General features: G+C 74.5%; 51 protein-coding genes (1 of these 51 running past the window's edge). 29 read left to right on the top strand and 22 right to left on the bottom strand.

Going from position 1 to position 56,354, the window contains the following annotated elements; genetic code table 11:
- Positions 1–143 precede the first annotated feature (143 nt).
- The 10 genes from CHF16_RS20650 (at position 144) to CHF16_RS20695 (ending at position 11,916) form a co-directional block, all read left to right on the top strand.
- Positions 144–905 (top strand): 2-keto-4-pentenoate hydratase, encoded by a 762-nt coding sequence (locus CHF16_RS20650; RefSeq protein ID WP_089327727.1) that lies wholly within the window; start codon positions 144–146, stop codon positions 903–905.
- A 105-nt stretch (positions 906–1,010) separates the two neighbouring features.
- Positions 1,011–1,973: an ABC transporter substrate-binding protein gene (locus CHF16_RS20655; RefSeq protein ID WP_179271620.1), complete on the top strand. Its 963-nt coding sequence runs from the start codon at positions 1,011–1,013 to the stop codon at positions 1,971–1,973.
- A complete protein-coding gene (locus CHF16_RS20660) occupies positions 1,963–2,856 on the top strand; it encodes an MBL fold metallo-hydrolase (RefSeq protein ID WP_179271621.1) in 894 nt (297 codons plus the stop codon). Before CHF16_RS20655 ends, CHF16_RS20660 begins: the two co-directional genes overlap by 11 nt.
- A 45-nt stretch (positions 2,857–2,901) precedes the next feature.
- Positions 2,902–3,903 (top strand): substrate-binding domain-containing protein, encoded by a 1,002-nt coding sequence (locus tag CHF16_RS20665; RefSeq protein WP_089327730.1) that lies wholly within the window; start codon positions 2,902–2,904, stop codon positions 3,901–3,903.
- 239 nt (positions 3,904–4,142) lie between these two features.
- Positions 4,143–4,499: a hypothetical protein gene (locus tag CHF16_RS20670; RefSeq protein WP_089327731.1), complete on the top strand. Its 357-nt coding sequence runs from the start codon at positions 4,143–4,145 to the stop codon at positions 4,497–4,499.
- Between the two features lie 311 nt (positions 4,500–4,810).
- Complete coding sequence (locus CHF16_RS20675; RefSeq protein ID WP_245868920.1) at positions 4,811–6,454, top strand: SpoIIE family protein phosphatase; 1,644 nt, start codon at positions 4,811–4,813, stop codon at positions 6,452–6,454.
- A complete protein-coding gene (locus CHF16_RS20680; RefSeq protein WP_089327732.1) occupies positions 6,451–7,593 on the top strand; it encodes a cobalamin B12-binding domain-containing protein in 1,143 nt (380 codons plus the stop codon). The genes CHF16_RS20675 and CHF16_RS20680 overlap by 4 nt, the downstream gene beginning before the upstream one ends.
- 125 nt (positions 7,594–7,718) lie before the next feature.
- Positions 7,719–8,978 (top strand): metal-dependent hydrolase family protein, encoded by a 1,260-nt coding sequence (locus tag CHF16_RS20685; protein ID WP_089327733.1) that lies wholly within the window; start codon positions 7,719–7,721, stop codon positions 8,976–8,978.
- Positions 8,979–9,128: 150 nt separating this feature from the next.
- On the top strand, positions 9,129–10,136 hold the full coding sequence (locus tag CHF16_RS20690) for an Acg family FMN-binding oxidoreductase (protein WP_089327846.1): 1,008 nt from the start codon (positions 9,129–9,131) through the stop codon (positions 10,134–10,136).
- A 61-nt stretch (positions 10,137–10,197) separates the two neighbouring features.
- Positions 10,198–11,916 carry a GAF domain-containing sensor histidine kinase gene (locus tag CHF16_RS20695; protein WP_089327734.1) on the top strand — a complete coding sequence of 573 codons (1,719 nt, stop codon included), beginning with the start codon at positions 10,198–10,200 and terminating at the stop codon, positions 11,914–11,916.
- A 15-nt stretch (positions 11,917–11,931) separates the two neighbouring features.
- Here CHF16_RS20695 and CHF16_RS40375 read toward each other — a convergent pair whose 3' ends face one another.
- Entirely contained in the window at positions 11,932–12,498 is a 567-nt protein-coding gene (locus CHF16_RS40375; RefSeq protein ID WP_089327735.1) for an Rv1733c family protein, read from the bottom strand.
- Between the two features lie 226 nt (positions 12,499–12,724).
- On the opposite strand from CHF16_RS40375, the gene CHF16_RS20705 reads away from it, so the two are divergent.
- Positions 12,725–13,288 carry a DoxX family membrane protein gene (locus tag CHF16_RS20705; protein ID WP_089327736.1) on the top strand — a complete coding sequence of 188 codons (564 nt, stop codon included), beginning with the start codon at positions 12,725–12,727 and terminating at the stop codon, positions 13,286–13,288.
- Positions 13,289–13,389: 101 nt separating this feature from the next.
- Here the strand turns inward: CHF16_RS20705 and CHF16_RS20710 are convergent, their stop codons facing one another.
- Positions 13,390–14,832, bottom strand: coding sequence for a bifunctional aminoglycoside phosphotransferase/ATP-binding protein (locus CHF16_RS20710; protein ID WP_089327737.1), 1,443 nt, complete (start codon positions 14,830–14,832; stop codon positions 13,390–13,392).
- Between the two features lie 91 nt (positions 14,833–14,923).
- Entirely contained in the window at positions 14,924–15,367 is a 444-nt protein-coding gene (locus CHF16_RS20715; RefSeq protein ID WP_089327738.1) for a universal stress protein, read from the bottom strand.
- 155 nt (positions 15,368–15,522) lie between these two features.
- Between CHF16_RS20715 and CHF16_RS20720 the strand changes: the two genes are divergently transcribed.
- Positions 15,523–16,545: a TIGR03617 family F420-dependent LLM class oxidoreductase gene (locus CHF16_RS20720; RefSeq protein WP_089327739.1), complete on the top strand. Its 1,023-nt coding sequence runs from the start codon at positions 15,523–15,525 to the stop codon at positions 16,543–16,545.
- 46 nt (positions 16,546–16,591) lie between these two features.
- Here CHF16_RS20720 and CHF16_RS20725 read toward each other — a convergent pair whose 3' ends face one another.
- A complete protein-coding gene (locus CHF16_RS20725; protein ID WP_218826753.1) occupies positions 16,592–17,560 on the bottom strand; it encodes a helix-turn-helix domain-containing protein in 969 nt (322 codons plus the stop codon).
- 185 nt (positions 17,561–17,745) lie between these two features.
- Here CHF16_RS20725 and CHF16_RS20730 point away from each other — a divergent pair, with 185 nt between their 5' ends.
- Both CHF16_RS20730 and CHF16_RS20735 read left to right on the top strand, forming a co-directional pair.
- On the top strand, positions 17,746–18,675 hold the full coding sequence (locus CHF16_RS20730; protein WP_143228072.1) for an immunity 49 family protein: 930 nt from the start codon (positions 17,746–17,748) through the stop codon (positions 18,673–18,675).
- Between the two features lie 65 nt (positions 18,676–18,740).
- Positions 18,741–19,565, top strand: coding sequence for an MOSC domain-containing protein (locus CHF16_RS20735; RefSeq protein WP_089327742.1), 825 nt, complete (start codon positions 18,741–18,743; stop codon positions 19,563–19,565).
- Between the two features lie 129 nt (positions 19,566–19,694).
- Here CHF16_RS20735 and CHF16_RS20740 read toward each other — a convergent pair whose 3' ends face one another.
- Positions 19,695–20,360, bottom strand: a complete 666-nt coding sequence (locus CHF16_RS20740; protein WP_143228073.1) for a PaaI family thioesterase — start codon at positions 20,358–20,360, stop codon at positions 19,695–19,697.
- Between the two features lie 103 nt (positions 20,361–20,463).
- On the opposite strand from CHF16_RS20740, the gene CHF16_RS20745 reads away from it, so the two are divergent.
- Positions 20,464–21,153 (top strand): TetR/AcrR family transcriptional regulator, encoded by a 690-nt coding sequence (locus CHF16_RS20745; protein ID WP_218826754.1) that lies wholly within the window; start codon positions 20,464–20,466, stop codon positions 21,151–21,153.
- A gap of 121 nt (positions 21,154–21,274) precedes the next feature.
- Here the strand turns inward: CHF16_RS20745 and CHF16_RS20750 are convergent, their stop codons facing one another.
- Together CHF16_RS20750 and CHF16_RS20755 are read right to left on the bottom strand one after the other, a co-directional pair.
- A complete protein-coding gene (locus tag CHF16_RS20750; protein ID WP_179271622.1) occupies positions 21,275–22,474 on the bottom strand; it encodes a glycoside hydrolase family 6 protein in 1,200 nt (399 codons plus the stop codon).
- A gap of 193 nt (positions 22,475–22,667) precedes the next feature.
- A complete protein-coding gene (locus CHF16_RS20755; RefSeq protein WP_089327744.1) occupies positions 22,668–23,252 on the bottom strand; it encodes a TIGR03086 family metal-binding protein in 585 nt (194 codons plus the stop codon).
- A 76-nt stretch (positions 23,253–23,328) separates the two neighbouring features.
- Between CHF16_RS20755 and CHF16_RS20760 the strand changes: the two genes are divergently transcribed.
- Entirely contained in the window at positions 23,329–24,099 is a 771-nt protein-coding gene (locus CHF16_RS20760; RefSeq protein ID WP_089327745.1) for a helix-turn-helix domain-containing protein, read from the top strand.
- On the opposite strand, the gene CHF16_RS20765 is transcribed toward CHF16_RS20760, so the two are convergent.
- Positions 24,096–24,785 carry a DUF4386 domain-containing protein gene (locus tag CHF16_RS20765; protein ID WP_218826755.1) on the bottom strand — a complete coding sequence of 230 codons (690 nt, stop codon included), beginning with the start codon at positions 24,783–24,785 and terminating at the stop codon, positions 24,096–24,098. The genes CHF16_RS20760 and CHF16_RS20765 overlap by 4 nt on opposite strands.
- Positions 24,786–25,000: 215 nt before the next feature.
- Between CHF16_RS20765 and CHF16_RS20770 the strand changes: the two genes are divergently transcribed.
- Together CHF16_RS20770 and CHF16_RS20775 are read left to right on the top strand one after the other, a co-directional pair.
- Entirely contained in the window at positions 25,001–26,623 is a 1,623-nt protein-coding gene (locus CHF16_RS20770; protein ID WP_089327848.1) for a GMC family oxidoreductase, read from the top strand.
- Complete coding sequence (locus tag CHF16_RS20775) at positions 26,620–27,420, top strand: enoyl-CoA hydratase/isomerase family protein (protein ID WP_218826756.1); 801 nt, start codon at positions 26,620–26,622, stop codon at positions 27,418–27,420. Before CHF16_RS20770 ends, CHF16_RS20775 begins: the two co-directional genes overlap by 4 nt.
- 81 nt (positions 27,421–27,501) lie before the next feature.
- On the opposite strand, the gene lexA is transcribed toward CHF16_RS20775, so the two are convergent.
- On the bottom strand, positions 27,502–28,164 hold the full coding sequence (gene lexA / locus CHF16_RS20780) for a transcriptional repressor LexA (protein WP_179271623.1): 663 nt from the start codon (positions 28,162–28,164) through the stop codon (positions 27,502–27,504).
- A gap of 74 nt (positions 28,165–28,238) precedes the next feature.
- On the opposite strand from lexA, the gene ligA reads away from it, so the two are divergent.
- Positions 28,239–30,230, top strand: a complete 1,992-nt coding sequence (ligA, locus tag CHF16_RS20785) for an NAD-dependent DNA ligase LigA (RefSeq protein ID WP_089327748.1) — start codon at positions 28,239–28,241, stop codon at positions 30,228–30,230.
- A gap of 160 nt (positions 30,231–30,390) precedes the next feature.
- On the opposite strand, the gene CHF16_RS20790 is transcribed toward ligA, so the two are convergent.
- Complete coding sequence (locus CHF16_RS20790) at positions 30,391–30,939, bottom strand: dihydrofolate reductase family protein (protein WP_089327749.1); 549 nt, start codon at positions 30,937–30,939, stop codon at positions 30,391–30,393.
- Between the two features lie 107 nt (positions 30,940–31,046).
- Here CHF16_RS20790 and CHF16_RS20795 point away from each other — a divergent pair, with 107 nt between their 5' ends.
- Positions 31,047–31,652 (top strand): response regulator transcription factor, encoded by a 606-nt coding sequence (locus CHF16_RS20795; protein WP_089327750.1) that lies wholly within the window; start codon positions 31,047–31,049, stop codon positions 31,650–31,652.
- Here the strand turns inward: CHF16_RS20795 and CHF16_RS20800 are convergent.
- The 4 genes from CHF16_RS20800 to CHF16_RS20815 form a co-directional block, all read right to left on the bottom strand.
- Positions 31,542–33,455, bottom strand: a complete 1,914-nt coding sequence (locus tag CHF16_RS20800) for a sensor histidine kinase (RefSeq protein WP_089327751.1) — start codon at positions 33,453–33,455, stop codon at positions 31,542–31,544. The two genes, CHF16_RS20795 and CHF16_RS20800, sit on opposite strands and share 111 nt — an antisense overlap.
- 58 nt (positions 33,456–33,513) lie before the next feature.
- Positions 33,514–35,082, bottom strand: coding sequence for a TROVE domain-containing protein (locus CHF16_RS20805; protein ID WP_089327752.1), 1,569 nt, complete (start codon positions 35,080–35,082; stop codon positions 33,514–33,516).
- 412 nt (positions 35,083–35,494) lie between these two features.
- Positions 35,495–36,118: a VOC family protein gene (locus CHF16_RS20810; protein WP_089327753.1), complete on the bottom strand. Its 624-nt coding sequence runs from the start codon at positions 36,116–36,118 to the stop codon at positions 35,495–35,497.
- 53 nt (positions 36,119–36,171) lie between these two features.
- Positions 36,172–36,528, bottom strand: coding sequence for a VOC family protein (locus CHF16_RS20815; RefSeq protein ID WP_089327754.1), 357 nt, complete (start codon positions 36,526–36,528; stop codon positions 36,172–36,174).
- A gap of 112 nt (positions 36,529–36,640) precedes the next feature.
- On the opposite strand from CHF16_RS20815, the gene CHF16_RS20820 reads away from it, so the two are divergent.
- Positions 36,641–39,430 carry an ATP-binding protein gene (locus CHF16_RS20820; RefSeq protein WP_245868924.1) on the top strand — a complete coding sequence of 930 codons (2,790 nt, stop codon included), beginning with the start codon at positions 36,641–36,643 and terminating at the stop codon, positions 39,428–39,430.
- A 16-nt stretch (positions 39,431–39,446) separates the two neighbouring features.
- On the opposite strand, the gene CHF16_RS20825 is transcribed toward CHF16_RS20820, so the two are convergent.
- Positions 39,447–40,091 (bottom strand): TetR/AcrR family transcriptional regulator, encoded by a 645-nt coding sequence (locus CHF16_RS20825; RefSeq protein WP_089327756.1) that lies wholly within the window; start codon positions 40,089–40,091, stop codon positions 39,447–39,449.
- A 73-nt stretch (positions 40,092–40,164) separates the two neighbouring features.
- Here CHF16_RS20825 and CHF16_RS20830 point away from each other — a divergent pair, with 73 nt between their 5' ends.
- On the top strand, positions 40,165–41,640 hold the full coding sequence (locus CHF16_RS20830) for a serine hydrolase domain-containing protein (RefSeq protein WP_089327757.1): 1,476 nt from the start codon (positions 40,165–40,167) through the stop codon (positions 41,638–41,640).
- A gap of 86 nt (positions 41,641–41,726) precedes the next feature.
- Here CHF16_RS20830 and CHF16_RS20835 read toward each other — a convergent pair whose 3' ends face one another.
- The 3 genes from CHF16_RS20835 to CHF16_RS20845 form a co-directional block, all read right to left on the bottom strand.
- Positions 41,727–42,899 carry a PP2C family protein-serine/threonine phosphatase gene (locus CHF16_RS20835; protein ID WP_089327758.1) on the bottom strand — a complete coding sequence of 391 codons (1,173 nt, stop codon included), beginning with the start codon at positions 42,897–42,899 and terminating at the stop codon, positions 41,727–41,729.
- A 73-nt stretch (positions 42,900–42,972) separates the two neighbouring features.
- Positions 42,973–44,436 (bottom strand): aldehyde dehydrogenase family protein, encoded by a 1,464-nt coding sequence (locus tag CHF16_RS20840; RefSeq protein WP_089327759.1) that lies wholly within the window; start codon positions 44,434–44,436, stop codon positions 42,973–42,975.
- 210 nt (positions 44,437–44,646) lie between these two features.
- Positions 44,647–45,492: an IclR family transcriptional regulator gene (locus tag CHF16_RS20845; RefSeq protein ID WP_245868926.1), complete on the bottom strand. Its 846-nt coding sequence runs from the start codon at positions 45,490–45,492 to the stop codon at positions 44,647–44,649.
- A gap of 115 nt (positions 45,493–45,607) precedes the next feature.
- Between CHF16_RS20845 and CHF16_RS20850 the strand changes: the two genes are divergently transcribed.
- Positions 45,608–47,098, top strand: coding sequence for an aldehyde dehydrogenase family protein (locus CHF16_RS20850; RefSeq protein WP_089327760.1), 1,491 nt, complete (start codon positions 45,608–45,610; stop codon positions 47,096–47,098).
- A 36-nt stretch (positions 47,099–47,134) separates the two neighbouring features.
- Here CHF16_RS20850 and CHF16_RS20855 read toward each other — a convergent pair whose 3' ends face one another.
- On the bottom strand, positions 47,135–48,388 hold the full coding sequence (locus tag CHF16_RS20855) for a hypothetical protein (protein ID WP_089327761.1): 1,254 nt from the start codon (positions 48,386–48,388) through the stop codon (positions 47,135–47,137).
- A 26-nt stretch (positions 48,389–48,414) separates the two neighbouring features.
- On the bottom strand, positions 48,415–49,260 hold the full coding sequence (locus CHF16_RS20860) for an LLM class F420-dependent oxidoreductase (RefSeq protein WP_089327762.1): 846 nt from the start codon (positions 49,258–49,260) through the stop codon (positions 48,415–48,417).
- A gap of 168 nt (positions 49,261–49,428) precedes the next feature.
- Here CHF16_RS20860 and CHF16_RS20865 point away from each other — a divergent pair, with 168 nt between their 5' ends.
- The 5 genes from CHF16_RS20865 (at position 49,429) to CHF16_RS20885 (ending at position 52,759) form a co-directional block, all read left to right on the top strand.
- On the top strand, positions 49,429–50,514 hold the full coding sequence (locus CHF16_RS20865) for an NAD(P)H-dependent amine dehydrogenase family protein (protein ID WP_089327763.1): 1,086 nt from the start codon (positions 49,429–49,431) through the stop codon (positions 50,512–50,514).
- 26 nt (positions 50,515–50,540) lie between these two features.
- Positions 50,541–51,278, top strand: a complete 738-nt coding sequence (locus CHF16_RS20870) for a glucose 1-dehydrogenase (protein ID WP_089327764.1) — start codon at positions 50,541–50,543, stop codon at positions 51,276–51,278.
- A gap of 108 nt (positions 51,279–51,386) precedes the next feature.
- Entirely contained in the window at positions 51,387–51,776 is a 390-nt protein-coding gene (locus CHF16_RS20875) for an ArsR/SmtB family transcription factor (protein WP_089327765.1), read from the top strand.
- Positions 51,715–52,191, top strand: coding sequence for an SRPBCC domain-containing protein (locus CHF16_RS20880; protein ID WP_089327766.1), 477 nt, complete (start codon positions 51,715–51,717; stop codon positions 52,189–52,191). The genes CHF16_RS20875 and CHF16_RS20880 overlap by 62 nt, the downstream gene beginning before the upstream one ends.
- The gene (locus CHF16_RS20885; protein ID WP_089327767.1) at positions 52,178–52,759 is read left to right on the top strand and encodes a TIGR03086 family metal-binding protein; all 582 of its coding nucleotides are present in this window, start codon (positions 52,178–52,180) and stop codon (positions 52,757–52,759) included. The genes CHF16_RS20880 and CHF16_RS20885 overlap by 14 nt, the downstream gene beginning before the upstream one ends.
- 63 nt (positions 52,760–52,822) lie before the next feature.
- On the opposite strand, the gene CHF16_RS20890 is transcribed toward CHF16_RS20885, so the two are convergent.
- Positions 52,823–54,226: an FAD-dependent oxidoreductase gene (locus CHF16_RS20890; protein WP_218826758.1), complete on the bottom strand. Its 1,404-nt coding sequence runs from the start codon at positions 54,224–54,226 to the stop codon at positions 52,823–52,825.
- 124 nt (positions 54,227–54,350) lie between these two features.
- Here CHF16_RS20890 and CHF16_RS20895 point away from each other — a divergent pair, with 124 nt between their 5' ends.
- On the top strand, positions 54,351–55,163 hold the full coding sequence (locus tag CHF16_RS20895) for a VOC family protein (protein ID WP_089327768.1): 813 nt from the start codon (positions 54,351–54,353) through the stop codon (positions 55,161–55,163).
- Between the two features lie 56 nt (positions 55,164–55,219).
- Here CHF16_RS20895 and CHF16_RS20900 read toward each other — a convergent pair whose 3' ends face one another.
- Positions 55,220–56,354 carry the 3' portion of an aldehyde dehydrogenase family protein gene (locus CHF16_RS20900; RefSeq protein ID WP_089327769.1) on the bottom strand. Its footprint extends 287 nt past the window's final position, so only the last 1,135 of its 1,422 coding nucleotides appear in the window; the start codon falls outside the window, past its right edge; its stop codon occupies positions 55,220–55,222.

Below are 56,354 nucleotides of genomic sequence, written 5' to 3' on the forward strand. Positions count from 1 at the left end.
CCACCGACCCGGTCGGCGAGGCCTACCAGCGCTTCTTCGACGACGTGGAGGCCCGCACCTGCAAGAGCTGCGGCGAAGTGCTCCAGCCCTACTGAGCCGGCGGAGCGGACGCCCCCGGTACAGACGACAGCGAAGGCCAGTTCATGACGATCGACACCAGCACGCTCGACCGCGCGGCAGTCCGCCTGGACACCGCGCAGCACACCGCCTCGGCGGTCGAGCAACTCCCCGAGGGGCTCACCCCCGCCGACGCCTACGCGGTCCAGGACGCGGTCATCGCCCGCCGCCTGGGCCGGGGCGAGCGGCCCGCCGGGCTCAAGCTCGGCTTCACCAGCGAGGCCAAGATGGCGCAGATGGGCGTCTCCGAGGTGATCGTCGGGCGGCTCACCGACGCCATGCGGGTGCCCCACGGCGGCGAGGTCGCGCTCGGCCGCTTCATCCACCCGCGCGTCGAGCCCGAGATCGCCTACCGGATCGCCCGCGACGTCACCCCCGACGACGACGAGATCCCGGTGGACGCCGTCGCGCCCGCGCTGGAGATCATCGACTCGCGCTACCGCGACTTCCGGTTCAGCCTGCCGGACGTGATCGCCGACAACGCCTCGTCCGCGGCGTTCGTTGTCGGGGACTGGCGGCCGACGGGGGTCGGCCTCGGCGACCTCGCCGTCCGGCTCGCCGTCGGCGGCACCGTGGTGGAGAGCGGATCCACCTCGGCCATCCTCGGGCACCCCGACCGCGCCCTCCCGGCGCTGCTGAAGATCGCCCGCCGCCAGGGCATGCCGCTGCGCGCCGGGTACGTCGTCCTCGCCGGCGGAGCGACCGCCGCGGCCCCCTTCCCGCCCGGACGCGTCGAGGTGCACGTCGACGGGCTCGGCGCGGCCGCCGCCGTGGGCGTCACCGGCTGACGCGACCCGGCCCGGGGCGGCCCCGCCCGCGACTCTTCATCCTCCAGATTCTTTCAAGCACGAACATTTTCTTGGATGGTGCCAATGTTCAGGAGACGTAAGTCCGTGGCCGCCGCGGTCATGGCCGGCGCGCTCGCGGCGTCCGTCCTCAGTGCCTGCGGTTCGGGCTCGGCGAGCGCGACCAAGGACGCGTCCGGGAAGACCGTCGTCAAGCTGGGGCTCATGCCGATCTCGGCCCTCGCGCCGCTCCACCTCGGCATGCGCAAGGGCATCTTCGACAAGCACGGGATCAAGCTCCAGACGCAGGTCGCGCAGTCCGGTGCGGCGATCGTGCCCGCGGTCGTCAGCGGGGAGCAGCAGTTCGGCTTCGCCAACTCCCTCACGCTGATGATCGCCAGGTCGAAGGGCGTGCCCGTGAAGATCGTCGCGCCGGCGGCGCAGGCGGGCCCCGGACCCTCGCAGAAGTACGAGGGCGTCATCGTCAAGAAGGACAGCCCGATCCGCGCGCCCGCGGATCTCGCCGGGAAGACCGTCGCGGTGAACGCGCTGAACGACATCGGCGGCCTGCTGATCTCCGCCGCGCTGCGCAAGGAGGGCGTCGACCCGAAGTCGATCAAGTGGACCGAGATCGGCTTCCCGGACGTGAACGCGGCGGTCGAGGCCGGGCGGGTCGACGCCGCCTACCAGACCGAGCCGTTCCTCTACCAGGCAACGCGGGCCGGCAGCCGGGTCGTCCTCTACCAGTACCCGGACCTGGGCGACCGGATCACCATCGCGAGCTACTTCACCAGCGAGCGCTTCGCGAAGCAGAACCCCAAGGTCGTGTCCGACTTCCGGGCCGCGGTCGACGAGTCCTACAAGTACGCGGACGCGCACGAGGCCGAGGTCCGCTCGATCGTCACGACGTTCACCAAGATCCCGGAGCCGGTCGCGCGGAAGATGGTGCTGCCGAGCTGGAGCTCCGACCTCGACCCGCAGGGCAACGGCCTCGACCTGGTCGGGAGGGTGGCCGCGGAGGACGGCCTGATCAAGCAGCGGCCGGACTTCGGTGATCTCATTGCGAAGTGATCCGGAGGCCGCCGCGGAGCGGCTCGACGGGCACGAGCTGGCGCTCGCGCGGATCCGCCGCAAGAGCGCCCGGGTCCTGGCGGTCGAGAGCGAGGCGGCGGGCTCGTCCAACGCGGGGATCGTGCTCGGCGACGAACGCGTGCTGCTGTTCGACACGCGCGTGACCCCGGCGTACGGGGACGAGTTCGCGCGCACGGTCGTGGCGGCGACCGGCGCGCGGGTCGAGGAGCTCATCGTCGTCAACTCGCACTTCCACGGCGACCACGTCTTCGGCAACGGCGCCTTCCGCGGCGCGACGATCGTCGCGACCGCCTCGGCGCAGGCCGCCGAGCGGCGCGAATGGGAGCGGCAGGTCGAGATCTTCGAGGAGCTGCGCCCGCACCAGGCCGAGGACATCCGCGGCGGCGCGAAGGTGACGCCCACGATCGGGGTCACCGGGCCGACGCGGCTGGACCTGGGCGGCGTGGAAGCGGAGCTGGAGCCCATGGGCCCCGCCCACACCGAGGGCGACCTGGTGCTGACGGTCCCGGGCGAGGGGGTCTCCTTCGTCGCGGACCTGGCGTTCAACGGGCACTGGCCGTCGATGTGGAACGCCGACCTGCGGGGATGGCTGCGCGCCCTGCGCACCCTGCGCCGCACGGCCGCGCCGGTCGTGGTGCCCGGCCACGGGCCGCCCGGAGGCCCGGAGATGTTCGACGACGTGGCCGCGTCGCTGCGGTTCCTGATCGAACTGGAGGCCGAGGACGGGGACGAGGACGCGATGATCGCCGCGTCGCCCTTCGCGGCCCACCTGCACCCCGCGCGGGTGGCCGAGGGCCGGCAGCGCGTCCGGGAGCAGATGACGCCGGAAGAGCAGCGCCGGTTGGCGGCCGGGACGGTCTGACCCGTTCCGGTCGGCCGATCGGCTCGCACCAGAGGACGGGCAGGCATGGCACCACTGAACCTCACCTTCTCCTGCGGCGACTACGACCGCACACGGGCGCTGAGCGAGGGGACGATACGTCCCGACGGCATCGAGCTGACCTACCTGCGGCTGCCGGTCGAGGAGACCTTCTTCCGCATGATGCGCCACCGGGAGTTCGAGGTGGCGGAGCTGTCGCTGTCGTCCTACGTCCTGTCCCTGGACGGGAGCGGGCCCGGTGAGGCGCCGTTCGTGGCCTTGCCGGCGTTCCCGTCGCGGATGTTCCGGCACGAGGCCCTCTACTGCAACGCGGACGCGGGCATCGAGTCACCGGCGGACCTGAGGGGCAAGGTGGTCGGCACCCCCGAGTACCAGCTCACCGCGTGCGTGTGGATCCGCGGCATCCTCGGCGACCGGTACGGGGTGCCGTTCGACTCCGTCCAGTACCGCACGGGCGGCCAGGAGACGCCCGGCCGCGTCGAGAAGGCGAGCGTCGACCTCCCGGAGTCGCTGCGGATCAGCTCCATCGGCGGGGACCGGACGCTCGCGTCGATGCTGGCCGAGGGGGAGATCGACGCGCTGTACTCGCCGCGCGCCCCGAGCCCGTTCGTCGCGGGCGACCCCCGGGTGCGGCGGGTGTTCCCCGACGTCGCCGCGGCCGAGAAGGAGTACTTCGCGGCGACGGGCATCTTCCCGATCATGCACGTGGTCGTGGTCCGCCGGGACGTCTACGACCGCCACCCGTGGGTCGCCCAGTCGCTCTACAAGGCGCTGCTCGCCGCCAAGGACGAGGCGTACGGGCGCCTCTACGACACCGGCGCGCTGCGCTTCATGGTCCCCTGGCTGATCCCGCAGATCGAGGAGACGCGGAACCTGCTGGGCGAGGACTACTGGCCCTACGGGCTGGAGCCCAACCACGAGGCGCTGTCCACGTTCCTCCGCTACCACCACGAGCAGGGCCTGTCCAAGCGGCTGTGGACGCCCGAGGAGCTGTTCGCCCCCGAGTCGCTGGAGTCGGCGGTCATCTGACCTCCGGCCCCGCGCTCGCCGGGACCGGCGGTGCGGGCCCCGTTCCGCTTGCGCGGCGCGCCCGCCGAGAGAATTTCAAGCCAGCCGCTTTCCTGATGGAGTCAGAAACTCGGCCGACGGTCGAACGAAAACAGCCTGCCGGCCGGCCGGGCAGGGAACAGGTCGATAAATGAGGCCTTGACAGACGATCATGGTGGGGTGATGATCAACTTACCCGCGATCCCCGAAGGGAGCTCGAAATGAAAAAGGTGGGCAAACGGATCCTGTCCATGTCGGCCGCGGTCCTTTTGGCGGCCGCCGCGCCCGTCGCGGTCGCCGTTCCGAGCGCCTCGGCGGACGCGGACGGCGCCCAGCTCGCGGCCTCCTGCCGGGACTGGACGCCGCACATCCGGCGGGTCATCGTCGGATCGGCCGCCGTGCACACCAGCTATTCCGGCTCCTCCACGGTGATCGCCCACTGGAAGTCCAAGACGCTTTTCCGGGTCGACAAGCGGTGCGTGAACAGTGCCGGGAATCTGTGGTGGCATTCGGACTGCTGTACCGGTGTCAAGGGCTGGATCTGGAACGACTATACGGAGTTTGCGCATTACAACTGACGGCGGGTCGTCCCACGATATGCGCGGCTGAGCCGCGCGGACGGCCGAAGCGCTCCCGCCCATCCGCTCCTACCGGCCAGAGGCCCGGAACCGTACCCGGTTCCGGGCCTTTCGGCGCCGGCGCACCGGGCTTCCGGGTGGATGTGATCACACGTGCGACCGGGCGGGGCCGGGGGCGGGTACGTGCCGGTAACGTTGACGGACCTGCGGAGCGGGCCGCCGCGGCGGGGGCCGCTCCGGTCCGGCCGGGCGGTGCGCGAGGCCGGTAGGGGGCATCGGGGGAAGGAAGGATCGTTTTCGGAGGCCATGGCGTGACGGAACCGACTCAACGCGAGGGCGGCGCGCGGGACGTGCTCGATCCCGTCCTGCGCTCGGCCCCGTGCGCGGTTCTGTACGCCGACGCCACCGGGAACGTCGTCCAGGTCAATGACGCGGCGCGCCTGCTGTTGGGCGTCCCGCCCGGCGAGCCCGCGCACGCCGCCGTCCCGGACTGGCTGGGCCGCGCCCAGCGCTCGACCGGCGAGCGGGCGGGTCCGGGCGGGGCGGGCGCCGGGACGCGGAGCACCGGCCCGGTCGCCAAGGGCCGGATCGGCGACCGCGTGGTCGAGGCCTACCCGGTGCCGGACGGCACGGCGCCGGAGGGCCCGGGGCTGACGGCCTGGTGGCTGGTCGACGTCACGGAGCGGGAGCGCGCGGCGTTCCTGATCGAGATGTCCGAAGAGCTGCCCGAGGTGCTCAACCTGGAGCGGTGCATGGAGGTGACGGTGCGGCTGGCCGCCCGGCACCTGGCCGACGCGGCGGTGGTGATCGTCCCGCGGTCCGAGGGGAACCGTCCCGTCGCCTCCTGCGGGCCCGCCGGGCGGGTCGAGCACGGGACGCTGCCGATCGACCCGGCGGAGGTCGAGGGCCTGGCCGACGCGCTGCGGGGCTTCCCGCCGGTGCCGCCGCGCTGGATCGATCCGCGGACGGCTCCCGCTTGGCTCGTCGGCCTCGCACCGGCGCGGCCGGCGGCGATCGCGGTCATCTCGCTCCCGGGGCACGGCGTCCCGGCGGGCGCACTGGTGCTGATGCGCCTGTCGGGTCCGGAGGCGTTCTCGGTGGGGGAGGAGCCGGCCGTGCGCCTCTTCGCCGCGCGCGCCGGCGCGATGCTGTCGGCCGCGCGCCTCTACGGCGAGCAGGCGTCCATCACCGCGACCCTGATGCGCGAGCTGCTGCCGCCCCGCGCCCTCGAGGTGGACGGGGTGGAGGTGGCGGCGCGGTACCGGCCGTCCGGCGACGAAGAACTGGTCGGGGGCGACTTCTACGACGTGTTCCCCGCGAGCGAGGCCGGCTCGCGGGCCGGTGCGCTGATGGTCCTCGGGGACGTGTGCGGCAAGGGCCTGGAGGCCGCGGTGCTGACCGGGAAGATCCGCACCACGCTGCGCGCCCTGCTGCCGATGGCGGACGACCACCGGCGCGTGCTGGAACTGCTCAACGGGGCCCTGCTGATGGACGGCGCGACGCGGTTCGTCACGCTGGTGCTCGCCTCGGCCCGCCGGGAGGGCGCGGACGTGCGGCTGCTGCTGACCAGCGCCGGCCACCCCGCACCGCTGATCGTCCGGGCCGGCGGCGGGATCGAGGCGGTGCGGACGGGCGGCTCGCTGATCGGCGTGCTCGACGAGATCGACTCGCGGACCGCGGAGGTGACGCTCGCTCCCGGGGACACCTGCCTGCTGTACACCGACGGCATCACCGAGGCCGTCGGCGGGCCGCTGGGCGACGAGATGTTCGGCGACGAGCGGCTGCGCGCGGCGCTGGACGGGTGCGGCGGCATGCTCCCGGAGGCGCTGGTGGAGCGGGTCCACATGCTCGCCGCCGAATGGGTCGGGGCGGGCCGGCACGACGACATGGCGGTGATAGCGATCACCGCGCCACGGGGCGGCGCCGCCCGCGAACTCGAAGGGGGACCGGCATGACGCGCTCGACGCGGCCTTCCGGCGGCAAGGCGGAGGCGGACGTCCGGACGGACGAGCTCTGGGCGGCCGTCATGGCCGGAGACGAGTACGCCGCCACCGACATCGTGATGGCGGCGCTGGACGGCGGGATGGATCCCGAGGCCCTGCTGATGGACGTCATCGCCCCCTTGCAGGCGCGGGTCGGGCAGGAGTGGGCGGCCAACCGGATCACCGTCGCGCAGGAGCACACCGCGACCGCCGTCACCGAGCGGGTGATCGGCGCGGTCGCGCACCACCCGGCCGTCCGGCGGCGGGGCTCGGCGACCGAGGGCGAGCCCGGCCGGGTCGCGGTGGCGTGCATCGACGGCGAGTGGCACGCCCTGCCCGCGCGGCTCCTGGCCGAGGTGCTGCGGCTGCGCGGCTGGCGGGTCGACTACCTCGGCGCGCAGGTGCCGACCCCGCATCTGATCGCCCACCTGCACCGGACGCGCCCGGCCGCGGTGGCGCTGTCGTCCTCGATCCCCACCCGGCTCCCGGACGCGCACGCGGCCATCACCGCGTGCCAGGCGACCGGTACCCCGGTCATGGTGGGCGGCGCCGCCTACGGCCCCGGCGGCCGCTACGCCGCGCGGCTCGGCGCGGACGCGTGGGAGCCCGACGCCCGCGCCGCCGCCGACCGGCTGGCCCGCGGCCTGCCCGAGCCGCGGCCGCACCGGCCCGCCGACGACCTGCCGCACCTGGCCGACCAGACGTACACGCATGTCACCCGGACGGCTCCCCGGCTGGTCCGGCACGTCCTGGAGGGGCTGCGGGCCCGGGTCCCGGCGATGGCCGACTACACCGTGGAGCAGCGGGACCGGACGGCCGAGGACGTCTCCCACATCGTGGACTTCTTCGCCACCGCCCTGTACCTGGACGAACCCGACCTGTTCACCGGCTTCATGGCGTGGACCATCGACATCCTCGCCGCCCGGGACGTCCCGCCGCAGGTCCTCCTGCCGGTGTTCGACCTGCTCGCCGAGCAGCTCGCCGACTACCCGCGCGCCACGGAGCTGCTGTCGCGCGGCCGTACCGCCGTCCAGGAGCACAAGCCGGCCACTCCCGCCGCCAACCCCGAGGCCACGCACAACGGCCACCCGACGGACCCGGCCGGCGAGTGAAGGCCGTCTCGGGCTGAAGGCCCTAGGCTCGGCCGCCCGGGGCCGACGCTACACGGCCTGCGATTTTGGGCGTTGTTTGCCGGTGGCCGAGCGTCGCGGCGGCGCTCCCGGGCAGGCACCACGCCATGCCATCGACCTTGCTCAGCGGCGCGCGGGTGTGGGACGGCCTCGCCGACGAGCCGGCGGGCCCCCGGGACGTGCTGGTGCAGGACGACCGCATCCGGCAGATCGCGGCGCGCGTCGAGCCGCCGCTGGGCGCCGAGGTGATCGACCTCGGCGGGCACACCCTGACGCCGGGCTTCATGGACTGCCACACCCATGTCACCATCGCGCCCGGCATCGCCGCGATGGTCACCGGGTCGCCCGCGGCGACGGCGCTGCGGTCGCTCCCGGTCCTGCGGACCCTGCTGATGAACGGGTTCACCACCGTGCGGGACCTGATGTGCGCCGACGTCGGGTACGGCGTCCTCGACCTGCGCGACGCGGTCGGGAGGGGCTGGATCGCCGGCCCCCGGATGCTGGTGGCCCCGCACATGATCTCGGCGCGGGGCGGGCACGGCGACTTCAGCACGCTGCTGGCCGCCCAGTACCAGGGCTCCCCGCCGCTGCTGGAGCTGGCGTCGGCGGACGGGTGCGACGAGATCCGCGTCCGGGTGCGCCAGGAGGTCCGCGCGGGCGCCGACTGGGTCAAGTTCGCCGCGACGGGCGGCTTCTCCAGCCCCGGCGACGACCCGGGGCGGACCACCTACTCCGAGGCGGAGATGACCGCCCTGGTCGCGGCGGCGGCCGACCTCGGCGTCCCCGCCACGCCGCACTGCTACGGCGACGAGGGGGCCCGGCGGGCCGTGCGGGCGGGCGTCCGCAGCATCGAGCACGCCAACCTCGCCTCGGCGGAGACGCTCAGGATGATCGAGGACGCGGGGGTCTTCGTGGTCCCCACCCAGTACACGATCATCAACGACGCCCGGAACGCCTTCAACGAGGGGCACTGGAGGGACGCGCCCGCCTTCAAGCCGCGCAAGTTCCAGCGGTACCAGCAGGCGCTGCTGGACGGCGCCGAGAACCTCGCCGCGAGCGAGGTCAAGATCGCCTTCGGCACCGACGCGGGCATGTTCCCGCACGGTGACAACTGGCGGGAGTTCCCGATGATGGTGTCCAACGGCATCGCGCCCGCCCGCGCGCTGAAGGCCGCCACCAGCGTCGCCGCCGACCTGCTCGGCCTCGACGACCTCGGCGTCCTCGCCGAGGGCAGGACCGCCGACATCATCGCGATGCCCGGCGACCCGTTCACCGACATCCAGGCCACCGGACGGGTCGACTTCGTCATGAAGGAGGGCGAGGTCTACAAGCGTCCAGGCCCCGGAACGCCGGGCACCGGGGACTGACATGGGGCGCGACGGCACATCGCCGAGCGCACCGGCCGCGGGGGAGCGGTCGGTGCGAAGGTCCCGGCCGCCGCGGACGTTGGTCCCCGCTGCTCCTCCGGATTCCGGGGGATGAACGGGAGGGCAGCGACTTCCGGGAGGGGAGTGATCATGCAGCACGGCAACCCGGTGGGGCCGTCCCAGCTGCGGGCCGATGCCCGCAGGGCGGTCGAGGACGCGGTGTGGGCCCCATCGGTGCACAACACCCAGCCGTGGCGGTTCACCCTGGAGGGGAACCGGATCAGCCTCAGCGCGGACACCGACCGCCGCCTCGACGTGGCGGACCCGGACGGCCGGGAGATGCTGATCGGGTGCGGCGCCGCCCTCTACAGCCTGCGCTGCGCGCTGCGCGCGCTCGGGTACGAGCCCGCCGTACGGCCGCTGCCCGACCCCGACCGCCCGTTCCTGCTCGCCGACGTCGTCATGGAGCCGGGGGAGCCCCCCGGGCAGGAGGACCTGCGCGAGCACGCGCAGATCCGCCGCCGCCGCACCCACCGGGGCGGGTTCCGCGCGGAGCCGGTGCCCGAGGGGGTGCTGGAGGCCATGCGGCAGGACGCCGAGCGCGAGGGCGCCAGGCTGGTGGAGGCCGTGGACGAGCACGTCAAGGGGGCGCTGGCGGCGCTGACCGAGGCGGCCCAGCACGTCCAGCGGCGCTCGCCGGCGTACGCGACGGAGATCGCCCGGTGGGCGCCCTCACCGCGGACGGCCCGGGCGGACGGCGTCCAGGAGCACGCCTACCCGCGCCGGACCCCGAAGACCACGCCGCACTTCCCGGCCCGCGACTTCGCGCGCGGCCACGGATGGGGGGCGCCGGAGGCGCACGACGGCGAGGCGGCGTCGGCCGGTGTGACGCTGCTGCTGGTCACCGCCGGCGATACGGCGGCCGACTGGCTGCGGGCGGGGCAGGCCCTGCAGCGTGTGCTGCTGAGGGCGGCGGAGCGCGATCTGGCGGCGGCCTTCCACACCCAGGCGCTGGAGGTGCCCGAGCTGCGGCATTTCATCACGGACCGGTTCTGCGGCGGCGGCCACCCGCAGATGCTGATGCGCCTGGGCCACCCGGAAGGGGAGGAGCTGGAGAGCGTCCGCCGCCCGGTCGGGGAGGTGTTCGGGGAATCGTGACGCCCGCCGGGCGCCGCCGCCTCCGGCTGACAGCACCGAAGGCGCAGGAGATACTGGGGTAATGGCCCATGAATCCCAGGCCGGCGACGATCGGGCCAGGCTCGTTCTCCCGCAGCTGCAGCTGGACGACCTGCTGGCCGAGCTCCAGGCGCGGCTGGAGGCGGCGCGGGCCACCCGCGACCGGGTGCACGCGCTGCTGGAGGCCGTGGTCTCGATCGGCAGCGAGCTGGACCTGGCGTCGGTGCTGCGCCGGATCACCGAGGCGGCGACCACCCTGGTCGACGCCCGGTACGGCGCCCTCGGCGTCATCGGCGAGGAGGGCGAGCGGCTCGTCCAGTTCATCACGACGGGCGTGGGCGAGGACGAGATCGCGGCGATCGGGGACTGGCCGCACGGGCACGGCATCCTGGGGCTGCTGATCCGCGAGCCGCACCCGATCCGGCTCCCTGATCTCAGCGAGCATCCCGATTCCGTGGGGTTCCCTGCGAACCATCCGCCGATGAACACGTTTCTGGGCGTGCCGATCCGCGTCCGGGACGAGGTGTTCGGCAACCTGTACCTGACCGAGCGGGCCGGCGGCGGCGAGTTCGACCCCGAGGACGAGGTCGTGGTGACCGCGCTGGCCACGGCGGCGGGCGTGGCGATCGAGAACGCCCGGCTGTACGAGGAGACGCGGCGCCGGGAGCGCTGGCTGGAGGCGTCCACGGAGATCTCCACGGCGCTGCTGTCGGGCACCGACCCGCACGAGGTGACCGCGCTGGTGGCGCAGCGCGCCCGCGAGATCACCGACGCCGGGCTGGCGGCGGTGGCACTGCTGGAGGAGGACGGCGCGCGGTTCGTGGTGGAGGCCGCGGACGGCGAGGGCGCCGAGCGGCTCGCCGGGCTGCGGGTTCCGCCGGACCACTCGGTCGTCGGCCCGGTGTTCGGCCGGGGCGTCTCGCTGCGGCTGGCCGACGGCGGAGAGGCCGCGCGCGAGGCGGACGTGCCGACGCAGGTTCCGGTCGGGCCGCTGCTGGCGGTCCCGCTGGGCGTGGGGGACGCGGCGCGCGGGGTGATCTCGGTGGCCAATCCGCCGGGCGGCGCGGTGTTCTCGGAGGGGACGCAGCGGCTGCTGGAGGCGTTCGCGGGGCAGGCGGCGGTGGCGCTGGAGCTGGCCGGCCGCCGCCGCGACACCGAGCGGCTGGCGCTGCTGGAGGACCGCGACCGCATCGCCAGGGACCTGCACGACACCGTCATCCAGCGGCTGTTCGCGACGGCGATGACGCTGATGTCCGCGATCAAGATCACGCAGAAGCGGGAGGTCGCGGTCCGGGTCCAGCGGGCGGTGGACGACCTGGACGACACCATGCGGCAGATCCGCTCGACGATCTTCGCGCTGCAGGCGCCGGCGGACGAGGAGTCGCTGCGCAGCCGGGTGCACGCGCTGGTGGACGCGGCCGCCGAGCAGCTCGGGTTCGCTCCGTCGGTGCGGCTGGACGGGCTGCTCGACACCTCGGTCGGCGACGCCGTCGGCGAGCACCTGCAGGCCGTGGTCCGCGAGGCCCTGTCCAACGTCGCCCGGCATGCCGATGCCTCCCGGGTCAGCGTGGCCATCGACGTCGGCGACGAGCTGCGCCTGCGGGTGGAGGACGACGGCGTCGGGATTCCCGAAGGGGGCCGCCGCAGCGGGCTGCGCAACATGGGCGAGCGGGCCGAGAAGCTGGGCGGCACGTGCACCGCCGAGCGCCGCCCGGAGGGCGGGACGGCCCTGGTCTGGCGGGTGCCGCTCAACGGCGGCTGAGCGGGACGGGCCCGGTCACGGGCCGATGCGGTGGTTGTCGAGGCGCGCCCAGGCGGCGTCCCACGACCGGTCGCGCCGCCGGTCGCAGCGGTGCCGCACCAGCCGGTAGAGGCCGAGCGGCGGCAGGCCCGCGGCCAGCACGGCGCCCGCCGCGGCCACGGCGGTCCGCGTGATGGCGGCCGAGTGCCGTCGCGGCGGGATGTCGGAGACGGTCCGGGAGTCGGCCCACAGCGACACGCGGCTTCCGGCGCCGGGCCCGCGCCAGGTCGTGTAGTCGCCCGTCCGGCGCGTCCCGCCGGGCTCGGTCCATGCCACGGTGATCTTGTGTCGGCCGCGCGATTCCGCGGTCTTCACCACGGTCGCGTCCACCCGGTGCCATGCGGCGGCCTCGCGGACGGCCGAGGCGTGCACCGTCCGGGCGACATGGACGCCCAGCGGCGTGGCGACGCCGAGGAACAGGATGAGCAGGACGAGGCCGAGCCCCCACTGGGCGCGGTCCACGTCTCGTCGCAGGTCGTTGCGGTCGAAGCCGCAGGCGCGACGCCAGCGGTCCACCCGCGCCCACATCGTCGCCCGTTCCATGACGCCGTCCTCCGTCCCGGCTCGCCTGAGGCGAAGCTAGGCGCCCGCGGGCGGGCGCCGGCAGAGGCGGGAGGCCCGCGGGCGCGGGACCTTCAGCCCTTTCGCCGCGCCGGAAGCAGGGACCTTCGGCCCGGTGGCCGTGCGCCTAAGGGACCTACTGCGCCGGCCGCGGGCGGCGTTCACTCATAAGTGATGGAACCGGCGATGTGATGGAAGGTGAGAGGCGATGGCACTCTCCGAGCACAAGACCCACGTGGGGCGTAGCACCCTCATCCGGGTGGTGACCCCCAAGCCGCTGACGGAGTCGCCCGCCGCCCGTTACGTCTGGGCCGTGGCCCGGCTGGCGCTGGGCTGGGTGTTCCTCTGGGCGTTCCTGGACAAGCTGTTCGGGCTCGGCCACGCCACCCCGGCCGGGAAGGGCTGGCTGGACGGCGGGAGCCCCACCGAGGGGTTCCTGGCGCACGCGCCCAAGGGCCCGTTCGCCGGGTTCTACAACGACCTCGCCGGCGCGGCGTGGGCGGACTGGCTGTTCATGCTCGGGCTCGCCGGGATCGGCGCGGCGCTGATCCTGGGGATCGGGATGCGGATCGCCGCCGCGGCCGGCGCGGCCCTGCTGGTCATGATGTGGACGGCCGTCCTGCCCCCCGAGAACAACGTCTTCATGGACGACCACCTGATCTACGCGGTCCTGATCATCGGGCTGGCCCTGGTCAGCGCCGGCGACACCCTCGGCCTCGGCCGCTGGTGGGCCGGTACCGCACTGGTCAAGCGCCTCCCCTTCCTCAAGTAGCCGACCGAGAACCCCGAGGACGCCCGCCGCACCCGGCGGGCGTCCCGCTGTGTTGCGGGCTCGATTTCGCGGGGGTTGGTCGGGGCGTCCGCGCCGTGCGGCTACTGGAGGACGCTCAACGCCTGCTCGACGGCGTGATCGAGTGTGCCGCCGGTGTCGATCGGGGTGGATTCGGGCCATGGCGCGGCGTGCGCGTCCATCGCGGCGGCGATGGCGGCGTCGGCGTCGGAGGCGCCGCGTTCCCGGGTGCGGATCCGTTCGATGGTGAGGGCCTGGGGTGCCTCGCAGCGCAGGGCCGTCATGGGGGCGTGCTCCTGCTCGGCCACGCGGGCGAGAAGGTCGCGCTGCTCTTCGGACGTCCAGGAGGCGTCGAGGATGACGGTCTCGCCGAGCCGGAGCAGGTCGGTGGCGCGGGCGGCGAGCTCCCGGTAGGTGCGCCGGTGCCATTCGGGGCTGTAGATGCCGGTGCCGTAGGGGGCGGCGGCCGAGTCGAGCGGCGCCAGCCCGGCGAGTTCCTTGCGGGTGCGGTCGCTGCCGAGCACCGTGCAGCCGAGCCGGTCGGCCAGCGCGCCGGCCAGGGAGGACTTGCCGGTGCCGGGCAGGCCGCCGACCAGGATCAGGCGCACCCGTCCGGCGCGCAGATGGCGCAGCGCGACATCGGCATAGGAGCGCGCCTTGGCCGCTGCGTCAGGGTCGCCCTGGGCATGGCGCAGGCAGGCGACCTTGGCGCGGACGAAGGCCCGGTAGGCGATGTAGTGGTGCCGCAGGCAGGACGGGGCGGGGTCGCCGGCGAACTCGGCGTACGTGCCGAGGAAGTACTCGCCCAGCTCGGCGGCGCCGAGGCGTTCGAGGTCCATGGCCAGGAACGCGGCGTCGTCGAGGCCGTCCAGGCTGCGCAGGGTCCGGTCGAACTCCAGGCAGTCCAGGACGCGGGGGCCGTCGTCCAGGCAGAAGATGTCGCCGGCGAGCAGGTCGCCGTGGCCGTCCAGGACGCGGCCGCCGGCGATGCGCGCGTCGAACAGGGCCCCGCGCCCGTCCAGGAACTCGTCGGTGAGCGCCTCGATCTCGGCGGCGGCCGCGGCGTCGAGCACGTCGCCGTGGAAGGGGCGGACCTGGGTGAAGCTGTCGTGCCAGCGGGCCTGGACGGCGTCGCGGGTGCCCTGGGCGGCGATCTCGGGGCCGCGCGGGGCGCGGGCGTGCCAGGCGGCCAGGATCCGCGCGGTGTCGCGCAGGGCGTCCCGGACGGGAGCTCCCGCGGTGACCAGGGTGGCCAGGCGCCGGTCGGCGGGCATCCGGCGCATCACGACCAGGTGCTCGCACACCTGGCCGCCGGGGTCGTGCACGTCGGCGACGCCGAGGTAGACGTCCGGGGCGAACCGCCGGTTCAGCCGGACCTCCTCGTGGCAGGCGCGCTCGCGCCGTTCCCGGGTGCTGAAGTCCAGGAACCCCATGTCCACCGGTTTCTTGACCTTGAAGGCGCGGTCTCCGGCGAAGAAGACCACGCCGATGTGGGTCTCACTGACCGCGGCGTTGTCCACGGGCATCACGCTCCCGGTACGGGACGGGCGTCGCCGTGGGGTCGTACCCGAGGGGACGCGGGCCATCCACGGCGGCCGCCGTCGGCGGTGGGGCGGGCTACGGCCGGGCCTCTGACCCGGCGGTGTGGTCGGCGCAGATCACGATCCGGCAGCGTGCGCGCTCCCGGACGACCGGCACGGTGTCCCCGCCGAGCGGGTTGCCGTGCTCGGAGTGCGTCCGGGCTCCGACGACCAGCAGCTCGGCGTGCCCGGCCGCCCGCGCGAGCGCCTCCCCGGGAGCGCCGTGCACGATGCGCAGCCGGGTGTTCAGGTGCTGGGCGCGCGGGATCGCGTGCGCGACCAGGCGGCGCAGCCGCAGCCACTCGCGCGCGGTCCGCAGCGGGCGGGGCGCCGTGATGCCCTCGGTCTCGATCACGCGGACGACGTCCAGCCGCGCATGGCGTTCGAGGGCCTCCCGGGCGGCGCGGCGCAGCGCCGCCATGGAGTTGGGCGAGCCGTCCACCCCGACGACGACCGAGCGGTGCTCTGGCATGACCCACATCGGCGACCTCCCTCAGTCTCCTCCAGCCTCCCCCGGGCGGCGTCCGGGAGTCAGAGCCGACCGTCCCGGGGGTGCGGGACCTTCGGCCCCGTGCCTCCGGCCGGGACTACCGGTACGCTGCCGGGCACTGCGACGCGCGGAACGGAGACCGGCCGGTGAAACTCGATGTGCAGCTCGACGGCCGCCCGGACGAGGCGGCGCAGCGCGCCCGCACGCTGATCGGCGCCGGGGTGGACGGCCTGTTCACCTTCGAGGGCCCGCACGACGTCTTCCTTCCGCTGGCCGTCGCGGCCGGGTCGCCGGACGTCCCGCCGACCGACCTGATGACCAACGTCGCGATCGCGATCCCGCGCAGCCCGATGCACCTGGCCAACACCGCCTACGACCTGCAGCTGCTGAGCGGTGGCAGGTTCCGGCTCGGGCTCGGCTCGCAGATCAGGCCGCACATCGAGAACCGGTACGGGGCGTCCTGGAGCAGGCCGGCGGCCCGGATGCGCGAGATCGTGCTCGCGGTGAAGGCGATCCTGAACTCCTGGCAGGACGGCACCCGGCTCGACTTCCGCGGGGAGTTCACCAAGCACACCCTGATGCCCCCGACGTTCGCCCCCGGGCCGAACCCCCACGGCGTCCCGCCGGTCCTGCTTGGCGCGCTGGGTCCGCTGATGACCCGGACCGCGGCGGAGGTCGCCGACGGGCTGCTGGTGATGCCGTTCCACAGCCGCCGCCACTTCCGCGAGCGCACCCTCCCGGCCGTGGCCGAGGGCCTGGAGCGGGCGGGGCGCGAGCGGATCGACATCTACCCGCAGGCGATCGTCGCGATGGGCCGCACCCCCGCCGAGATCGAGGCCGCGGCCTTCGGCGTGAGGGGGCTGCTGGCGTTCTACGGCTCGACACCGGCGTACAGGCCGGTCCTGGACGTCGAGGGCTGGGGAGATCTGCAGCCCGAGCTGAACGCGCTCTCGAAGGCCGGCGACGTCATGTCCATGATCGGCCTGATCGACGACACGATGATGCGGACGCTGGCCGTCGTCGGAACGCCGGCCGAGTGCGCCGCCGAGATCAGGGACCGGTTCGGCGACGTGGCCGAGCGCGTCTGCGCGTACTTCCCCGGGACGACCCACCCGCCGGAGACCATCGCCGCCCTCGCGGCCGCGCTGCGGGACGACGCCGCCGGCTGACCCGCCGTCCGGTCACGCAGGCCCGGTCACGCCAGGCCGGTCACGACTACCGCTGGGCCGCCCGGCGGTAGTCGCTCGGCGACGCGTCGTAGGCCGTGCGGAACGCGCGGGTGAAGGCCGAGTGGTGGGCGAAGCCCCAGCGGGCGCCGATGTCGCGGACGGGGACCGCCCGCTGGGCCGGGTCCGCCAGGTCGCGGGCGGCGCGCTCCAGGCGCAGCCGGCGGATCAGCGCCCCGACGGTGTCGTCCTCGTCCTCGAAGAGCCGGTACAGATGGCTGAGCGAGATGTGGTGCGCGGCCGCGACGGCGTGCGGAGTCAGCTCCGGATCGTGCAGGTTCCTGCGGATGAAGGCGCGGACGCGCAGCACCAGCGCCCGCCGGTGCGCCTCGGGGGACAGCTCCCGGCCGGCGTCGGCGGTGTGGGCGAGCAGCGCGGAGACGAGGTCGGTCAGGACGGCGCCGAGGCGGGGGCCGTCGGTCGCCAGGTAGGCGCCGGTGTCGGCGCACAGGCGGGTGAGGAAGCCCGCGAGCAGCGCTCCGACGCCCTCGTGCCCCGAGAGCGGCCGGCCGATCGCCCGGTCGGCGCTCCTGCGCGGCAGCGCCAGGAGGTCCTTGGGGACCTCGACCCCGATGGACGTGACCGGTTGGTCACCACGGCCGACCCAGACCGTGCACGGCTCGGAGGAGTTCTGGCTGTGCAGGTCGTAGGGCCGGTACTCGGACTGGTGGACGCCCCGCTCCGCCCCCGCCGTCCCCTTGACGACGAGCGTGAGGTTGTAGGTCTCGGGGTCGGAGCGCCTGACCAGCCCGGCCGTCCGCCTGGAGAGCAGGGGCTGCACGGTCGCCGGCCACACGGTCACCTCGCCCAGCAGCAGGGTGCGCGTGCGGCCGCGGAAGTCCGCGGCGTGGTCGCTGCTCAGATCCACGGGGCAATGGGTGCGCCCCATCCATTCCCGCCAGCGGTCGAACCGGTCGGCCGGGGGATGGTCCTCGGTCCGGTACACCGTCTCGATCAAGGGGACCTCCACGCCCTCAGCGGAGACCACGATACTAAGCGGCTTTCTTTCGAGGGCATTTCCGTGCGTGCGGCGACCCGGGCATCGATGGATGAGATGCGGAGCCGCCATTCGGGACGCACTGTCAATGGATCTGGGAGGCGGTGTCGAGCGCGATCGATTCGCATGGGCGAAGGTAAGGGCCCGTGAATGAGATTCCCTGTCACGAGGTCGAAAGAACGCTCCTCGACGAGGCGCGCACCGATATCGAGAGGCGGACGTTCTCGCGCTGGCACGCGATGCGCTGGGGGTACGAACTCGAACCCGAGGCGTTCGCGCGGACCTGCGACGAGCTCCTGGACCATGTCGCGGCCTGCGCCCAGTCCGACCCGGCACTGCCGGGGAAGGCGGTGCGCGCCGCGCTGCGGACCGCCGCGGAGTGCGCGGCTGCCGTCCTGGACCGCAGGCTCATGCCGAACGGCGACTTCGACGTCGACTTCCCCGTCCTCACCGACCGGTACGGCCCCACGAGGCTGACCACCCCCGAGAGCTCCTACTCCATGGAGAAACCCCAGCCGCCGCCGGTCGCCGAGTGGGTCAGGGCGTACGCGCTGTGCCTGGTCAGCACCGCCTTCGAGGCGCCGTGGCACCGGAACATGGTCCTCAAGTTCGACGTGGCGCGCGAGATCCACTCCTTCCGCGCCGAAACGCAGGCCGCCCTCGCCGAGATGGACGCACTGGCCGGCTACATCGTCGACGGCGACGTCCCTCCGCTGGTCGCCAAGCCGGACCGGCAGGACCGCGCGACCGCCGCGCTCCGCCTGGACGCGGCCGGGCCGCTGACCCCCGACCAGCGGCTGCTGCGCGTGCTGCTCGACGACGACCGGTCCGCCTTCCAGCGGGCCCTGGCCGACCGGCTCGAGCGGTACCGCGAGGAGATCGGCGACGATCCCGCCCCCCTGACGCTGCTTCCCCTCCCGGCCATCGCCCTGGCGCACCTGGCGGTCCTCGCCCACGGATGGCGGCTCGACGTCCGCTCCGGCTACCTGCCCGAAGGGCTGCTTCCCGAGCCCTCTCCCGGCCCGGACCTCCGGCACCGTGACCGGATCCGGGTCCACCCGCACGACGGCGGGTAGGCGGTTCGCCCGGACGGTGACGTACCGTGTTCGTCACTCGATGATCAGAAGGGGGCGTGGGAGGCATGCCGGGAACGGCGGTCGCGCTGTGGCGGTATCCGGTCAAGTCGATGCTGGGGGAGGAGCTGTCCTCGGTGGAGGTGGCGGCGACCGGCCTCGCCGGTGACCGCCGCTGGGCGCTGCTCGACGCCGGAACCGGGCGGATCGCGAGTGCCAAGAGCCCCCGGCTCTGGCGCGCCCTGCTGACGATGTCGGCGGTGGCCGAGGGCGACGGCGTCCGGATCGTCCTGCCGGACGGCCGCGCGGTGCGCGGCGGCGACCCCGCCGCCGACGCAGAGCTGTCCAAGGAGCTCGGCCGGGAGGTCGTGCTCACCGCCACCCGCCCCGAGGGCGCCACGGTGGCGCGGGCCGTCCCCGACCAGGTGCTCGCGGCGGGGGTCGCCGCCGAGGTGGAGGACGAGGAGGTCGTGCTCGGGCAGGGCTCCCCGCCCGGCACGTTCGTCGACTTCGCGCCCGTCCACCTGGTCGGCACGGCGACGCTGGACGCGATCGCCGCGGCGGGGGAGCGCGGCGTCATGGAGGCCGCGCGGTACCGGCCCAACATCGTGCTCGGCACCGAGGGGCCGGGCTTCGGCGAGAACGCCTGGGCCGGCCGGGAGCTGGCGGTCGGGGAGGCCGTCCTGCGCGTCATGGCGGCGACGCCGCGCTGCTCGGTGCCGACGCTGGAGCACGGCGCGCTGCCCCGCGACACCGCCGCGCTGAAGGTCCCCGCCCGGCTGAACCTCGTGGAGCCGATGCCCGGACTCGGGGAGCGCCCCTGCGCGGGCGTGTACGCGCAGGTCGTGACGCCGGGCCGGGTGACGGCGGGAGACCCGTTCCACCTGCTGTGACGGTACGGCGGGCGGCCGTCGCGCTCCGGCCGCCCGCTCCGGCACCGGCGAGTTCGCCCCGGAGGGCACGGGCCGGGCAGCGGAGACATAGCAGGCTCTATGTGCTCCGCACGGCAGCCGCGCGGGGTGTCAGCCGTCCACCGCCGGGGTCCCCGCGGGCTGGATGAACACCCCGTCGGCCTCGACGGTCACGCCCTCGGCGTCGGAGATCGACGCGACCACGAACACCTTGCGGCCCTCCTCGCGGACGATCCTCGCCTCCAGGCGGAGGGGGCCGAGGGGCGTGCCGCGCCGGTAGCGCATGGTGAGCGTCCCCGTGAAGGTCGTCCGGCGCATCGCGGACGCCGTCACCCCCATGATGTGGTCGAGGAGCATCGCGGAGACCCCGCCGTGCACCAGCCCGGGAGGCCCCTCGTAGGCCGCGCCGAGGACGACGTCGGCGTGGCATCCCGACGCGTCGTGCACGACCTCCAGTGGCGGCGCGATCGCGTTCGCCGCGCCGACCACGGCGTTGCCCCAGTTCCAGGCCCGGAACTCGGCGTTGTACCTGATGCCGGCGGGGCCGGGCAGCTGGGCGGCGCGGAGCCGGTCGACGAGCAGGGCCAGCTCGTCGCGGACCCGGTGCACCTCGTCGTCGGCGACCGTCGTGCGGATCGTGGCGTCGACCAGCTCGCGGACGGTGCCGGCCAGCGACGCCATCACCGCTTCCCGGCGGTCCACCTCGGGGGTCGGCGTGTCGTCGCGGACGAACCCGCCCGCGCCCACCGCTCCTGCATCGGGGAAACGGCTCGTCATGCGCCGACCGTATACCGGAAAGATCGGCGCCGCCACTCATCACATAGAGGTCTCTATGTCTAACTCCGGCGCTCGCCGGGCCGCCCGCCCTACAATCGGCCGCGTGACCGAGCCCTCGACCGGCCGGGACGCGGAGCCGAAGGGCGCGGCGGGCCCTGGCGACACCGCCGCCCCGCTGAACGCGCGGGGCGCCCGGCTCAACCGGCGCGGCCTGGAGACGCGCGCCCGGGTGATCGAGACGGCCGCCGGCCTGCTCGCCGGCGGCGGGCACGGCGGCGAGATCAGCGCCAACCTCGTCGCGAAGCGCGCCGGAGTCACCTGGGGCACGGTCCAGCACCAGTTCGGGGACGTCGACGGGCTATGGGCCGCGGTCCTGGAGGAACTGGGCGGCCAGGGCGAGATGCTGCCGGCGGCGGACATGGACGACGGGTCCGTCACCGAACGGATGATCCGGATCGTCGACGCGCTCTGGGCGGGGCTCGACTCGCCTCCCGGGCGGGCCGTGGCGACCCTGCGCGGCCTGCTGCCCCGCGACACGGCCGAGCTCGCCGCGACCTACCCGCGGACCGCCGCGCAGCTCGCCCGGTGGGACCGCCGCTGGCGGCGCGCCTACGCGCGGGCTTTCCGGGGGCTCGTCGTCGACGCCTACCGCCTGGAGCGCGTGCGCCACCTCCTCCCGGCCGCCGTCCACGGCCTCTACATGGAGCAGCGGCTGAGCACGTGGACCGACGTCGACGAGGCGCGCGCCGTGCTGGCCGAATCGGTCGCCGGCTACCTCGAAGCCCGGCCCTAGAGCCGGCCCTAGAGGACGCGTCACGCCCGGATGCCGCCGCCCGCCGGGCGGGTTCGCCCGGCGGGCGGCGGCCTTCCCGCCCGGGCACCGCGTCCGGGCGCGGTGTCCGGGCGCGGTCAGGTCAGCGGAGCGGAGGGACGGCGCGCTGGGAGAGGCCCAGGGCGTACTCGGGCCACCAGGCGCCGGCCGCCGGGTCGACCACGCCGTACTCGGGGTCCTCCGGGCCGGCGGTGCCGCGGGTGCACTGGCCGTCGGACTCGCCGGGCCGCTTGATCCAGAGGAAGGCGTCGACCAGGGGATCGCCGGTGCGGGTCGAGGGCCGGGCACCGAGGCCGCGGCCCGGCGGGTTGCACCACACCTCCGGGTCGGTGTACTCGTCCTCCGGCGGCGTCCACGGTCCCTGGCCGTTGCGGCTGGTGTCCAGGACGAAGTGCGGGAGCATGCGCGGGTCGTCCGGGACGGTGGCCAGGTCGGCGTCGGTGCAGGCGGACGCGCCCGTCCGCACCCGGAACCGCAGGCACTTCGACAACCGGGTGCCGTAGGCGACCAGCTCGTCCGTGCCGCGGTAGTTGGAGACGTTGAGCGCGAAGCCGTCGGCCTTGGCGATGCCGCCCCTGAGCAGGCGGCTGGCCATGCCGAGCTGGGCCCGCGGTTCGCCGTATCCGGCGTCGTAGTCGTCGAGCGGCTGCCAGTCGGAGTGCCCGGAGTCCACGTAGACGCCGGTGTGCGGCAGCCGCTGGAGCGTGTCGACCGCGTAGTTGATCTCGCGGAAGCGCTCGTCGACCCGGGCGGGGTCCTCGGGGGTCCCGGTGGTGCCGCCGCCGCCCTCGTTGCACCACGGCTCGCTGGACAGCAGCGCGAGCCCGTCCGGCTCGACGATCACGACGGCGCGGCCGCCGCCGATCCCCCGGGCGAACGCGTCGATCCAGGCGCGGTAGGCGGCCTCGTCCGGAGCACCGCCCGCCGAGTACTGCGAGCAGTCCCGGCCGGGGACGTAGTACGCGACGAGCACCGGGACGGCGTGCTGCCGGGCCGCGCTCGCCATCGTCCGCCGTACCGCCGCCCGCACCTCGGCGGGCGTGCCGCTGGTGAACCAGACCGCCTGCGAGACCTTCGACAGGGCCCGCATGTGCGCGGCGTCGGCGGTGCGCCCCTCGGCCGCCCAGATCTCGGCCTGCCGCCCCGCGTTGCCGTCCGGCTCGACGTAGAACCGGACCTTCCGGTCCAGCGGGTTGTCGTGTCCTAACGCCTGCGCCGGCGCCGCGAGGACCGCGACGATGCCCGCCGCGACGGCGGCGAGCATCCCGATGCGTCGTCTCATCCGTACTCCAGGGTCTCGGGGTGGGAGAGCGCACGATCGTGGGAGCGCTCCCATGGGAGTCTCATCACCCTCCGGAGATCCGTCAAGACCCAACATCACGACCCGGCACCACTTCCGGGCCGTGCGTCCGGCGGCGGCCTCGCGCCCGCGCACCGCCGCGGCGGACGCGAGGCCGTGCCGACCGGTGGAGAGGTCAGGCCGGGGGCGTCCAGCCCGGGTCGCGGCCGGAGAGCGCGAGCGCCCGCCGGAAGGCGGGGGCGTCCGCGCCCACCGGCACGGGCTCGGCGAACCCGTCGTACTGCCGGTACATCTCGGCCTGCTCCTCGACGACTCCCAGCAGGTACCCGCCGGCCTCCGGCGAGACGCCGAACTCCTGCCCCGTCGCGGCGGCGACGTCCCAGCCGTGCAGGGCCATCTCCAGGATGAGCAGTCCGGCGACCTCGGACGCGGGTGACGCCGCGTAGCCCAGATCGATCTCGCCCTCCCACGCGGAGGGGTCGGCCCAGGCCGCGACGGCCCGGTCGAGCTGGGCGGCGTAGTCCTGCGCCCAGGCCGGGTCGGCGGTGAAGTCGCGCTCGGTGAGCTCCTGCGGAAGCTGCTTGCGCAGCGCGCGGTGCTCCAGCCCGTGCGAGGTGTAGACCACCCAGTGGTTCACCAGCGCCCGCAGGTCGAACTCCGCGCAGGGAGTCGGGCCGGTCATCCTCTCCGGGGGCACGCCGCGGGCGACGCGGGCGGCCTCGGCGGCGCATTCCTTCATATATGTGTGCAGGTCGTTCATGGTGCTTACGCTAGGGAGACCACCGGGGACGGGTCTTGGAGGAACGCGCCAAAGTACCCTGGTGCCCGTGGGGGAGATGGGACGCGGTGTGCTGTATCCGCGTCTGAACGCGTCCGTCGCCGACCTCGACCGGCGTGCGCCGGGCCCCGCCCTGGCACGGTTCATAGAACTCCACTGGCACGTCCGCTGGCATACGGACGAGCCGTACGAGACCAAGGTGCTCTCCCATCCCAACGTCCATCTCGTCTTCGAAGAGCCTCGCGCGCTGGTGTACGGCGTCGATCGCGGCCTGTTCGTGCGCCGCCTCGAAGGGCGGGGGCAGGTCCTGGGGGTGAAGTTCCGCCCCGGTGGCTTCCGTCCGCTGCTCCGGGGGCCGGTCATCGCCTTGGCCGACCGCAGGATCCCGGCGGCGGAGCTGCTGGGCCCCGCCGTCGACGAGGTCAACCGGGCCGTACTCGGTGCCGCCGGCACCGGCGAGATGGTCCGCTTGGCGGAGGCGTTCCTGGAGCCACTGCTCCCCGAACCGGACCCCGCCGCCGAGCACGCCGCGGCCATGGTCGGACACATCACCGCGGACCCCGGGCTGCTCAGGGTCGACCAGGCGGCCGAGAAACTGCACGTGTCCGTCCGGACCATGCAGCGGCTCTTCGCCGAGTACGTGGGAGCGAGCCCGAAGTGGGTACTGCGCCGGGCCCGCCTCCACGAGGCCGCCGCGCGCGCGGACCAGGGCACCCGCATCGACTGGTCTGCGCTGGCCGACGATCTGGGCTACTACGACCAGGCCCACCTGACCCGCGACTTCACCGCCGTCGTGGGCGTCTCCCCGGCCCGGTACGCGCGGTCCTAGGTGCGGGCCGGGCGGAAGCCCTTGGTGATGAGCCAGATGCCCAAGGACGCCTCCCAGACGATTTCCGGTGCGGTGCACAGGAAGTTCACCCCGGACTGCTGGTCGTAGGCGCCGAACAGGACGGCGGTCGCGGTGGCGCAGGCGATGGGCCCGCCGATGAGCCCGATGAGCGCCATGGGGCGCGGCACCAGACCCGACCGGTACATCAGGTAGCCCAGCAGCAGCCCGTTGCCGAAGCCCGCGCAGAAGGCGGGGCCGAGCAGGAACGTCTGGTCCTTCAAGGCCACGAGTGCCCGCCCGGCCAGGACGGGGTCGGAGCCGCCCAGGCCCGCCAGATCCTGTCGGAGGGCCACGACGGCGAGTACGCAGGCGATGCCGACCACGATGACGGTCGACTCGAGGATCCGCGTGGCCACGTACCCGAGGGCGATGCCCTCGCTCTGCCGCTTCAGGACGGGGAACAGCACGACCGCTGTGGCGACGTTCGCTACGGCGGTCAGGATCTCGAGCAGGGCTCCGAGCTGGACCCGCCCGTCCGCGCCCGCCCCCGCGATGTAGTCCGCATCGTTGAGCACCGGGTCGTACAGCAGCACCGCCGGGATCGAGAAGACGAAGGTCAGGACGAACCAGACTCCGGCGATCCTGGCGGTGCGCTGAACCGCGTCCACCGAGCTCTTTTCTTCCACGTGGCCCTCCAAGGCACGGCCCCGCCCGCTTGCCGGGTAGCCGTAGCGAACCATGCCGGACGGGCGCCGTCCCGCCTCGCCGGTGGCCGGTTCCAGCCGCGTGCACGCGCGCGCCCACCACCTGGGCGTGGCGCAATGCTAGAACGTGTTCTACTCTGAGCCCGGAACACTGACTGGACAGCTGTCCATCACCCCTGGTGTGCGCGGAGGTGCTCGTGGTTCGGGCCGATTACGTCGTCGTGGGCGCGGGCAGCGCCGGGTGCGCGGTGGCGCGCCGCCTCGCCGAGAGCGGGGCGAGCGTGGCGGTGCTGGAGGCCGGGGGCCGGGACACCGCCCGCGGGGTGAAGAACCTCCTGGAGATCCCGGGCGCGGTCGCGGTGATGCTCTCGACGCCGCAGCTGAAGAGGCTCGTCGACTGGGGCTACAAGTCGGTGCCGCAGACCGCCGCGTGGGGGCGGGTGATCCCGCAGACGCGCGGCAAGGTGCTCGGCGGGTCCAGCTCGGTCAACGGCATGCTGTTCGTGCGCGGCAACCGGCAGAACTTCGACGACTGGGCCGCGGACGGCGCCACCGGCTGGTCCTTCGACGACGTCCTGCCGTACTTCAAGCGCCTCGAGGACTGGGAGGACGGCGCCGGCGAGCTGCGCGGCTCCGGCGGCCCGGTCAGGGTGCGCCGCCAGAAGGACCTCACCGACGCCTCGCGCAGCTTCATCGACGCGGCGACCGACCGGCTCGACGTCCCGTTCCTGGACGACTACAACGGCCCCGAGCAGGAGGGCGTCGGCGTCTTCCAGCTCAGCGCGGACGGCGGCGTCCGCTACTCCGCCGCCCGCGCCTACCTGCGCACCGACCCGCTGGACAACCTCCTCGTCCTCACCGACGCGAGGGCGACGCGGATCGTGGTGAGCGGCGGCCGGGCCACCGGTGTGGAGGTGACCGGGCCGGACGGGGACCGCCAGGTCGTCGCCGCCGACCGGGAGGTGATCGTCTCCGCGGGCGTGTTCGACTCGCCCAAGCTGCTGCAGCTGTCCGGGATCGGACCGGCCGAGCACCTGCGGCGGCACGGCATCGAGGTCGTCGCCGACCTGCCGGTGGGCGACAACCTCCACGACCACCTGTTCGTCCCGGTCTCCTTCCGGATGGACTCCGCGCTGCGCCGCCCGACGCCGGCCTACTTCGCGCGCGGTCTCGCGCGGGCGCGGCTGCGCCGCTCCGGCTGGGCCAGCGGCTCGCAGTTCGAGGTCACCGGGTTCGTCCGCACCTCGCAGGCCGGCGCGATCCCCGACCTGCAACTGCACGCGCTCTACTGGGTCTACCCGTTCCCCAACCAGGACGGCGACAAGCCGGTGCGCCCGCCCACGAGCAAGCCCGGCCTCAGCGTGTTCCCGACGCTGATCTACCCCGAGAGCCGGGGCACGGTGAGGATCGCCGGGCCCGACCCGGAGCTCCCGCCGCTGATCGACCCCGCCTACCTGACGGCCGGCAAGGACGCCGAGGTCCTGCTGGAGGGCATGGCGATGGTCCGCGCGGTGATGGACGGGATCGGCGACAACCAGGGAGAGATCGTGCCCGGCCCCGACTACGCCGACCCCGACGAACTGCGCCGGTTCCTGCCCAACATCGTCCACTCCGTCTACCATCCGGCCGGCACCTGCCGGATCGGCTCGGACGAGCGGGCGGTCGTCGACCCGCAGTTGCGGGTCCTGGGCGTCGAGGGACTGCGGGTCGCCGACGCGTCGGTCATGCCGTCGGTGACCGGGGGCAACACCAACGCGCCGTCGATCATGATCGGCGAGCGCTGCGCCGACCTGGTGCTGGGGACGGAGGCGGGGCGGTGAGCGGGGAGACCGAGATCCTGCTGGTCGAGGACGCCGACCGCGTCCGGACGATCACGCTGAACCGGCCCGCCGCGCTCAACGCGTTCAACGAGGCCCTCTACGACGCGCTCACCGAGGCGCTCCGCGGCGCCGCCGAGGACCCGGAGGTGGCCGTCGTGCTGCTGACCGGCGGCGGCCGCGCGTTCAGCTCCGGCACCGACCTGGTCGAGATGGCCCAGCGCGTCACCGACCCGGACTTCACGCCGGGCGAGCACGGCTTCATCGGCCTCATCGACGCGCTGGCGGAGTTCGACAAGCCGCTGGTACTGGCGATCAACGGGCTGGGCCTCGGCATCGGGCTGACCGTCATCGGGTTCGCCGACCTGGTGCTGATGTCCGAGGACGCCCGGCTGAAGACCCCCTTCACCAGCCTGGGCGTCGCGCCGGAGGCGGCGTCCAGCTACCTGCTGCCCCGCCTCGTCGGGCGCCAGAACGCCGCCTGGATCCTGCTGTCCGCGGAATGGATCTCGGCGGCCGAGGCCAAGGACATGGGGCTGGTCTGGCGGGTCTGCCCGGCCGCGGACCTGATGGCGGAGGCGCGGCGGGTCGCGGCCACGCTGGCGAGCCGTCCCATCTCCAGCCTGCGGGAGGTCAAGCGGGACATGACGGCGCCGCTGCGCGAGGAGATCGAGCGGGCCCGGGAGCGGGAGAACGACGGCTTCGCGCGCCTCATGGGCGGCCCCGCGAACGCCGAGGCCCTGGCGGCCTTCGCCGAGGGCCGCGACCCCGACTTCACCTCGCTGCCGCCGGGCTGGTGATCCCCGCCGACCGCCCTACCGGAGGCCGAGTCGGAGTGGTGCTCGCCTATCGCGACCAACTCCGGACCTCCTTGCGCGGTGTCAGAGGCTGCGCACCACGGAGGCGACGATTCCGAGCACGACGGCGTCGTCGCCGTCGATGACCTCGTAGGCGGGGTTGCGCGGTTCGAGGAGGACGCGGCCGTCGCGGCGCCGGAACACCTTCACGGTCGCCTCTCCGTCGATCATGGCCGCGACGATCTGGCCGGAGTGGGCCTCGCGCTGCTGCCGGACCACCACGATGTCGCCGTCGCAGATCGCCGCGTCGATCATCGAGTCGCCGCGGACCCGCAGGCCGAAGACGGTGCCGCGCCCGGTGATCTCGCGGGGCAGCGCCAGGGTCCCGTCGACGTGCTCCTCGGCGGTGATGGGCGTCCCGGCGGCGATGTCACCGACCACGGGGACGCTCACCGGGCCGTCGGAGGACTCTCCCGGCGGACGCTCCCGGAGGAACGCGCGCACGTCGATCGGGCGCGACACGGCGGTGCCGCGCCGCAGGAACCCCTGCTCCTCCAGGCTCGCCAGGTGGCGCGACACCGACGACGTCGACCGCAGGCCCACCGCGTCCGCGATCTCGCGCGTGCTCGGCGCGTGCCCGTACCTGACCGCCCAGTCCCGGATCATGGCCAGCATCCGCTGCTGCCGCGGCGGGAGGGCGGAGGGGTCCAGGTCCCCGAACATGTCAAGATCACTGTAGGCGGTCACCCCGGAATCATAGGCCGCCGGGCCCGCCGCCACGGGCGGTGAAGACTGTCGGTGGCGTCGCGTTTAATCGGGGTGTGGACGTCGAGGAGCGCATCGCGGAGCTGGCCGCCGAGGTCAGGCGGCTGAACGACCTGTACTACGGCGCCGGCGACAGCCCGCTGCCGGACGCCGACTACGACGCGTTGAAGGACGAGCTCGCGGCGCTCGTCGCCGAGCATCCCGAGCTGGAGCCGGCCGACAGCCCGCTCGGCAGGGTGAACGCGCCGGCCGAGCTCGCCGGGCCGACCGTGCGCCACGCGCGGCCGATGCTGTCGCTGGCGAAGGCGACGAGCGAGGAGCAGATCCGCGCGTTCTGCGAGCGCTTCGGCGGCCAGGTCTTCCGCGTGTCGGAGAAGCTCGACGGGCTCTCGCTCAGCGTGGTCTACACCGGCGGGAGGCTCGACTACGTCGCCACGCGCGGCACCGGCGCGGTCGGCGAGCTGGTGACGGCCAAGGTGCGGCACGTGATCCCGGGGCTGCCGGCCGAGATCGACGAGCCCGGCCGCGTCGAGGTCCGCGGCGAGGCGGTGATGCTGCGGTCGGTGTGGGCGGCCTACAACGAGGCCCACCCCGACAAGACGCTGACCAATCCGCGCTCGGGCGCCGCCGGGACGCTGGTGCTGAAGGACCCGGAGGCGGCGGCGCGGGCCCAGCGGCTGCTGCGCTTCTACGCGTTCGGAGCCGACCGCGACGGAGCCGCCATCGGCGTCCCGGCCGGCTTCGAGCCCGTCGCCCAGTACGTGTGCGCCGGCGCCGGCGAGGTGCTGGACGCGATCCGCGAGATCGGCGGCCGCCGCGACGGGCTCGACTACGACATCGACGGCGCGGTCGTGCGGCTGCACGAGCCCTCGGCGTTCGAGGCCGCGGGCTTCAACAGCGCCGAGCCGCGCGGCGCGATCGCGTTCAAGTACCCGCCGGAGGAGAAGCTCACGACCCTGCTGTCGGTCGAGTGGCCGGTCGGCAAGATCGGCCGCGTCCCGCCGCGCGCCAAGGTCGCGCCGGTGTTCGTCGGCGGCGTCACGGTGGAGAACATCACCCTGCACAACCCGCGCCTGATCCGCGAGCGCGACCTGCGCATCGGCGACACGGTCGCGGTCGTGCGGCGCGGCGACGTGATCCCGTTCGCGGGCCGCTCGCTGCCGGAGCGGCGCGACGGGACCGAGGTCGAGATCGTCCCGCCGGCGCACTGCCCGTCGTGCGGCTCCGAGCTGGAGGTCCGCGGCGCCGGCGAGGAGCGCTGGTGCGTGAACCTCCAGTGCCCGGCCCAGGCGATGCGGCGGCTGATGCACTGGGCCTCGCGCCAGGCGGCCGACATGGAGGGCGTCGGCGACACCTGGATCGAGAAGCTCGCCGAGGACGGCGTGCTCAGGCGCCGCAGCGACTTCTACGACCTGACGGCCGAGCGGCTGCTCGACTACGAGCGGATGGGCGAGGTCAGCGCCCGGAACATGGTCGACTCGATCACCGCCTCCAAGGGCGTCGGGCTGCGCCGGGCGCTGATCGGGCTGGCGATCCCGATGGCGTCCGAGGGCACGGCCAAGCGCCTGTGCCTGGCGGGGTACGAGCGCATCGAGGACGTCGCGGAGGCCACCGTCGAGGACCTGGTGGCGATCCGCGACATCGGCCCGGCCGTCGCGGAGAGCATCGTGGCGTTCTTCGCCCGCCCCGAGGTGCGGGCGGAGATCGCGGCGCTGCGCGAGCGCGGCGTGAACCTCGACGTCCTGCCCGAGGACCGGCCGGTCGACGCGGCCGCCGCGGGCGACTCGCCGCTCAAGGGCCGGGCCGTCGTGATCACCGGCGCCTTCACCGACCCGCGCTCGGGCGCGAAGATCAGCAGGCCGGACGTCACCCGCCTGGTCGAGCAGGCCGCCGCCAAGGCCGTCTCGTCGGTCTCGGCCGGCACCGACTACCTGCTCGCCGGCGACAACGTCGGCGCCTCGAAGACCGGCAGGGCCGAGAAGCTCGGCGTCACGATCGTCCCGCAGGACGAGCTGTGGCGCTGGCTGGCCGAGGCCGGCGTCATCTGACCGTGGCGCCCCGTCCCTCCCCGAGGGGCGGGCACCCGGTGACGGCGTCGATCGCGGCGGGCACCCGCGTCACGCTCCGGCGGGCCCGGCGGGCGGGGCGGCCGGGTGGCCGCGCCGCCCACCGGGCCCGCCGGGATGACGGTGGGTCCGGTGGCCCGGTTCAGCCGGCCACGGGACGGTAGGTGAGGACGGCGACCCCGCTCGGGAAGACGGTGGAATCGGCGAGCTCGACGCTTCCGGCGCTCTCCGGGCGGAACAGCGGCTCGCCCGAGCCCTTGATGACCGGGTAGATCCAGATCTTGTGCTCGTCCAGCAGCCCGGCGGCGGCGAGGCCGTCGGTCAGCCGGCCGTGGCCCCAGATGAGGATGTCGCCGCCGTCCCGCTTCTTCAGGTCGGTCACCGCGCCGACGAGGTCGTCCCCGTCGATGACCGTCGTGGGGTTCCACGCGGAGGTGTCCACCGGCTGCGTGGCGACGACGTACTTGTCGATGGAGTTGACGTGGTCGCCGAACGGGTTGCCGCCCATGTTCGGCCAGGCCTGCGCCATTCCCTCGTAGGTGACGCGGCCGAGCAGCAGCGCGTCGGCGTTCCGGGTCATGGTGAACCCGTAGGCCTGCGACTCCTCATCGGAGAACCGCATCGACCATTCGTGCGGCTTGTCGATGAATCCGTCCAGGGTGGCGTACGTCGAGGCGATGATCTTTCGCATGGTCTCTCCTCCGGTTCCGGGTCCGCCGGTGTCGGCGCGATTAGACTCGCAATCCGGAGAAATCGCCGGTAGTGCCCGGGGTCAGCAGTTCGATGTGAAGGAATCACATGATCCGTGTGATGGTCGCCGAGGACGTCCGCATCCTGCGGGAGACGCTGACCACCGTCCTCGGGCTCGAGGACGACATCGAGGTGGTGGCCGCGGTCGAGCGCGGCGACGAGATCGTCGGCGCGGCCGTCCGGTCCCGGCCCGACGTGGCCGTGCTCGACATCGACCTGCCCGGCATGGACGGCCTGGACGCCGCCGCCGGGCTGCGCGCCGAGCTCCCGGACTGCCGGACGGTCGTCCTGACGGGGCTGGGCAAGCCGGGCCACCTGCGCCGGGGGCTCGCCGCGGGGATCTCGGGGTTCCTGCTCAAGCACGCCCCGGCCGACGACCTCGTCGACGCGATCCGCAAGGCCGTCGCGGGGGAGCGGGTGGTCGACCCGCAACTGGCCCTCGCCGAACTGGAACGGGCGGACAGCCCGCTCACCGAGCGGGAGGCCGACGTGCTCCGGCTGTCGGCGACCGGAGCGGAGGCCGGCGACATCGCCCGGTCGCTGTCACTGAGCCGGGGCACCGTCCGCAACTACCTGCCGTCGGCCGTCCTCAAGCTGAACGCCAGGAACCGCATCGACGCGATCCGCATCGCGACCGATCAGGGCTGGCTGTAGCGGCACCTCCGCCACGAGCCGGAAGACGTCCCCGTCCTTGCCGGCGGTCAGCGTCCCGCCCAGCTCCCGCGCCCTGCGCGTGAGGTTCCGCAGCCCCACCCCCGGCGTGCCGCCGCGCCCCGTGACACCGTCGTTGGCCAGGCGCAGCCGGACGCTCCGCCCGGTCACCTCGACGGCCAGCTCGCACCGCTCGGCATCGCTGTGCCGCAGCACGTTGGTGACCCCTTCGCGCAGGACGGTGGCCAGGAGCGTGTCGGTCTCCGCGGGCAGCGCCACCGGCTCGACCCGCCCGGTCACCTCGATGCCCGCGGCCGAGAGCGCCGCGCGCGTGGACTCCGCCTCCGCAGCCAGCGCGATCTCGCCGCGCCCGGCCACGACGTCCTCCATGTCCGCCAGGGCGCGGCGGGCCGCCTCCAGGCCCTCCGCCAGCTCGGCGCTGGCCCGGCCGGGATCCCTGTCCAGCAGCCGCAGCGCCAGCTCGCTCTTGAGGACGACCACCGACAGCCCCAGCCCGAGCAGGTCGTGCAGGTCGGTCGCGAACCGGAGCCGTTCGCGGGCCACGGCCGCCCTGGCCAGCTCGGCCCGGGCCTCCTTCACCCGCAGGGCCACCTCGCCCATGCGGACCAGCCCGCACACCAGCAGCGCCCGCTCCGCGGACCACACGACCTCGTAGGCCATGCCCAGCGGCGTCGGGTCGCCGAGCTCCGCGTCCCAGATCATGAGCAGCGGATCCAGGCAGATCAGCGGGACCGCCGTGGCCCACCGCGCCCACCCGCGCACCACGACCAGCACGGGGCCCGGCAGGAAGTAGACGACGTGCCACACGGCCAGGTCGAACATGAGCAGCGGTCCCAGGGCGGGGACGAGGACGGCGAGCGTCCACAGCGGGCGGCGGGCGGGGGCGCAGGCGCGCAGGAACAGCAGGACGAATCCGGCGAGCGCCGCGAAGTACACCGCCGTCTCGAGCGCGGTGAGGTCGATGCGCAGGAACTGCCGCACCTGGGCCGGCACGATCATGAGGCAGACGGTCACGGCCCCGAGGACCGCCGCGCCCGTCGCCGTCAGGTGGTCCGCGACCGCCGCGCCCGCGAGGCGCTCGCGCCCGTATCCGTGCGCCACCGACCGCGTCTCGTTCAGCGCCGCCCGTGCCACGTCCAGCCGCCGCCTGACCGCCGCCGGGTCGGCCGCGTCCCCGCCCCGGACGAGCCGTCCGAGGCTCACGCCCACCCGTTCGTTCAGCTGCTGGGCGAACACCAGACGCTCGCGGGAGACCTCGGCGAGCGCGAGCGCGTCCCGGGTCCGCCGCATCTCCGCGATGAGGTCGGCCAGCCGGGCGACGCCGTACAGCCCGATCCCGACGAACGCGGTGTGCCCGACCGCGAGGTAGGCCGCCTCGGCGGCGGTCGGCCGCACCGGCAGCGCCGCGGCGAACTGCGCGGCGATCACCACGGCGAAACCGCCCCAGGCCGCCCACCGCCGGCGGATGAGCAGCAGCAGCGCCGCCGCCAGGAACCCCGAGTTGCCGTACCAGGTGGAGGCGTACCAGACCATGCCCGCGGCCGTCAGGACCGCCTGGACGCCCAGCGTCCACGGCCAGCCCCGCGCAGGCTCCTCGTCCGACCAGCGGATGCAGTTGCGCAGGTGCAGGAGCACCAGCGCGGTCAGCAGGGCCGATGGCACCGCCTTGCCGCCCTGCTCCGCGTCGACGATGCCGATGTAGCCGCCGAACGCGAAACCGAGGCTCACCCCGACCGCGACCGCGCGGGCCCAGCGCGCGGCCGCGGCCGGAGACGCGGAATCCATACGGCCTCCCGAAAGGGGGAATCCGCGCATCGTAGAGGAGACCGGGCGTGGGGAAGGGCTAGAGCCACGGCCAGGCCGCGTCGCGCCCGGCCTCCAGCAGCGGGACGGCCCGGAACGCGGCGTCGGACAGGCCGCCGAAGGTGTGCCGGCCTCCGGTGCCGGACGGGCCGTGCCCGTACCTGTAGCCGGCCAGGTTCCAGGTGTAGACGGGCACGTCCGCCGGGACCTGGGCGGCCGGGTCGGCGCCGCGGTGGCCGCCCCACGCCTGCTCGTCGGTGACGATCACGACGCGGTCGTGGCCCCGGTAGCGCGCCCGGACCGCCTCGGCGGTGTTCGTGCCGCCCATGGAGGTGAAGCGCTCCAGGACCTTGAGCAGCGACTCGCCCCGGCCGAAGCGGACGGGCCGGTGGCCGGTGCCGAACTCGACCAGGTCGGCGTCCGCCGCGCGGAGCGCCAGCGCGGCGCCGAAGATCGCGGCGGAGTCGGCGCGGTTGAGCCCCGACTTCGGCGAGACGGGCCCGAACATCGAGCCGGACCGGTCGACCAGGATCAGCGTGCGGCCGGCCAGCGCCGGGACGCCGCCCAGCGAGTGTTCGAGCGCCCGCTCCAGCGGCCACGCCCACCGCAGCGACGGCGCGGCCCGGTACGCGGCGAGGAAGCGGAACGGGAACATGCGGCTCCGGGCGATCTCCCCGGGGTCGGCGAGCCGGGCCGCCACGGTCGCGGCGACCCCGTCGGACACGCCCGCCCGGTCGAAGTTCCGCAGGTTCCGCACCAGGGCCATCACGCCCATGCTCGGGATGACAGCCTCCCATGCCGCCGCGTCCATCGGGCCCTGCAGCCATCCGGCGAGGGCCTCCCAGGTGATGCCCGCCGCGCGGAGCCGTTCCGGGCCGTCGCCGGCGAGCAGCACGGCCCGGCGCTCGGCGGCGGGCGTCGCCATGAGGGCCTCGCGGGCGAGCAGCGTCGGCAGCGCGGGCTCGCCGCCGCGGCCGTGGCGCCGGTCGAGGGCATGGCGGAACAGCTCGCCCTGCCACGGCTTGTCCGGCGCCGGGCTCGGGTGGACGAGGTCGATCACGTCGCCGAAGCGGAAGCCCTTCGCCGCGGTGTCGTACTTCAGCAGGGACCGCTCGGTGTAGAGCCGCCGGACGGCGTCCGCGACGCCGCGCTTGACCGGCTTGGGCAGCGCGCGGCCGTAGGTCGACGTCCAGTAGGCGAGGGCCTCGCCCGGCTCGTCGGCACGCTGCAGGACGCTCGCGACGAGCTGCCGGTTGCCGCCGTTGAGGCCGGCGTCGAGCCGTGCCCGCACGGCCTCCAGGGCGGCGACGACCGGGGCGGAGCGCATGCCAGCCGTCTGGCGGAGCCACGGCAGGAACCCGGCCGTCCACTCGATGTCGTCGACGGCGACCCGGCGGACGAGGTCGCGGAAGCGGGCGTCGCGGTCGCCCGCGTTCTCGTAGAAGGCGTCCTCGCCGACCATGTTCGCGACGGCGAGCAGGAACAGCTCGCTCTTGGCGTCGCGGGCGTGGCCGGGCGCGCCCTCGTGGGTGCGGCCCGACGGCGTCGCTTCGCCGCGGACCGGGCTGGACACGGCCCGGCGGACGGTGCCGCGATTGAACTTCGCCATGGGCGGGGCTCCCTTCTGAGAAATGGAGGGAGCTGTTCGGATCCGGGCCCCCGGATCAACGAAGAATTATCCGCGGCCTGCGCATCGGCGCCCGCGAAGTATGTGCTCCCTCCCGAGATCGAGTCGGTGTACGGGGGTGCCCCCGATATGGGCGTCGCGAGCGGAGCCGGCGGCCCCTGCGAAGGGAATCGAACCCGGAAGTACCCGTTCACCTGCGCACCGGGAGGTGCGTATCCAGTTGTCGAGCCCTTCCGAGATCGAAGGCGGCCGCAGGATCGGTTTCTTTGACAGAGAAGTATCCCGTGGCCATCGCACCGGAAGGGCGATGGCCCAAGGAGACCATTCCGTACCGGGCGGGATCAACCGAATAAATGGCATTCTCGCGTTGCCGGTCCCGGCGCTCAGGCCCGGTTCAGGCCCGGGTCCGGGCCGGTGCGGGCTCCCACGCGAACCCGTCGGGGTCGGTGCCGGCCTCGCCGCCGCCGACCAGGACGAGCCGGCGCGAGCCGGTGCCCTCCTGGGCGACCCCGGTGTCCTTGGCGAGGGCGCGGCGCGGGTAGAGCGCCAGCGTGACGGCCGACGCCGGGGTGTCGAACTCGGCGTACTTGCCGCCGAAGCTCTTGGCGACGGCCAGGCCGCGAGCGGTGTAGAACCGCTTGCTCGCCTTCACGTCCGCGACCCCCAGCAGCAGCGTGACCTGCTCGAACGCCGGCCGGGCGGGGGAGGAGTCCTTCTTCTTCGAGGAGGCGACCTTGCAGATCGTCCCGTCCGGGGCCCGGACGACGCCGCCGTAGCCCCAGAAGGACTTCGCGGCGGGCTTCAGCACCGCGGCGCCGGCGCCGGTGGCGGCGGCGATGAGCGCGTCCACGTCGCCGGGCTGCGCCGCGACGAGCGACAGCGCGAAACCGCGGAAACCGGTGGACGGCTCGTCCGAGGCGCGGACGCCGACGTGGGAGGAGAGGCCGACGGCGGCGTAGAAGGCCGTGGCGGCGGCGGTGTCGGCGACTTCGAGGATGACGGATTCGAAGGTGTCCATGACGTTTCCTTCCGTGGCGAGGGTGGGGTCGTCCTGTAGCCGGGTGGCCGAAATCAGCGGTCCTGGATCAGCCCGAGGACGTTGCCGTCCGGGTCGGTGACGGAGGCGACCAGGCGCCCGCCGCCGACGTCGTGCGGGGCGTCCTTGACGGACGCGCCGGCGCCGGTCAGCTCGGCGACCTTCGCCTCGATGTCCGGCACGTGCCAGTAGGCCACCGGCGACGTCATGCCCTGCGGCCCGCCGTCCGGGACGAGCCCGATGTGCTGGCCGCCGGCCTCGAACCCGACGTAGTACGGCGAGTCGGTCTGCGGGTCCGTGCCGAGCAGGGCGGCGTAGACCGCCTTGGCCTTCGCCAGGTCGCTCACGGGATGCAGGACGGTCTTGATGCCCTGAGGGGAGGAATCGCTCATGGGTCCCAGCCTGGCTCCTGCCCCGCCCCGGCCACATCCGTGCCGGCTACGGAGCCGCCTACGGATCGCCGGCACGGACCGTGCACGGACGGCCCTGCACCAGAATGGGACGGTGGTCGTCACAGTGGACATCTCGCCCCGCGAAGCCGAGGTGCTGGAGCTGGTCGGGGAGCATCTCAGCAACGCCGAGATCGCGGCCCGGTTGTTCATCTCGGTCCGCACCGCCGAGAGCCATGTCTCCTCGCTGCTGCGGAAGCTGGGCGTCCCGGACCGGCGCGCCCTCGCCGCGCACGCCGCCGCGAGCCGCCGCGCCGCCGGCGCCGCCGACCCGGTGCCCGCCCTGCCCGCCCCGCTGACCTCGTTCGTGGGCCGCGCCGCCGAGCGCGCCGAGCTGGCCGCGCTGATCGCGCGGCACCGGCAGGTGACGGCGGCGGGCCCCGGCGGGGTGGGCAAGACGCGGCTCGCGCTGGCGGTGGCGGCGGACGCGGCCGGAACGTTCGCCGACGGGGTCTGGTTCGTCGACCTGGTGCCGGTCACCGACCCGGGCATGGTCGCGGACGCGGTCGCCGGCGCGCTCGGCCTCGGCGAGCAGCCCGGCCGCGGCATGGCCGCCTCGGTGGCCGCCGCGCTGGCCGACCGGCACGTCCTGCTCGTCCTGGACAACTGCGAGCAGGTGCGGGACGGCGTGGCGCCGTTCCTGGAGAACCTCCTCGCCGCGTGCCCCCGGGTGTCGGTGCTCGCGACGAGCCGGGCGCGGCTGATGGTGCCGTTCGAGCGCGTCTACCCCGTCCCGCCGCTGTCGCTGTCCGGTGACGGCGGGTCGGACGCGGTGGCCCTGTTCAAGGAGCGCGCGACCGCGATCGGCTGGCCGCTGGACCCGCCCCTGCACGAGCACATCCGCTCGATCTGCGAGCGGCTGGACGGCATGGCGCTGGCGATCGAGCTGGCCGCCGCCCGGTACCCCACGCTCGGCCTGGACGGCCTCACCGCCGCGCTGTCGCATCCGCTGCGGACGCTGACCGGCGGCTCCCGCGCCGACGACCGGCACCGCTCGGTGCGGGCGGCGGTCGACTGGAGCCACGCCCTGCTGGAACCGGCCGACCGGGAGCTGCTGCGGCGCGTGTCGGTGTTCGTCGCGCCGTTCACCGCCGCCGCGGCGGCCGAGGTGGCCGGGACCGGGGAGGCCGCCGCCGCCGACGGGCTGGCCCGCCTCGCCGAGCAGAGCCTGCTGGCCGTGCGGGCGTCCGCGGGTGCGACGGAGTACCGGGCGCTGGAGACGATCCGCCAGTACGGGACCGAGCGGCTCGCCGAGGCCGGCGAGCTGGCCGCCGCCCGCGCCCGGCACCTGCGCTGGTGCCTGGGCCGGGCCGCCGCCGTCGCGGGCGCCGGGACGGACCGGCGGTCCCGCTTCGACGCCCTCGCCGACGACCTCCGCGCCGCCCTCGCCTGGGCGTCCGGCGAGCCGGACCACCGCGCGGACGCCTACGACCTCGCGCGGCACCTGGCGGACCTCGCCTTCACCCGCAACCTGGTCGGCGAGTCCCAGCAGCGGTACGAGCAGGCCGCCGGACTCGCCGCCGACCCGGCCGACGCCGCGGCGATGCTCCGGCACGCCGCCGCCGTCGCCGGGTGCCGCATGAACGGCGACGACATGTACCGACTGCACCGCGCCGCCGCCGACGCCGCCCGCCGGGCCGGGCAGGACGCCCGCGCCGCCGCCGACCTGGCGACCGCCGCGACCACCGTGTACCGGTTCTCCGGCACGTTCGTCCGGCCGCCGTCCCCGGCGGAGACGCGCGCGCTCATCGCCGAGGCGCGGGAGCACGCGGGCGGCGCCCCGGCCGCGCTCGCCGCCGTCGCGCTGGCCGAGGCGGCGTCGGCCGCCGACGCGCTCGACGCCGACCAGGACCCGCACGGCGACGCCGTGGCGGAGGTCCTCGCACGCGCCGAGCACGCGGTCGACCTCGCCCACCGCACCGGGTCCCCGCCCGCCGAGTCCGCGGCGCTGGACGCGCTCGCCGCCGTGCGGAGCTGGGTCGGCGACCCGTTCGCCACCGCGGCCACGGCCCGCCGCCGCGTCACTCTCCTGGAGGCCGCGCCGGCCGGCCCCGCCGTCGCGCATGAGCTCGTCCAGGCCCTCGGCGAGGCCGCGCAGACCGCGATCGGCGCCGGGGACCTGCCCGGCGCCCGGCGCTGGGCGCGGCGGCTCGCCGACCATCCGTCGCTGGCCGAGGTGGGGCACCGCGCGACGAGCTGGCAGCTGGTCGCGGACGCGCTCGCGGGCGACGTCCCCGGCGTGCTCGGCGGCGCCGTCCGATTCCTGGACGCGTGGCGGCGCGGCGGCGGCCCCGTCCGGGCGGACCTCGAACCCGCGGTGACCGCCGTCGCCATGGTGCACGGCCTCCGCGGCGACGAGGACGCCCGCCGCGAATGGGACGCGGTCCTGGAGGAGTTCGACGCGTCGCCGAGCCGGCTCCACGGCTACGGCGCGGTCTTCGACGCGATGCTGCTCCTCCACCGCGGACAGGCGGCGGACGCGCTGGAGCGGCTGGCGCCCGAGCCCGGCGAAGTGTGGAGGTGGGTCACCTGGACCTGGCTCCACTGGTACGTCGCCCTGCGCGCGGAGGCCACCGTGCTCGCCGGGGCTCCCGGCGCCCGCCGCCGCGTGGCCGAAGCCCGCAAGCTCACCGAGGGCGACCCGGTGGCCGGAGCCATCGTGGAGCGCGCCGAGGCCCTGCTGGACGGCGACGAGGAGCGGCTGCTCACCACGGCGGACGCGTTCGGCGCCGCCGGCTGCGCCTACCAGTCGGCCCGGACCGCCGTCCTCGCCGGCGGTGACCACGCCGCCCGCGGAGCGCAGGCGGTCGCCGCCCTCGGCCTGGCGCCCATGGCCGTCCGGTAGCCGGAGCCGGGCCCGGTCACCGCGTCCGGTACTGGCGGCACTCGCCGGTGAAGACCTCGGCGAGTTCGGCCTCGATGATCGCGCTCGCCAGTTGCTCGGCGGGCGTCCCGTCCACACCGCCGGGATCGCGGTAGACCTGCGCCGCGAGGCCGTCGGTCACGGCGGCGAGGCGGACGGCCGCGGGCCACGGGTCCAGGCCGGGCTCGACCTCTCCGCACTCCTTGCCGTTGCGGACGGCCCGCGCGAGGTCGGCGCGCAGCGCGCGGGCCGTGCGGACGTCGACCTCCGCGAGGGCGGGGGCGTCCAGGGCGCGGCCGGCGAAGGCCCGGGCGACGCGGTACTCGGTGCGGCGCTCCTCGTTCAGCGGCAGCAGTTCCGCCATCGCCTCGGCCAGCACGTGCGAGATGGGCCGCCGGTGCCGCGTCCCGGCCCGGATCCGCTCGTCGATCCTGCTCCGGATCCGGGCGCTGACGTGGTCGAACGCGTGCAGGAGCATGTCGTCCTTGGTGCGGAAGTAGTGCTGCACCAGACCGACCGAGATCCCGGCGGCGGCGGCCGTGCGGGCGACGGTGACGGCGTCCAAGCCGTGCTCGGAGATGAGCGCGCAGACGGCGACCGCGATCTGCCGGCGGCGCTGCTCATGGTCGGCTGTCCTCGGCACTTGATAACCGTACCATCATACGATAAAAACCGTATGTCCATATTGTTATTCGCCCACCCCTTGCGAGGACCCCATGCGCAGCCGTCTGCGGCGTGCCGCCGCGGGCCTGGCGGCCCTGCTGCTCTGCTCGCTCGCCCTCACCCCGATCGCGCCGGCCGAGGCCCGGGCCGACCCGTACGGGGACATCGACGCCTTCGTCCGGGACCGGATGAAGGCCGCCCGCGTCCCCGGGCTCTCCTACGCCGTCGTCGGCCCCGGCGGCCCGGTCCACCAGCGCTGGTGGGGGACCGACGGCCGCGGCGACCCCGTCACGGCCGAGACCCCGTTCCTGTGGGGCTCGGTCGCCAAGCCGGTCACCGCCACCGCCGTGATGGCCCTGGTCGAGTCGGGCCGGCTCGGCCTGGACGACCGGGTCGCCGAGCACCTGCCCGGCTTCCGGTTCGGCGGCGCGGCGCACGCCTCGAAGGTCACGATCCGCCACCTGCTGACCCAGACCGCCGGCCTGCCCGCCTCCGCCACCGCGGAGGTCGCCGACTGCCTGGACGCCGGCTGCCCCCGCCCGGCCGGACGCCTCCGCGCCCTCGACGGGGTCGAGCCTCTCGGCCCGCCCGGCACCGCCTACGCCTACACCAGCGCCAACTACCTGGTCCTGACGGCCGTGGTCGAGGCGGTCACCGGCCGCCGCTACGCCGACTTCCTGCGGGAGGCCGTGCTCGCCCCGGCGGGCATGGCCGGCACCATCGCCGACGCGGCCTCGGCGCGCGAGCGCCGCCTCGCCCCCGGCCACCAACTGCTGTGGGGCGTACCCGCCGCGACCGCGGACGGGGTCGACGACTCCGGCGCCGGCTACGGCTACCTGGGCGGCGACCTCGGGGACCTGGCCGCCTTCGCCGCCTTCCAGCTCCGCGGCGCACCGGGCGTCCTGTCGCCCGCATCGGTGCGGCTCATGCGCCGGGAGGGCACGCTCCAGCCGGCCGGCGCCGGGACGGGCTACGGCCTGGGCTGGCGCGTCGGGGGCCTGGACGCGCCGCTGGACCGGGCCGTCTGGCACACCGGCGGTACCCCCGGCTTCTCGGCGCTGATGTTCCTGCTGCCGGAGCGGAACCTCGCCCTGGTCCTCCAGCAGAACATGTACGGGCTCCTCCAGGACGGGGCGGTCATGCACATCGGCTTCGGAGCCGCCCGGATGCTCGCGGGAGGGCGGCCGGGCCCCGCCCCGTCCGCCGCGCCGTACTACCTGGCCGCCGGCGCGACCACGGCGCTGGCCGCCGCGCTCGTCCTCGCCGCCGGACGCGCGGCATGGCTCCTGCGCCGCCCCGCGTCCACCGCCACCGGACCGCGCGCCGCCGCCGCGACGGCCGCCTGGATCCTGGCGGGCGCGCTGCCGTGGATCGCCGCGGTCCCGCTCATGCGGATGGGCCTGCGCCAGGTCTGGACATGGGTCCCGGACGCGACGGCCGCCCTCGGCGCCGCCGCCACCGCCGGCGCCGCCACCGCCGCGCTGCGCCTCGCCCTCGCCCTGCGATCGAGAAGGCGCCGGACCGGCTGACCCGCTCAAGGGGGCGAGGCGTCCTGGGCGGTGATCCAGGCGGCGTTCCGGGCGCTGGAGGAGTCGTCGTAGCCCCTCCGGCGCGGTCACCGCCGAGCGTCTTCTGCCGGATTCCACGATTCGGCAGGCGGGCTTGTGACGGCTTTTCTGTGCAGGATCAGAAGCGCCGTGTCGTCCGCCAATCTGCCGCGCGTGTACTCCTGCAACTCGTTGCGGACGGTCGGGGCGATGTCCTCCGGGGGGACGTCCTTCCACGACCTCACGCGCTGTTCCAGCGGGTAGAAGGAGCCGGCCGGGTTCCGGGCCTCGGTGACGCCGTCGGTGCACAGCAGCAGCGTGGAGCCGTACGGGAAGTCGAACCACTTGACGGGGCGCGGCTCGGAAGTGAGGGAGGCCAGCCCGAGCGGGACGGACGCTTCGCCGAGCGGTACCCGGCCGGTGCGGTCCCCGTCGATGAGGTAGGGCGGGATGTGGCCGCAGTTGATGGCCTGCGCCTTGCTGCCCGAGCTGACGCAGAGGACGAACGCGGTGACGAAGCGCTCCTCCTCGCCCGTCTGGACGGCGAAGGCGTTGTGCCGCAGCACCGACTTCTCCAGCGCGTCGACGACGCCGTTCAGGGTGGGCTCGGCCAGCGCCGCCTCCCGGAACGAGCTGAGCACCGAGAACGCCGTGCTGATCGCGGGCAGCCCCTTGCCCTGGACGTCGGCGATGAACGCCCGGCTGCCGTACGGCGTGGCCACGACCTCGTAGACGTCGCCGCCGACCAGGCTGTCCTCCTCGACCGGCTCGTACAGGCCGTGGGCGGTCAGCTCGGCGGTGTCGAGGGGGAACGGGCGCAGGATCTGGCGCTGCAGGGCCGCCGCGGCGGAGCGCAGCCGGGTGATCTCCCCTTCCCGGCGGACGCGCCGCATCGTCTGGAGCACGCTGAGGCCGTTCAGCGCGATGGCGAAGAGCATGACGCTCGCGTTCGCCGCCGGGGTGCCGAGCGGGCTGCGGATGAGGGAGCCGGCGATGACCAGGGTCGCCCACGCGGACGCGACCGCGGTCTGCCGGACCGTCCCCCGCCCGGAGATCAGCGTCGGCAGGAAGACCAGGAAGGGGGCGAGGCCGGTCTCCCGGCTGAGCACGACGCCGGTGATCGCGAGGACGGCCGTGATGCCCACGAGCCAGGACAGCACGACCGTCCAGCTGAGCGGGGCGGCGCGCCCGCTCCGCCTCGGGGCGGCGGCCGGGCCGCCCGGATCGTTCGAGACGCGCACCCTTCGCTCCCGCCGGAACCGTCAGTCTGTGATCATTAGACCACGGTCCGTGACGGATGCGCCCCGCGCCGCGTCAGAACGGGTACTGCGGCGGCTCGCCCCGCATGGTGATCCAGCGGGTCTCGGTGAACGCCTCGATGTTCGCCGCGGCGCCGCCGAAGCGGGAGCCGGTGCCGGATGCCCGCACGCCGCCGAACGGGGCGTTGGCCTCGTCGTTGACGGTCTGGTCGTTGATGTGGACGATCCCCGTCGGGATCTGCTCGGCGACGGACAGGCCGCGCATCACGTCCCGGGTCACGATGCCGAGCGAGAGGCCGTACTCGCTCGCGGCGGCCAGCTCCGCCGCCTCCGCCGCCGACGACACGCGGGTGACCGGGGCGATCGGGCCGAAGACCTCGTCGGCGAACGCGGGCGCGGTCAGCGGGATGTCGGCCAGCACCGTCGGCCGGTAGAACAGCTCCTCGTAGGTGCCGCCGGCGGCGAGCTTCGCGCCCTGCTCGACGCTCGCGGTGACCATGCCGTGGATCTTGTCGCGCTGGCCGGCGTCGATCACCGGGCCGAGCGCGACCTCGCCGCCCGCCGGGTCGCCGACCGGGAGCGCGCCCGCCTTGGCGGCGAGGCGCTCCACGAAGTCGTCGTAGAGCCGGTCGGCGACCAGGTGGCGGCCGGTGGTCATGCAGATCTGGCCCTGGTGGAAGAACGAGCCCCAGGTGGCGAGGTTCACCGCCGCGTCGACGTCGGCGTCGTCCAGCACGAGCAGCGCGGAGTTGCCGCCGAGCTCCAGGTGGGCGCGCTTGAGGTGGCGCCCGGCCAGCTCGCCGATGCGGCGGCCGACCGGGGTGGAGCCGGTGAAGGAGATGACCCGCACGTGCGGGTCGGTGATCAGCGCCTCGCCGGTGTCCGCGCCGCCGGGCAGCATCTGCAGCACGCCCGGCGGCAGCCCCGCCTCCTCGAACACCCGCGCCATCAGGGTGCCGCCGGTGACGGCGGTGCGCGGGTCGGGCTTGAGCAGGACGGCGTTGCCGAGCGCGAGCGCCGGCGCGACCGAGCGGATGCCGAGGATGATCGGCACGTTGAACGGCGAGATCACCGCGACCACGCCGGCCGGCATGCGGCGCGCCATGGACAGCCGCGGCTCCTCCGACGGCAGCACCTCGCCGATCGCGCGGGACGGCAGCCCCGCCGCCTCGTAGCACTCCTCCGCCGCGACGTGCAGGGCGAACCCGGCCATGCCGGGGACCGCGCCGACCTCCCGGACGTTCCAGCCGCTGATCTCCTCGGCGTGCCGCTGCCACAGGTCGCCCGCCCGGCGCAGCACGGCGGCGCGGGCGGTGTGCGGCAGCGCGGCCCACTCCCGCTGCGCCGCGGCGGCGCTCGCGGCGGCCTCGGCGACGTCCGCGGGGGAGGCCAGCCCCATCCGGCCGATCTCGGCGCCGGTCGCGGGCTCGACCACGGCGTAGTCGCCGCCGTGCGCCGCCGTCCACGCACCGTCCTTGAAGATCTTTCCCTGCCAGTCGACGCTGTCGAGCAGTCCCACGGGTCTCGTCCCTTCGTCCATCGTCCGTGCGCGAGAGGTGCGTGCGCGGGTGGTCCATGGGGGTACGGGCTTGCGTACCCACCGCGGCGGCCGCCGCCGCGGGCGGCGCGGCGGCGGGGCCGCGGCCGGGGCGGCGGAAAGTTGACGCGACCGTACGGGCCACCGACCTGCGGGGCAACAGCGTGTTCCGAAGGTTCGAACCCGAGTTTGCTATCTGGAACGCGGCTCCGCCGCGGGCCGGTGGCCTAGCCGCCGGGAGATCTCGGCGGCGGTGCGCCGCAGCGGCGGCTCGACCCGTCCGGCGAGGGCCTCGACCGACGCGGGCGCGACCGTCAGGTGGACGGCCACGTTGACCGCGGCGACGACCGTGCCCGACCGGTCGCGGACCGGTGCCGCGAACGAGCGCAGGCCCGGCGCGAGCTCCTCGTCGTTGACCGCCACGCCGCTCTGCCGCACCCGGGCGAGCGCGGCGGTGAGCTGCTCCCGGTTGGTGATCGTCTTCGGGCCCCGGCGCGCCATCTCGGTGCGGTCGAGGAGCTGGCGCAGCTCCGCGGCGTCCTTGTGGGCCAGCAGCACCTTGCCCATCGAGGTGCAGTACGCCGGCAGCCGCGACCCGACGTGCAGGTTGAGGTCCATGGCGAGCGCGCTGCGCCGCCCGCTGCGCCGCCGGTCGACGTAGACGACGTCGGGGCCGTCGCTCAGCCCGAGGCTGGCGGTGTAGCCGGTCTCGTCGGCCAGCGCCTGCAGCGGCGGGCCGGCGACGCTCGTCAGTTCCATGGAGTCGATCGCCGCGAACCCGAGGTCCACGGCGCGCGGCCCGAGGGAGTACTTCCTGGTCTCCGGGTCCTGCTGGAGGTACCCGAGCTTGGTCAGGGTGGCCACGTACCGATGGGTCGTGCTCTTGGTCAGCCCGGCGGACCGCGCCAGGTCGGCGACGCCCAGCACCGAGTGGCCGCCGGTGAAGGAGGACAGGACGCGCAGCCCGCGCTCCAGCGACGCGGAGAAGGTCGGGTCGGCGGCCGTGCGTGCGCGCCTGCGGGAGGAGTCATCGGTCACGCGGTCAGAATACGGTCCGCCAGTTCCAGATATTCGAACGTTTTTGACCGTCGCGGTGGGGGTGGCAGTCTTCTGGGGCCGGTGCCGACGACGCGAGCGAGGAGAACCGACCCCCATGTCCGGAGCGGAGCCGAGCGGGACCGGCCGGCGCAGGTCGCGCATCGGGCACTTCATCGGCGGCGCGTGGACGGAGCCGGTGTCCGGGCGCTCCTACCTGAACCGCTCCCCGTGGTCGGGCGAGGCGATCAGCGAGGTCGCCGCCGGCGACGCCGAGGACGCCGAGCGGGCCGTGGCGGCGGCGCACGCGGCGTTCGAGGGCTGGGCGCGGACGCCGCCGCACCGGCGGCAGCTGGTCTTCCTGCGCGCGGCCGACGTCCTGGAGCGCCGCGGCGCCGAGGTGCTCGCCGCGCTGGCCGCCGAGACCGGCTGCGGCGCCGTCTTCGGCGGCGTCCAGCTCGGCTTCGCCGTCCGGCTGCTCCGCCAGGCCGCCCAGCTGGCCTACCGCCCGGCGGGGGAGCTGCTGCCGTCGGACGTCGAGGGCACCACCGCGATGGCCGTGCGGCGCCCGGTCGGCGTGGTCGCGGCGATCGCGCCGTGGAACGCCTCGCTCATCCTCGCCGGGCGGGCGGTCGTCGGGCCGCTCGCGCTCGGCAACACCGTGGTGCTCAAGCCGTCGGAGGACGCCCCGTACACCGGCGGCGCGCTGTGGGCGGAGATCCTGCACGAGGCCGGCCTGCCCGCCGGGGCGCTCAACGTCGTCACCCACGCCCCCGGCGAGGCGGGCGGCATCGGCGACGCGCTGCTCGCCGCCCCGCTCGTCCGGCGGATCAACTTCACCGGCTCCACCCCGACCGGCCGCCGCCTCGCCGAGAAGGCGGGGCGGCACCTCAAGCGGGCGGTTCTCCAGCTCAGCGGGCAGAACCCGCTCATCGTCGCGGGCGACGCCGACCTCGGCTACGCCGTGGACGCCGCCGTCTACGGCGCGTTCGTGCACCAGGGCCAGGTCTGCCTGTGCGCCCGGCGCGTCTACGTCGAGCGCCCGCTGATGGCGGAGTTCGCCGAGCGGTTCGCGGCGCGGGCCGCGGCGCTGCCGGTGGGCGATCCGTCCGACCCGGCCACCGTCGTGGGCCCGGTGATCAACGAGTGGGCCCTCGCGCTCATCGACCGCCGCGTGCGGGAGGCGGTGGGGCTCGGCGCCCGGGTGCTGGCCGGCGGCGACCCCCGGCCGCCCTGCTACCCGGCCACGGTGCTCGCCGACGTGCCGGACGAGGCGGAGATCGCGCAGGGCGAGACGTTCGGGCCGGTGGTGGTGCTGGAGGCGGTCGACTCCGCCGAGGAGGCCGTCGCCCGCGCCAACGCCTCCGACCTCGGGCTCGCGGCGTCGGTCATCACCGGCGACCGCTCGCGCGGGCTGCGGCTGGCCGGGGCGCTCGACGCGGGCATCGTCCACGTCAACGACCAGCCCGTCAACGACGAGCCGCAGATGCCGTTCGGCGGCGTCAAGGACACCGGCTGGGGCCGGTTCGGGCTGGGGTTCGCGGCCGAGGAGTTCTGCGAGCTCCAGTGGATCACCGTCCGCGACCAGGACCGCGAGTTCCCCTTCTGACCGCGGCCCCGGCCGCCCGGTCCGGTTCCGGCGGGGTCAGACGGGGGTGATCGGCAGCGGCCGGCGCGGCTCGAAGGCGAAGCCGGCGCCGGTGCTGAACCGGACGACGGCGACCTCCCCGGCCTCGGGGGCGGGCTCGTCGCGGCGGACGACGGCCGCCCGCCATCCCGGGCCGTCCTCGGTGACCTCGACGTCGAGGTGCGGGTCGACGGCGCGCACGACGGCCCGCAGCGCGTCCGTCCAGCCGGGGCCGCAGAGCGAGATCCAGGCGCCGTCCTCGTGGGCGGGGGAGGGGCGGACGGCGACCGCCGTCCCGTCCACGGCGGCGTCGACGTAGGCGGCGGGGTTGAGGAGCGGGTGCAGGGCGAGGACGCGGGCGGCGCCCTGCTCGTCGCCCGGCAGGTCCAGGGCGCGGGCGAGCCGCTCGGCCGCGATGCCGGCGATGCCCACGAGCTGCTTGCGCCGGATCCGCAGCAGCGCGGCGCCGTCGGCGGCCCGCTCGGCGACGGCGAGCGCGAACGCGCGGTCGAGCAGGTGCATCTGCAGGCACACCTCGTCGGCGATCCGGGCCAGCGCGGAGTGGGAGAAGGCGGCGAAGTCCAGGTCGGACAGCAGCGGGCCGGAGTAGTCGGCGAGGCCGTCGCCGGAGGAGTCGATCGGCGCGAGTTCGAGGGTCGCGGCGCGGGACCGCTCGTTCTCGGCCAGCAGCGGGATGCCCCGCGCCTCCGGGTGCGACTCGTCGATGGTGACCGTCCACGCGCAGTGCGGGTGCCGGCCGGCGGGCCGGCGCGGCGGCCGGTGGATCGGCCTCACCCGCGCCTTGGGGTTGGTGGCGACGGCGGTCGCGTCGAAGGTCGGGTCCTCGATGTCGTGGCACATGGAGCGGACGTAGTCCTCGCCCATGGGTTCGACGTCCATGAGCGCGCCGCAGTGGTCGAGGTGGAACTCCCCGTGCCAGCGGTCGTGGACCGTGTAGCGGAAGTCCATGAACTGCGGGGGAGCGCCGATGTCGAGCTGGAGCCCCTTGAAGATGGTCGGCACGTCGCCCTTGCCGGGGACCTCGGGGGCGTAGCCGAGCGCCCGCTGCATCCGGCGCGTGTAGATCGGGCTGGAGGCCGCCCACTCCTCGATCGCGATCCGCGCCATCTCCTCCCGCCCGAACGCGGAGATGCACCAGGCCATCCCGGAGCGGTCGATGAGCTGCCCGATCAGCAGCAGCTCGGGGACGGCGGCCGCGAGCCGCTCCCGGGACAGGGCGGCGTAGCGGCTCGGCGGGGGCGCTTCGGTCATCGGCCGGTCTCCTCGTGGGGTCGGGTTCAGGCCAGGCCGAGCCGGGCGGCGGTCTTGTCGAGGTAGGCGAGCACGGCGTCCTCGTCCGCGTCCGGCACGCCCCAGATCAGCTCGGCGGCGCCGGCGGCCTCCCACTCGGCGAGGTCGGCGGGGGTGGGCTTGGCGGCGACCAGGATCCGCACGTCGGGCTCGCCGTCGCGGCCCGCCTCCGTCCACTCCTCGCGCAGCAGCGCGATCCGCGCGGCGATGTCCGTCTCGATCGGGGTGGTCATCCAGCCGTCGGCGTGGCGGGCGATCCACTTCATGGTCTTGGGCCCGCCGCCCGCACCGATGATCACCGGGATGCGGCCCTGCGGGGGCTTGGGGTAGGCCCAGCTCGGGCCGAACGACACGAACTCGCCGTCGTAGGACGCCTCCTCCTGCGTCCACAGGGTCCGCATCGCCTCCAGGTACTCCCGCAGGACGGTGCGGCGCCTGGCGGCGGGGACGTGGTGGTCGGCCAGCTCGTCGGTGTTCCAGCCGAACCCGGCGCCGACCGTCACGCGCCCGCCGGACAGGTGGTCCAGGGTGGCGAGCGTCTTGGCGAGGGTGATCGGGTCGGACTCCACCGGCAGCGCGACCGCGGTGGCGAGGCCGATCCGGGAGGTCACCGCGGCGGCGGTCGCCAGCGACACCCACGGGTCGAGGGTGCGCGTGTAGCGGTCGTCGGGCAGGTCCTCGCCGCCGGTGGGGTGGAGCGCGTCGCGGTGCACCGGCATGTGGGTGTGCTCGGGCACGTAGAAGGTGTCGAAGCCGCGCTCTTCGGCGGCCTCGGCCAGGGCCGCCGGGGTGATGCCGCGGTCGGAGGTGAAGAGCACGATGCCGTTGCGCATGGCGCCATACTAGAACCTGTTCTACCGATTCTGGAATAGTGCCTGGACGGCTGTCCAGTCGAGTTCGGCGCAGTCGGGTACCGTCCGGCGCCATTGCGGCGGCGACCGGCCCGCCGTAAGGTGGACAGCTGTCCAGGCAGCTGACCAGCCCCGGCGGCGAGGAGCACCATGGCCATCCGCGTCCTTCACGTGGCGACCGGCAACGTCGGCCGCATCGCCCTGTCGCAGGTCATCGAGGACCCCCGCTTCGAGCTGGCCGGGCTCGTCGTGTCGAACCCGGAGAAGGTCGGGCGGGACGCCGGCGAGCTCGCCGGCCTGGACGCGGTCACCGGCGTGGCCGCCACCGCCGACCTGGACGCGGCGCTGGCCCTGCGGCCGGACTGCACCGTGTACTGCGCCCTCGGCGAGACCCGCCTGTCCGCGGCGCTCGACGACCTCCGGCGCGTCCTCGCCTCGGGCAGCGACGTCGTGGCCTCGTCGCCGGTGCCGCTCATCCACCCCTGGGGCGTCCTGCCGGACCGCATGATCGCCCCGATCGAGGACGCCTGCCGGGCCGGCGGGACGAGCCTGTTCGCCACCGGGGTCGACCCCGGCTGGATCAACGACCTGCTGCCCTTCGCGATCGCGAGCACCTGCCAGCGCGTGGAGCGGGTGCGCTGCTCGGAGATCGCGGACTACGCGACCTACGACGGCGCCCCGGTCATCTTCGACTTCATGGGCTTCGGCCGCCCGGTGGGCGACCTGCCGAAGATGTTCCGGCCGGGCATGCTGGCGGCGTCCTGGGGCGTCAGCCTCCGGATGCTGGCCCGCGGCTTCGGCTTCGCACTGGACGACATCACCGAGCGGTTCGAGCAGGAGCCCGCGCCCGAGGCGTTCGACGTCGCCGCCGGGCACATCCCCGCGGGCGGGGTCGCGGCCGTGCGGTTCCAGATCACCGGTGTCGCGGCCGGCCGGGAGGTCCTCGTCATCGACCACACGACCCGGCTGCGCGCCGACCTGCGCCCCGACTGGCCCCGGCCGGCGCAGGACGGCGGCTCCTACCGGGTCGAGATCACCGGCGAGCCGTCCTACCGCGTCGACGTCTGCCCGACCAGCGCGCGGGGCGACCACAACTACGCGGCGATCGCGGCGGGCGCCGGGCGCATCGTCAACGCGATCCCGGACGTCGTCGCGGCGCCGCCGGGCCTGCGCACACCGCTCGACCTGCCCTTCAACACCGCCCGCGGCGTGTTCGCGGCGGCGCTGGGCGGCTGAGGCACACCGAGGAGAGGACACCGGCGATGGGACGTGTGGACGGCAAGGTCGCCCTGGTCAGCGGCGGCGCGCGCGGCATCGGGGCGGCCGCCGCCCGGGCGCTGGCCGCCGAGGGCGCGCGGGTCGTGATCGGCGACATCCTCGACGACGAGGGCCGGGCCGTCGCGGCGGAGCTGGGCGAGGCGTGCCGCTACGTGCACCTCGACGTGACGAGCCCCGAGGACTGGACCGCCGCGGTCGCGGCGGCCGTCGACGGGTTCGGCCGCCTCGACGTGCTGTTCAACAACGCGGGCATCGCCAACGGGGCCGCCATCACCCGGTTCTCGCTGGAGAAGTGGCAGCGGATCATCGACGTCAACCTCACCGGCCCGTTCCTCGGCATCCGCGCGGCCGCCGACGCGCTGATCGCGGCCGGCGGCGGCTCGATCATCAACAACTCCTCCATCGAGGGGCTGCGCGGAACCTCCTGGGCGCACGGTTACGTGGCCTCCAAGTGGGGCCTGCGCGGCCTGACCAAGTCGGTCGCCGTCGAACTCGCCCCGCACGGGATCCGGGTCAACTCGCTGCACCCGGGGCTGATCCGCACCCCGATCACCGAGGGCATCCCCGACGACATGGTCCCGATCCCGCTCGGCCGCCCCGGGCAGCCGGAGGACGTCGCCTCGTTCGTGGTCTTCCTGGCGAGCGACGAGTCGTCCTACGCCACCGGGGCGGAGTTCGTCATCGACGGCGGCACCGTCAACCAGATCCCGCACAAGGGCTGACCGGGCCCAAAACAAGCGCGCGCGCTGGGCTTTCAACCGAGGGGTTGACGGCTCGGCCCGGCGCGGTCTACGGTGGCTTTAAACCATCAAGTTGAAAATGGAGAGGCGATGACGGCGGACGCGCTGTCGCAGGTCTTCGCGGCACTGGCGGACCCGACCCGGCGCGACATGGTGGCCCGGCTCTCGGAGGGCGACGCGACCGTGAACCAGCTCGCCGAGCCGTACGAGATGTCCCTGCAGGCCGTCTACAAGCACCTGCGGGTCCTGGAGGGGGCGGGGCTCGTCAGCAGGCCGGCCGGGCCGCAGCCGCGGCGGGTGCGCCTGGAGGCCGGCGCCTTCGACCTGATGGACACCTGGATCGAACGCCACCGGGCCCGCGTGGAACGGCGCTACCGCCGTCTCGACGCCGTCCTGGAGCAGATGAAGGAGGACGAGCATGACCACCGAGACGACCATCGAGGCCGACCCGAAGCTGCCCGTGATCAGGATGACGCGTGACTTCGCCGCGACGCCCGAGCAGCTGCTGCGCGCCCACACCGACCCCGAGCTGTTCGCGCGGTGGGTGGGCCCCGACGGCATGACCACCCGGATCGAGCACTGGGACGCGCGCTCCGGCGGGAGCTGGCGGTACGCCGCCGTGCGCGGCGACGAGGAGTACCGGTTCCGCGGCTGCTTCCACGAGGTGGGCCCCGACCGCATCGTGCAGACCTTCACGTTCGAGGGCGAGCCCGAGGGCGTGGCGCTGGAGACGCTCCGGTTCGAGGACCTCGGCGGCGGCCGCACCCGGCTGCACGCGCAGTCCCTCGTCGACAGCTTCGAGGGCCGCGACGCGTGGCTGCGCAGCGGCATGGAGACCGGGGTCGACCAGGGGTACGCCAAGCTGGACGGGCTGCTGGCCGATGGCGCTGTCTGACCTGCCCGCCGAGCGGCACCGGCAGGTCGCCGGGGCGTTCACCGACCGCGTCCGCGGCACCCGCTCCTGGGAGGCGCCCTCCCCGGTCGCCGGCTGGACCGCCCGCGACGTGGTCGGCCACCTGACCGGATGGTTCCCCGGGTTCCTGGAGGCCGGCGCCGGGGTCCGGCTGCCCGCCGGGCCGCCGGTGGGCGAGGACCCCGCCGCCGCCTGGCAGGTGCATTGCGACGGCGTCCAGGCGGTGCTGGACGACCCCGCGACGGCGGATCGCAAGCTCACCAATCCGCACATCGGCACGCTGCCGCTCGCGGCCGCGATCGACCGGTTCTACACCGCCGACGTCTTCATGCACACCTGGGACCTGGCCAGGGCCACGGGCCAGGACGACCGCCTCGACCCCGACTTCTGCGCCGAGCTCCTCGGCGGCATGGAGCCGATGGAGGAGGTGCTCCGCTCGTCCGGTCAGTACGGGCCGCGCGTCGAGGTGCCCGCCGGCGCGGACGTCCAGGCGCGGCTGCTCGGCTTCATCGGCCGGGACCCGTTCTGGACGCCCTCCACCGGCGCTTGAAGCCGTCTCCATCGCGGGCCGCCGTCCGCGCCGGCGTCCGCCGGAGCCGTGCCGCGCGGTGTCTCAGCCGGTGCCGGTGGCGAGGCGGCGGCCCAGCAGGCGGCCGAAGGTCAGGGCCGGGGTCACCAGCATGCCGCCGCAGAAGCTGTTGCCGCAGGTCGCGGCGGCGCCGATCAGCTCGCCGAGCGCGTGCACGCCGGGCAGGGGCGTGCCGTCGGCGCGGCGGACGCGCAGCTGCTCGTCCACGTCCAGGCCGGAGAAGGTGATCAGCGTGATGCCGTGGTTCTCCATGGCGAAGAAGGGGCCGTCGGCGATGGGGGCGGGCAGGTGGGTGCGGCCGAACTCGGTGTCGGTCCCGGCCGCCACCGCCGCGTTGTACCGTTCCACGGTGCCGGCGAGGCCGGCGGGGTCGATGCCGGCGAGGGCGGCGAGTTCCCCGATCGTGTCCGCCTTGTGGACGCCCTTGCGGGTGCCCGCCTTCGCCAGGACGTCGTCGGGGCTCCAGCCGACCACCATCGGGACCGAACTGAGCCGGGCCTTGTCGTCGAAGACCGTCCAGAACGTCCCGTCGGTGGCGGCGGCGAGGGCGCGCTCCTTGCGGTCGATGCTCAGCTCGTCCTCGGCGACGAAGCGGCGGCCGGCGCGGTCGACGTAGATCTCCCAGGGCGCCCGCTCGGCCGCGACGAGCAGCGGACGCTCCTCGTAGTACGCCTTGCCCGGGGTGGTGGGGTGCGGCAGCCCGCCGAACGTGGGGAGGTACTGCCCGCGGCCGGCGATCGCCGCGCCCGCCTCCCGCGCGATGACGAGCCCGTCCCCGGTGGACGTCGGGTGCGCGGCGCTGACCAGGGGGACGCCCTCGATCTCCTCGAACAGCTCGGGGTCGGCGGCGAAGCCGCCGGTGGCGAGGACGACCGCCGGGGCGCTCACCTCGACCTCGTCGACGCCGTTCCGCAGGACGGTGACGCCCGGCCCGCCGGTGAGGCCGATCGCGGTGCTGCCGAGCCAGAGCTCGACGCGGCCCGCGGCGATCTGCTCGTCCAGCAGCCGCTTGAGGACGGCGAGGATCGACAGGCCGCCGTCCTTGCCGTAGTAGGTGCGCGGGACGCCGTAGGGCTCGTGGCCGTAGACGAGCCGGGGCGACTCGGGGGCGAAGTCGAAGCCCTGCTCCTCCAGCCAGTCGATGGTCTCGGGCGCGTGCCGCGCGGCGATCTCGACCAGGTCGGCGCGCGCGGTGCCGCCGCTGATCCGCTCGATGTCGGCCAGGTGCTCCTCGACGGTGTCGGCGATCCCGCGCTCGCGCTGCCGCCGCGTCCCGGCGGCCGACATGTGCCCGCCGCTGGTGTGCAGGGTGCCGCCGATCCGGGCGTCCTTCTCCACCAGCAGCACCCGGGCGCCGTGCCGCGCGGCCTCGACGGCGCAGGGGATGCCCCCGGTCCCGGCTCCGATGATGACGACGTCGTACGGCACACGCGCTCCTTCTTGTTCCGATTCTAGGAACGATGTTTCACTATCGTGGTCTATGTTGCTTGTCGGGACGGAGCGGCGCAAGCCCCGTCCCCGAATCGGGAACAGCGTTCCAATGGAGGTAGGCATGCTCGGAGCGGTCATCGAGGCCGTGGTGGCCACCCGCGACCTCGCGGCGTCCATCGGCTTCCACACCCGCGCCTTCGGCCTGGAGGTGCTGGAGCAGGACGCCGGCTCGGCCCTCCTCGGCGTCCAGGGATCGCCCACCGGCCGCCTCCGCCTCGTCGCGGACCCGGACGCGCCGCGGACCCCCGACCCGCGGATCTGGGACATCGGGCCGCGGCTCCTCGGCATCTACTCCCGCGACCTGGAGCGGACGGCCGCCGCGATCGACGCCGCCGGCGGCGCGTCCCGCGACCGCGTGACCTACCCGTACGGCGCCGCCACGCTGAGCGAGTTCGTGGCGCTCGGCGCCGACGGCGTCTGGTGGACGATCCCGCGCGCCGGCGCCGGCCACCGGCCGAGCCCCGCGCTGGAGGGCGACCCCGACCGGCTCCACGGCGAGCTGCACACGGCCGTCCTCGTCCCGGACGACCACGACGCGGCGGTCGCGTTCTTCACCGGCGCCGGCCTGGAGGTGCTGTTCTCGGGCGAGATGTCGGGGGAGCCGTTCGACCGGATGACCGGCATGCCGCCCGGCGCGGCGCTGCGCCTGACGTTCCTCGTCCCGCCCGGCCACGCGCCCGCGCGCCTGGAGATCATGTCGTTCACCGGCGTGGACGCCGCGGACCTCTCCGGCGCCCGGCTGGGGCTGCGCCGGCTGGTGTTCGCCGCCGCCGACCCCGGGGCGGCGCTGCGGAACCTGGCGGCGGCCGGCGCCGAGCGCCTCGGTGCCGCGGCGGTGCGCGGCCCGGCGGGCGTCGAGATCGAGGTGCGCTGACCGGGCGCACGCGCGGAGGCCCGGCCGGACCGCGCGGTCCGGCCGGATCACGCGGCTCAGCCGAACCACCAGGGCGCCCGGTCCTCGGGGGAGCGGATCAGGAAGGAGCGCTGCCGCTGGAACCGGCGGATCGACGCGGGCCCCATCCGCGAGCCGCCGAGCCCCGAGGACTTGAAGGCGTTCTTCTCGCCGTCCTGCACGAACCCGGTCAGCGACGCGTCGTTGACGCTGATGCCGCCCGCCTCCAGCCGCTCGCCGACCGCGAGGGCGGCCTCGGTGGTGGCCGCGAACACGGCGGCCGACAGCCCGTACTCGCTGTCGTTCGCCAGCCGGACCGCCTCGTCGGCGTCCGCGAACGCCATGACCGGCAGGACGGGCCCGAACGTCTCCTCCCGCATGACCTTCATGCTGTGGTCGACGCCCGTCAGGACCGTCGGCTCCAGGTAGGCGCCGCCGCCGAGCACGCGGATCTCCCCGCCGCAGCGGACGGACGCGCCGCGCGCGACCGCGTCCGCGAGGTGGTCGCGGATGATTTCGACCTGGGCGGCGGAGATGATCGGCCCGAGCTCGCCGTCGGTCACCTCCGGGTACGCAGGGCCGACCTTGCGCGCCCGCGCCACCAGCAGGTCGACGAACTCCTCGAACACGGGCTCCGCCGCGTACACCCGCTCGATCGACATGCAGGAGTGGCCGGTGTTGACCGTCCCGCCGTACAGGACGGCCTGGGCGGCGCGGTCGAGGTCGGCGTCCGCGCAGACGATCGCCGGGTCCTTGCCGCCGAGCTCCAGGAACGCCGGGATGAACCGGGCCGCGGCGGCGGCGCCCACGGCGCGGCCGGTCCGCACGCTGCCGGTGAAGCAGATCAGGTCGACGGTGTCCACGACGGCCGCGCCGGTGGCCCCGTCGCCGTCGACCACGGTGAGGACGCCGTCCAGCGCGGGCACCTCGGCGACGCACGCGCGCAGGACGGCCGCGAACCGCGGCGTGATCTCGCTCGGCTTGAGCAGCACCGCCGAGCCGGCGAGCAGCGCGGGCACGACGTCGATCATGGCCAGCAGCAGCGGGAAGTTCCACGGGCTGATCGCGCCGACGAGCGGGTAGGGCAGCGGCGCCTGCCGCAGGCCGATGCCCGGCATCGAGGTCGGCGCCGGGTCCGGGCCGGCCGTGCCGAGCAGCCCGGGAGCGCGCTCG

This window comes from Actinomadura meyerae (assembly GCF_900188445.1).
Lineage (GTDB): Bacteria > Actinomycetota > Actinomycetes > Streptosporangiales > Streptosporangiaceae > Spirillospora > Spirillospora meyerae.

What these genes read in the sequence shown, in the direction of transcription:
- CHF16_RS20850 (WP_089327760.1), top strand. Translation starts at nt 45,608, where the DNA reads ATGTCCGGAGCGGAGCCGAGCGGGACCGGCCGGCGCAGGTCGCGCATC.
- CHF16_RS20880 (WP_089327766.1), top strand. Translation starts at nt 51,715, where the DNA reads ATGACCACCGAGACGACCATCGAGGCCGACCCGAAGCTGCCCGTGATC.
- CHF16_RS20650 (WP_089327727.1), top strand. Translation starts at nt 144, where the DNA reads ATGACGATCGACACCAGCACGCTCGACCGCGCGGCAGTCCGCCTGGAC.
- CHF16_RS20875 (WP_089327765.1), top strand. Translation starts at nt 51,387, where the DNA reads ATGACGGCGGACGCGCTGTCGCAGGTCTTCGCGGCACTGGCGGACCCG.
- CHF16_RS20855 (WP_089327761.1), bottom strand. Translation starts at nt 48,388, where the DNA reads ATGACCGAAGCGCCCCCGCCGAGCCGCTACGCCGCCCTGTCCCGGGAG.
- CHF16_RS20895 (WP_089327768.1), top strand. Translation starts at nt 54,351, where the DNA reads ATGCTCGGAGCGGTCATCGAGGCCGTGGTGGCCACCCGCGACCTCGCG.
- CHF16_RS20810 (WP_089327753.1), bottom strand. Translation starts at nt 36,118, where the DNA reads ATGGACACCTTCGAATCCGTCATCCTCGAAGTCGCCGACACCGCCGCC.
- CHF16_RS20705 (WP_089327736.1), top strand. Translation starts at nt 12,725, where the DNA reads ATGGCACTCTCCGAGCACAAGACCCACGTGGGGCGTAGCACCCTCATC.
- CHF16_RS20695 (WP_089327734.1), top strand. Translation starts at nt 10,198, where the DNA reads ATGGCCCATGAATCCCAGGCCGGCGACGATCGGGCCAGGCTCGTTCTC.
- CHF16_RS20860 (WP_089327762.1), bottom strand. Translation starts at nt 49,260, where the DNA reads ATGCGCAACGGCATCGTGCTCTTCACCTCCGACCGCGGCATCACCCCG.
- CHF16_RS20805 (WP_089327752.1), bottom strand. Translation starts at nt 35,082, where the DNA reads ATGGCGAAGTTCAATCGCGGCACCGTCCGCCGGGCCGTGTCCAGCCCG.
- CHF16_RS20665 (WP_089327730.1), top strand. Translation starts at nt 2,902, where the DNA reads ATGGCACCACTGAACCTCACCTTCTCCTGCGGCGACTACGACCGCACA.
- CHF16_RS20670 (WP_089327731.1), top strand. Translation starts at nt 4,143, where the DNA reads ATGAAAAAGGTGGGCAAACGGATCCTGTCCATGTCGGCCGCGGTCCTT.
- CHF16_RS20800 (WP_089327751.1), bottom strand. Translation starts at nt 33,455, where the DNA reads ATGGATTCCGCGTCTCCGGCCGCGGCCGCGCGCTGGGCCCGCGCGGTC.
- CHF16_RS20830 (WP_089327757.1), top strand. Translation starts at nt 40,165, where the DNA reads ATGCGCAGCCGTCTGCGGCGTGCCGCCGCGGGCCTGGCGGCCCTGCTG.
- CHF16_RS20735 (WP_089327742.1), top strand. Translation starts at nt 18,741, where the DNA reads ATGCCGGGAACGGCGGTCGCGCTGTGGCGGTATCCGGTCAAGTCGATG.
- CHF16_RS40375 (WP_089327735.1), bottom strand. Translation starts at nt 12,498, where the DNA reads ATGGAACGGGCGACGATGTGGGCGCGGGTGGACCGCTGGCGTCGCGCC.
- CHF16_RS20760 (WP_089327745.1), top strand. Translation starts at nt 23,329, where the DNA reads ATGGGACGCGGTGTGCTGTATCCGCGTCTGAACGCGTCCGTCGCCGAC.
- CHF16_RS20710 (WP_089327737.1), bottom strand. Translation starts at nt 14,832, where the DNA reads ATGCCCGTGGACAACGCCGCGGTCAGTGAGACCCACATCGGCGTGGTC.
- CHF16_RS20870 (WP_089327764.1), top strand. Translation starts at nt 50,541, where the DNA reads ATGGGACGTGTGGACGGCAAGGTCGCCCTGGTCAGCGGCGGCGCGCGC.
- CHF16_RS20750 (WP_179271622.1), bottom strand. Translation starts at nt 22,474, where the DNA reads ATGAGACGACGCATCGGGATGCTCGCCGCCGTCGCGGCGGGCATCGTC.
- CHF16_RS20815 (WP_089327754.1), bottom strand. Translation starts at nt 36,528, where the DNA reads ATGAGCGATTCCTCCCCTCAGGGCATCAAGACCGTCCTGCATCCCGTG.
- CHF16_RS20690 (WP_089327846.1), top strand. Translation starts at nt 9,129, where the DNA reads ATGCAGCACGGCAACCCGGTGGGGCCGTCCCAGCTGCGGGCCGATGCC.
- CHF16_RS20865 (WP_089327763.1), top strand. Translation starts at nt 49,429, where the DNA reads ATGGCCATCCGCGTCCTTCACGTGGCGACCGGCAACGTCGGCCGCATC.
- CHF16_RS20715 (WP_089327738.1), bottom strand. Translation starts at nt 15,367, where the DNA reads ATGTGGGTCATGCCAGAGCACCGCTCGGTCGTCGTCGGGGTGGACGGC.
- CHF16_RS20790 (WP_089327749.1), bottom strand. Translation starts at nt 30,939, where the DNA reads ATGCGAAAGATCATCGCCTCGACGTACGCCACCCTGGACGGATTCATC.
- CHF16_RS20755 (WP_089327744.1), bottom strand. Translation starts at nt 23,252, where the DNA reads ATGAACGACCTGCACACATATATGAAGGAATGCGCCGCCGAGGCCGCC.
- CHF16_RS20680 (WP_089327732.1), top strand. Translation starts at nt 6,451, where the DNA reads ATGACGCGCTCGACGCGGCCTTCCGGCGGCAAGGCGGAGGCGGACGTC.
- CHF16_RS20795 (WP_089327750.1), top strand. Translation starts at nt 31,047, where the DNA reads ATGATCCGTGTGATGGTCGCCGAGGACGTCCGCATCCTGCGGGAGACG.
- CHF16_RS20685 (WP_089327733.1), top strand. Translation starts at nt 7,719, where the DNA reads ATGCCATCGACCTTGCTCAGCGGCGCGCGGGTGTGGGACGGCCTCGCC.
- CHF16_RS20740 (WP_143228073.1), bottom strand. Translation starts at nt 20,360, where the DNA reads ATGACGAGCCGTTTCCCCGATGCAGGAGCGGTGGGCGCGGGCGGGTTC.
- CHF16_RS20885 (WP_089327767.1), top strand. Translation starts at nt 52,178, where the DNA reads ATGGCGCTGTCTGACCTGCCCGCCGAGCGGCACCGGCAGGTCGCCGGG.